Source organism: Staphylococcus auricularis, from assembly GCF_051172115.1.
GTDB lineage: Bacteria > Bacillota > Bacilli > Staphylococcales > Staphylococcaceae > Staphylococcus > Staphylococcus auricularis_A.
Map to the genome: position 1 here is coordinate 57672 of NZ_JBPIZN010000003.1, position 57671 is coordinate 115342.

Annotated in this window: 60 protein-coding genes, 3 pseudogenes and 1 riboswitch (2 of these 64 cut by a window edge); of the genes and pseudogenes, 21 read left to right on the plus strand and 42 right to left on the minus strand. The window is 38.5% G+C overall.

The genetic code is table 11. The annotated features are described in order from the left end of the window. From ACSBRB_RS06705 to ACSBRB_RS06740, 8 genes are all read right to left on the minus strand, one after another. Positions 1-101 carry the 5' portion of a VOC family protein gene (locus tag ACSBRB_RS06705; protein ID WP_435032345.1) on the minus strand. It extends 655 nt beyond the left edge of the window, so only the first 101 of its 756 coding nucleotides appear in the window; the start codon lies at positions 99-101; its stop codon lies beyond the left edge, outside the window. Between the two features lie 168 nt (positions 102-269). Beyond that, complete coding sequence (locus tag ACSBRB_RS06710) at positions 270-635, minus strand: transcriptional regulator, SarA/Rot family (RefSeq protein WP_435032141.1); 366 nt, start codon at positions 633-635, stop codon at positions 270-272. 241 nt (positions 636-876) lie between these two features. Then, positions 877-1899 (minus strand): GTP 3',8-cyclase MoaA, encoded by a 1023-nt coding sequence (gene moaA / locus ACSBRB_RS06715; protein WP_435032143.1) that lies wholly within the window; start codon positions 1897-1899, stop codon positions 877-879. 11 nt (positions 1900-1910) lie between these two features. Next, positions 1911-2519 (minus strand): molybdenum cofactor guanylyltransferase MobA, encoded by a 609-nt coding sequence (gene mobA, locus ACSBRB_RS06720; RefSeq protein ID WP_435032144.1) that lies wholly within the window; start codon positions 2517-2519, stop codon positions 1911-1913. Positions 2520-2526: 7 nt separating this feature from the next. Then, the gene (gene moaD / locus ACSBRB_RS06725) at positions 2527-2760 is read right to left on the minus strand and encodes a molybdopterin converting factor subunit 1 (protein ID WP_107392566.1); all 234 of its coding nucleotides are present in this window, start codon (positions 2758-2760) and stop codon (positions 2527-2529) included. Next, positions 2757-3212 carry a molybdenum cofactor biosynthesis protein MoaE gene (locus ACSBRB_RS06730; RefSeq protein WP_435032145.1) on the minus strand — a complete coding sequence of 152 codons (456 nt, stop codon included), beginning with the start codon at positions 3210-3212 and terminating at the stop codon, positions 2757-2759. The genes moaD and ACSBRB_RS06730 overlap by 4 nt, the downstream gene beginning before the upstream one ends. Next, positions 3213-3683: a molybdopterin-guanine dinucleotide biosynthesis protein B gene (gene mobB, locus ACSBRB_RS06735; RefSeq protein WP_435032146.1), complete on the minus strand. Its 471-nt coding sequence runs from the start codon at positions 3681-3683 to the stop codon at positions 3213-3215. After that, positions 3680-4939 carry a molybdopterin molybdotransferase MoeA gene (locus tag ACSBRB_RS06740; RefSeq protein WP_435032147.1) on the minus strand — a complete coding sequence of 420 codons (1260 nt, stop codon included), beginning with the start codon at positions 4937-4939 and terminating at the stop codon, positions 3680-3682. Before ACSBRB_RS06740 ends, mobB begins: the two co-directional genes overlap by 4 nt. Before the next feature lie 59 nt (positions 4940-4998). Here ACSBRB_RS06740 and moaC point away from each other — a divergent pair, with 59 nt between their 5' ends. Further along, a complete protein-coding gene (moaC, locus tag ACSBRB_RS06745) occupies positions 4999-5499 on the plus strand; it encodes a cyclic pyranopterin monophosphate synthase MoaC (protein ID WP_435032148.1) in 501 nt (166 codons plus the stop codon). Between the two features lie 99 nt (positions 5500-5598). Here the strand turns inward: moaC and ACSBRB_RS06750 are convergent, their stop codons facing one another. Together ACSBRB_RS06750 and ACSBRB_RS06755 are read right to left on the minus strand one after the other, a co-directional pair. Further along, the gene (locus ACSBRB_RS06750; protein ID WP_435032149.1) at positions 5599-6105 is read right to left on the minus strand and encodes a MogA/MoaB family molybdenum cofactor biosynthesis protein; all 507 of its coding nucleotides are present in this window, start codon (positions 6103-6105) and stop codon (positions 5599-5601) included. Positions 6106-6120: 15 nt separating this feature from the next. Then, entirely contained in the window at positions 6121-7125 is a 1005-nt protein-coding gene (locus ACSBRB_RS06755) for a ThiF family adenylyltransferase (RefSeq protein WP_435032150.1), read from the minus strand. A gap of 371 nt (positions 7126-7496) precedes the next feature. Here ACSBRB_RS06755 and cudC point away from each other — a divergent pair, with 371 nt between their 5' ends. Further along, positions 7497-8063: a choline uptake/conversion transcriptional regulator CudC gene (gene cudC, locus ACSBRB_RS06760; RefSeq protein ID WP_435032151.1), complete on the plus strand. Its 567-nt coding sequence runs from the start codon at positions 7497-7499 to the stop codon at positions 8061-8063. A 68-nt stretch (positions 8064-8131) separates the two neighbouring features. Here the strand turns inward: cudC and ACSBRB_RS06765 are convergent, their stop codons facing one another. From ACSBRB_RS06765 to ACSBRB_RS06790, 6 genes are all read right to left on the minus strand, one after another. Beyond that, the gene (locus ACSBRB_RS06765; RefSeq protein WP_435032346.1) at positions 8132-8716 is read right to left on the minus strand and encodes an ATP-binding cassette domain-containing protein; all 585 of its coding nucleotides are present in this window, start codon (positions 8714-8716) and stop codon (positions 8132-8134) included. Between the two features lie 24 nt (positions 8717-8740). Continuing rightward, positions 8741-9412: a molybdate ABC transporter permease subunit gene (modB, locus tag ACSBRB_RS06770; RefSeq protein WP_435032152.1), complete on the minus strand. Its 672-nt coding sequence runs from the start codon at positions 9410-9412 to the stop codon at positions 8741-8743. A gap of 18 nt (positions 9413-9430) precedes the next feature. Continuing rightward, positions 9431-10225 (minus strand): molybdate ABC transporter substrate-binding protein, encoded by a 795-nt coding sequence (gene modA / locus ACSBRB_RS06775; RefSeq protein ID WP_435032153.1) that lies wholly within the window; start codon positions 10223-10225, stop codon positions 9431-9433. 218 nt (positions 10226-10443) lie between these two features. Continuing rightward, complete coding sequence (galT, locus tag ACSBRB_RS06780; protein ID WP_435032154.1) at positions 10444-11931, minus strand: UDP-glucose--hexose-1-phosphate uridylyltransferase; 1488 nt, start codon at positions 11929-11931, stop codon at positions 10444-10446. 2 nt (positions 11932-11933) lie between these two features. Beyond that, positions 11934-12935, minus strand: a complete 1002-nt coding sequence (galE, locus tag ACSBRB_RS06785; RefSeq protein ID WP_435032155.1) for a UDP-glucose 4-epimerase GalE — start codon at positions 12933-12935, stop codon at positions 11934-11936. 48 nt (positions 12936-12983) lie between these two features. Then, entirely contained in the window at positions 12984-14153 is a 1170-nt protein-coding gene (locus tag ACSBRB_RS06790) for a galactokinase (RefSeq protein ID WP_435032156.1), read from the minus strand. A 230-nt stretch (positions 14154-14383) separates the two neighbouring features. Here ACSBRB_RS06790 and fdhD point away from each other — a divergent pair, with 230 nt between their 5' ends. After that, positions 14384-15187 (plus strand): formate dehydrogenase accessory sulfurtransferase FdhD, encoded by an 804-nt coding sequence (gene fdhD, locus ACSBRB_RS06795; protein ID WP_435032157.1) that lies wholly within the window; start codon positions 14384-14386, stop codon positions 15185-15187. Positions 15188-15348: 161 nt separating this feature from the next. Here the strand turns inward: fdhD and ACSBRB_RS06800 are convergent, their stop codons facing one another. The 4 genes from ACSBRB_RS06800 to ACSBRB_RS06815 all read right to left on the minus strand — a co-directional run bounded on the left by ACSBRB_RS06800 (position 15349) and on the right by ACSBRB_RS06815 (position 19312). Next, positions 15349-16107 (minus strand): GNAT family N-acetyltransferase, encoded by a 759-nt coding sequence (locus ACSBRB_RS06800; RefSeq protein WP_435032158.1) that lies wholly within the window; start codon positions 16105-16107, stop codon positions 15349-15351. 30 nt (positions 16108-16137) lie between these two features. Next, positions 16138-16689, minus strand: coding sequence for a biotin transporter BioY (locus ACSBRB_RS06805; protein WP_435032347.1), 552 nt, complete (start codon positions 16687-16689; stop codon positions 16138-16140). Between the two features lie 272 nt (positions 16690-16961). Further along, complete coding sequence (locus ACSBRB_RS06810; protein WP_435032159.1) at positions 16962-17891, minus strand: ABC transporter substrate-binding protein; 930 nt, start codon at positions 17889-17891, stop codon at positions 16962-16964. Between the two features lie 269 nt (positions 17892-18160). After that, entirely contained in the window at positions 18161-19312 is a 1152-nt protein-coding gene (locus ACSBRB_RS06815; protein ID WP_435032160.1) for an acyl-CoA dehydrogenase family protein, read from the minus strand. 159 nt (positions 19313-19471) lie between these two features. On the opposite strand from ACSBRB_RS06815, the gene ACSBRB_RS06820 reads away from it, so the two are divergent. From ACSBRB_RS06820 to ACSBRB_RS06835, 4 genes are read left to right on the plus strand one after another with little or no spacing between them, the layout of a single operon-like run. Then, positions 19472-20221 (plus strand): amino acid ABC transporter ATP-binding protein, encoded by a 750-nt coding sequence (locus tag ACSBRB_RS06820; RefSeq protein WP_435032161.1) that lies wholly within the window; start codon positions 19472-19474, stop codon positions 20219-20221. Further along, the gene (locus ACSBRB_RS06825) at positions 20218-21078 is read left to right on the plus strand and encodes a transporter substrate-binding domain-containing protein (protein ID WP_435032162.1); all 861 of its coding nucleotides are present in this window, start codon (positions 20218-20220) and stop codon (positions 21076-21078) included. The genes ACSBRB_RS06820 and ACSBRB_RS06825 overlap by 4 nt, the downstream gene beginning before the upstream one ends. Further along, positions 21075-21758, plus strand: a complete 684-nt coding sequence (locus ACSBRB_RS06830; RefSeq protein WP_435032163.1) for an amino acid ABC transporter permease — start codon at positions 21075-21077, stop codon at positions 21756-21758. The genes ACSBRB_RS06825 and ACSBRB_RS06830 overlap by 4 nt, the downstream gene beginning before the upstream one ends. A gap of 14 nt (positions 21759-21772) precedes the next feature. Then, a complete protein-coding gene (locus ACSBRB_RS06835; protein ID WP_435032164.1) occupies positions 21773-22474 on the plus strand; it encodes an amino acid ABC transporter permease in 702 nt (233 codons plus the stop codon). A gap of 115 nt (positions 22475-22589) precedes the next feature. On the opposite strand, the gene ACSBRB_RS06840 is transcribed toward ACSBRB_RS06835, so the two are convergent. Together ACSBRB_RS06840 and ACSBRB_RS06845 are read right to left on the minus strand one after the other, a co-directional pair. Then, the gene (locus tag ACSBRB_RS06840; RefSeq protein ID WP_059107531.1) at positions 22590-22937 is read right to left on the minus strand and encodes a transcriptional regulator, SarA/Rot family; all 348 of its coding nucleotides are present in this window, start codon (positions 22935-22937) and stop codon (positions 22590-22592) included. A 318-nt stretch (positions 22938-23255) separates the two neighbouring features. Beyond that, positions 23256-23618 carry a hypothetical protein gene (locus ACSBRB_RS06845; RefSeq protein ID WP_435032165.1) on the minus strand — a complete coding sequence of 121 codons (363 nt, stop codon included), beginning with the start codon at positions 23616-23618 and terminating at the stop codon, positions 23256-23258. A gap of 591 nt (positions 23619-24209) precedes the next feature. On the opposite strand from ACSBRB_RS06845, the gene ACSBRB_RS06850 reads away from it, so the two are divergent. Further along, positions 24210-24926, plus strand: a complete 717-nt coding sequence (locus ACSBRB_RS06850; RefSeq protein ID WP_435032166.1) for a CHAP domain-containing protein — start codon at positions 24210-24212, stop codon at positions 24924-24926. A gap of 145 nt (positions 24927-25071) precedes the next feature. Here ACSBRB_RS06850 and ACSBRB_RS06855 read toward each other — a convergent pair whose 3' ends face one another. The 3 genes and pseudogenes from ACSBRB_RS06855 to ACSBRB_RS06865 form a co-directional block, all read right to left on the minus strand. After that, entirely contained in the window at positions 25072-25557 is a 486-nt protein-coding gene (locus ACSBRB_RS06855) for a hypothetical protein (protein ID WP_435032167.1), read from the minus strand. 275 nt (positions 25558-25832) lie between these two features. After that, positions 25833-27230: pseudogene (nhaC, locus tag ACSBRB_RS06860) on the minus strand (Na+/H+ antiporter NhaC). Positions 27231-27279: 49 nt separating this feature from the next. After that, positions 27280-28350 (minus strand): NAD/NADP octopine/nopaline dehydrogenase family protein, encoded by a 1071-nt coding sequence (locus ACSBRB_RS06865; RefSeq protein WP_435032168.1) that lies wholly within the window; start codon positions 28348-28350, stop codon positions 27280-27282. A 210-nt stretch (positions 28351-28560) separates the two neighbouring features. Between ACSBRB_RS06865 and ACSBRB_RS06870 the strand changes: the two genes are divergently transcribed. The 4 genes from ACSBRB_RS06870 (at position 28561) to ACSBRB_RS06885 (ending at position 30936) form a co-directional block, all read left to right on the plus strand. After that, positions 28561-28944 carry a DUF4870 domain-containing protein gene (locus ACSBRB_RS06870; RefSeq protein WP_435032169.1) on the plus strand — a complete coding sequence of 128 codons (384 nt, stop codon included), beginning with the start codon at positions 28561-28563 and terminating at the stop codon, positions 28942-28944. 225 nt (positions 28945-29169) lie between these two features. Then, entirely contained in the window at positions 29170-29496 is a 327-nt protein-coding gene (locus ACSBRB_RS06875) for a DMT family transporter (RefSeq protein WP_435032170.1), read from the plus strand. Then, complete coding sequence (locus tag ACSBRB_RS06880) at positions 29496-29810, plus strand: DMT family transporter (protein WP_435032171.1); 315 nt, start codon at positions 29496-29498, stop codon at positions 29808-29810. Before ACSBRB_RS06875 ends, ACSBRB_RS06880 begins: the two co-directional genes overlap by 1 nt. A gap of 166 nt (positions 29811-29976) precedes the next feature. Then, on the plus strand, positions 29977-30936 hold the full coding sequence (locus ACSBRB_RS06885; protein WP_435032172.1) for a 2-hydroxyacid dehydrogenase family protein: 960 nt from the start codon (positions 29977-29979) through the stop codon (positions 30934-30936). 108 nt (positions 30937-31044) lie between these two features. Here the strand turns inward: ACSBRB_RS06885 and ACSBRB_RS06890 are convergent. From ACSBRB_RS06890 to ACSBRB_RS06920, 7 genes and pseudogenes are all read right to left on the minus strand, one after another. Then, positions 31045-32168 (minus strand): annotated as a pseudogene (locus tag ACSBRB_RS06890) (FAD-dependent monooxygenase). A 66-nt stretch (positions 32169-32234) separates the two neighbouring features. Further along, positions 32235-33011 (minus strand): N-acetylglucosaminidase, encoded by a 777-nt coding sequence (locus ACSBRB_RS06895; RefSeq protein ID WP_435032173.1) that lies wholly within the window; start codon positions 33009-33011, stop codon positions 32235-32237. 30 nt (positions 33012-33041) lie between these two features. Beyond that, positions 33042-33260 (minus strand): hypothetical protein, encoded by a 219-nt coding sequence (locus tag ACSBRB_RS06900; protein ID WP_059107629.1) that lies wholly within the window; start codon positions 33258-33260, stop codon positions 33042-33044. 199 nt (positions 33261-33459) lie between these two features. Further along, entirely contained in the window at positions 33460-33927 is a 468-nt protein-coding gene (locus ACSBRB_RS06905; RefSeq protein WP_435032174.1) for a helical membrane plugin domain-containing protein, read from the minus strand. Next, positions 33927-36884, minus strand: coding sequence for a formate dehydrogenase subunit alpha (gene fdhF, locus ACSBRB_RS06910; protein WP_435032175.1), 2958 nt, complete (start codon positions 36882-36884; stop codon positions 33927-33929). The genes ACSBRB_RS06905 and fdhF overlap by 1 nt, the downstream gene beginning before the upstream one ends. Positions 36885-37201: 317 nt before the next feature. Next, on the minus strand, positions 37202-38128 hold the full coding sequence (locus ACSBRB_RS06915) for an LCP family glycopolymer transferase (protein WP_435032348.1): 927 nt from the start codon (positions 38126-38128) through the stop codon (positions 37202-37204). Between the two features lie 111 nt (positions 38129-38239). Further along, entirely contained in the window at positions 38240-39031 is a 792-nt protein-coding gene (locus ACSBRB_RS06920; RefSeq protein ID WP_435032176.1) for an inositol monophosphatase family protein, read from the minus strand. Positions 39032-39606: 575 nt separating this feature from the next. Here ACSBRB_RS06920 and ACSBRB_RS06925 point away from each other — a divergent pair. The 5 genes from ACSBRB_RS06925 to ACSBRB_RS06945 all read left to right on the plus strand — a co-directional run bounded on the left by ACSBRB_RS06925 (position 39607) and on the right by ACSBRB_RS06945 (position 44833). Further along, on the plus strand, positions 39607-40302 hold the full coding sequence (locus tag ACSBRB_RS06925) for a helix-turn-helix transcriptional regulator (RefSeq protein ID WP_435032177.1): 696 nt from the start codon (positions 39607-39609) through the stop codon (positions 40300-40302). A 210-nt stretch (positions 40303-40512) separates the two neighbouring features. Beyond that, positions 40513-41577, plus strand: coding sequence for a MupG family TIM beta-alpha barrel fold protein (locus tag ACSBRB_RS06930; protein ID WP_435032179.1), 1065 nt, complete (start codon positions 40513-40515; stop codon positions 41575-41577). Between the two features lie 3 nt (positions 41578-41580). Then, complete coding sequence (gene murQ, locus ACSBRB_RS06935) at positions 41581-42471, plus strand: N-acetylmuramic acid 6-phosphate etherase (RefSeq protein WP_435032180.1); 891 nt, start codon at positions 41581-41583, stop codon at positions 42469-42471. Positions 42472-42506: 35 nt separating this feature from the next. Beyond that, positions 42507-43961 carry a PTS transporter subunit EIIC gene (locus ACSBRB_RS06940; RefSeq protein ID WP_435032181.1) on the plus strand — a complete coding sequence of 485 codons (1455 nt, stop codon included), beginning with the start codon at positions 42507-42509 and terminating at the stop codon, positions 43959-43961. Next, complete coding sequence (locus ACSBRB_RS06945) at positions 43958-44833, plus strand: MurR/RpiR family transcriptional regulator (RefSeq protein ID WP_435032182.1); 876 nt, start codon at positions 43958-43960, stop codon at positions 44831-44833. The genes ACSBRB_RS06940 and ACSBRB_RS06945 overlap by 4 nt, the downstream gene beginning before the upstream one ends. A gap of 56 nt (positions 44834-44889) precedes the next feature. Here ACSBRB_RS06945 and ACSBRB_RS06950 read toward each other — a convergent pair whose 3' ends face one another. After that, positions 44890-46278, minus strand: coding sequence for an amino acid permease (locus tag ACSBRB_RS06950; RefSeq protein ID WP_435032183.1), 1389 nt, complete (start codon positions 46276-46278; stop codon positions 44890-44892). Positions 46279-46708: 430 nt separating this feature from the next. Between ACSBRB_RS06950 and ACSBRB_RS06955 the strand changes: the two genes are divergently transcribed. Next, positions 46709-47068, plus strand: a complete 360-nt coding sequence (locus tag ACSBRB_RS06955) for a hypothetical protein (RefSeq protein ID WP_435032184.1) — start codon at positions 46709-46711, stop codon at positions 47066-47068. Beyond that, the gene (locus ACSBRB_RS06960) at positions 47065-47253 is read left to right on the plus strand and encodes a hypothetical protein (protein WP_435032185.1); all 189 of its coding nucleotides are present in this window, start codon (positions 47065-47067) and stop codon (positions 47251-47253) included. Before ACSBRB_RS06955 ends, ACSBRB_RS06960 begins: the two co-directional genes overlap by 4 nt. A gap of 118 nt (positions 47254-47371) precedes the next feature. On the opposite strand, the gene ACSBRB_RS06965 is transcribed toward ACSBRB_RS06960, so the two are convergent. From ACSBRB_RS06965 to ACSBRB_RS06975, 3 genes are all read right to left on the minus strand, one after another. After that, complete coding sequence (locus ACSBRB_RS06965) at positions 47372-47563, minus strand: hypothetical protein (RefSeq protein ID WP_435032186.1); 192 nt, start codon at positions 47561-47563, stop codon at positions 47372-47374. Between the two features lie 2 nt (positions 47564-47565). Further along, complete coding sequence (locus ACSBRB_RS06970) at positions 47566-48210, minus strand: HAD family hydrolase (protein ID WP_435032187.1); 645 nt, start codon at positions 48208-48210, stop codon at positions 47566-47568. Between the two features lie 102 nt (positions 48211-48312). Beyond that, complete coding sequence (locus ACSBRB_RS06975; RefSeq protein ID WP_435032188.1) at positions 48313-49236, minus strand: bile acid:sodium symporter family protein; 924 nt, start codon at positions 49234-49236, stop codon at positions 48313-48315. A gap of 253 nt (positions 49237-49489) precedes the next feature. Here ACSBRB_RS06975 and ACSBRB_RS06980 point away from each other — a divergent pair, with 253 nt between their 5' ends. Then, positions 49490-50020, plus strand: coding sequence for a hypothetical protein (locus ACSBRB_RS06980; protein ID WP_059107505.1), 531 nt, complete (start codon positions 49490-49492; stop codon positions 50018-50020). A gap of 127 nt (positions 50021-50147) precedes the next feature. Here the strand turns inward: ACSBRB_RS06980 and ACSBRB_RS06985 are convergent, their stop codons facing one another. Next, positions 50148-51755: an alpha-glucoside-specific PTS transporter subunit IIBC gene (locus ACSBRB_RS06985; protein WP_435032189.1), complete on the minus strand. Its 1608-nt coding sequence runs from the start codon at positions 51753-51755 to the stop codon at positions 50148-50150. Between the two features lie 216 nt (positions 51756-51971). Between ACSBRB_RS06985 and ACSBRB_RS06990 the strand changes: the two genes are divergently transcribed. Further along, a complete protein-coding gene (locus ACSBRB_RS06990; protein ID WP_435032190.1) occupies positions 51972-52733 on the plus strand; it encodes a MurR/RpiR family transcriptional regulator in 762 nt (253 codons plus the stop codon). Positions 52734-52814: 81 nt separating this feature from the next. Here ACSBRB_RS06990 and ACSBRB_RS06995 read toward each other — a convergent pair whose 3' ends face one another. The 5 genes and pseudogenes from ACSBRB_RS06995 to hutI all read right to left on the minus strand — a co-directional run. Then, positions 52815-53330, minus strand: a complete 516-nt coding sequence (locus ACSBRB_RS06995) for an SRPBCC family protein (RefSeq protein ID WP_435032191.1) — start codon at positions 53328-53330, stop codon at positions 52815-52817. Between the two features lie 156 nt (positions 53331-53486). Next, positions 53487-54812, minus strand: a pseudogene (locus ACSBRB_RS07000) (Na+/H+ antiporter NhaC family protein); the annotation flags it as partial. 55 nt (positions 54813-54867) lie between these two features. Next, positions 54868-54967: riboswitch (SAM riboswitch) on the minus strand. A 175-nt stretch (positions 54968-55142) separates the two neighbouring features. Beyond that, a complete protein-coding gene (locus ACSBRB_RS07005; RefSeq protein WP_059107499.1) occupies positions 55143-56024 on the minus strand; it encodes an SDR family oxidoreductase in 882 nt (293 codons plus the stop codon). Positions 56025-56102: 78 nt separating this feature from the next. Beyond that, positions 56103-57224, minus strand: coding sequence for an amidohydrolase (locus tag ACSBRB_RS07010; RefSeq protein ID WP_435032192.1), 1122 nt, complete (start codon positions 57222-57224; stop codon positions 56103-56105). Positions 57225-57390: 166 nt separating this feature from the next. Continuing rightward, on the minus strand, positions 57391-57671 hold the 3' portion of the coding sequence (gene hutI, locus ACSBRB_RS07015) for an imidazolonepropionase (RefSeq protein WP_435032193.1). 952 nt of this gene lie beyond the right edge of the window; the window shows 281 of its 1233 coding nt (coding positions 953-1233); the start codon falls outside the window, past its right edge; the stop codon is at positions 57391-57393.

Here is a 57671-nt window from a genome sequence, read left to right on the forward strand (position 1 = left end):
TCATGCTGTCCTCCTGGATGAATCTTAAACAAATTCCCTGGGAACTTGAAATCAGGTAATTTTTGAACATAGTGAATGATGTGGTCTAATTTCAGTGGCAACATGACGCCGAGCCTCCCTTTTTCATCTGCTTACTTTCATGGTATCAAACTTTGCTGTTGTTTTCCTTTATGACTCCATACGTAATAGATAAAGCATCATTGTTTCGTAATCAATCGTATGAGATATTTCGTTTTAAAATGTATGGTTAACGGACACTTAAGGCGTTATCATACAATTTCAGCTAATATATGATCTTCGTTTTGTTCAATTTTCTCAATCACTTCATCAAAAAATAATTTTTGTGCAGAATCAAAATAATAATAAACTTGGCGCTCATCCGTTTCAGATCGCATTTTTGAAACCAATTCTTTTTTATAAACTTTACGTATCAATACATCAATTTTACTCATATCCCACATGAGCTCAAAGTGAAGTGTATCCCTTAATGCTTTTCCACTTATTTTTTCATTTTCATAGACGTGATACAGTAAAATGAACTCTTCTAGCGTCATTTTGAAATTAAATTTTAATGTTTGTCTCAACTGGCTCAAGGTACGTTCAATAGTAATAATCTGTCTTAATTTGTCATTCATGTCGGTATCCTCCTACAGTATCTTGTTGTTTTTTCGTGATAACTTTACCAGCGTGTTATTAACGTATTATATAACATGTGCTAGTCTAATGCCACGCGGGGCTATCGCGTACAACTTGAATTATCCTAGCGTACATATCACATATTTTCAAAAAAAGCTCAAACAAAAAAACAGGTTAACGTTCTATCACACTCCTTCATAGAATGAAATAAAACATTAACCTGTTTCAAACCGGGCATCGTTAGCCACCAATGTAGTTCATATTAATTTTGTGTCGTTTGCGATTTTCTACAGTGGCTTCTGTACGTTCGTCTGAATAACGATCATCACGTATTTGCCACAAGGCTTTAAATTGTTCTCTCAAATCATCATCTGTTGCCCCTGCACGTAAGAATGCTTTGACGTTAAATCCCTCAACAGAGCTAAATAAACAGCCATAGAATTTACCATCAGAAGACAATCTCGCCCGTGTACAAGAAGAACAGAAAGATTGAGACACACTCGTGATAAGACCAAAACGCGCGCCGTTATCTTTATGACGATAATATTTCGCAACTTCACCATAATATTGTGGTGGTTCAGGCTCAATATCAAAACGAGATTCTATCATCGTCAACATTTCATCTTTTGTGACCACTTTAGAAAAATCCCATCCATTGTCATTACCGACATCCATAAATTCAATAAACCGCACTTCGATATCTCTATCTTTAAAATATTGGATCATTGGTAAGATTTGGTCATCATTGACCCCTTTTTGAATCACCACATTGATTTTGACATAGAAGCCGATCGATACAGCGTAATCAATCTGTTGCAGTATCGTGGATGCTTTAATATTTCGATTGTTAATCGCTTGGAACACACTATCATCAATCGCATCTAAACTGACATTGATGCGACGTAATCCGGCATCATATAATTTTTGACCGTGCTTTTTCAGTAGAAGGCCATTTGTCGTCATACCTATGTCTTCTACGCCTTCTAATTGATTCAATTTATATATTAATTTGTATAAATCTCTACGTAATAACGGTTCCCCGCCTGTGATACGGATTTTCTTCACACCGAGTTCCGTATATATTTTAGCGATACGTACCATTTCATCAAATGTTAATAATTCATCTTTAGGTAGAAAAACATAGTCATCACCGAATATTTCTTTCGGCATACAATAGTCACAACGGAAATTACAACGATCAGTAACTGACAATCTTAAATCCCTAATAGGTCGACCGAGTTTATCAGTTATTTGTGCTACCATAATATAGCCCCCTAATTATTGACTATTTGTGCTTTCAACGTATCTAAATCTTTTTGAGAATTGATGTTTTTGTACCAATATTTAGGTGCTTCTATCGTGTTCACATCTAACCATTCCGTATTCACGAGTTGATATAGGTGTTTAATACTCAAGTCATCTGACTCTAACACGGTTTCAATTTGTTCTAAAACATTGCGGTTGTAAAATGCGATCGTCGGATATGTTCTATCGCCTTCTTTGAAACCAGCAATATTCAATTGGTCGTCAATTAAATGTTCAATCATAAATTGGTACAAGTGACTAATCGCTTTTTGAGTGATCATCGGGGTATCGACGGAAACGATAAAAAATGACGTTTCTTCGGGATACTCTGCCATAACGGAATATATACCTGCTAAAGGTCCTTTATTTTTATGACGTGCCTGATCTACAATGACATGATCATGGTCAAATTGTGAAGCGAGCGTATCATTAGTACTAATGATAATTTCATTGAATATATTAGTCGCTTTTAACACATCTATGATTCTTTTATAAAATGTTTCCCCTTCTATTTCTGCAAAGGCTTTCGGTGTGCCAAAGCGTTGTGATTGTCCCCCAGCAAGTATAATTGCTTTCATTTTTCTCTCAACCTCCACTAACTGGTGGTATCAAAGCGATGATATCATCTGATTGAACCACATCATTATCTTGTACAAATTCTTCATTCACTGCCACTTGAAAGTGCTTTTGTGAAATCTCTGGGTGTCTCTCAAACAAATCCGTTTTGAATTGATCAACGGTTATATCGTAACTGAGATCAATGGTCTCAGATTCCATTTGTAATAGTTCTTTAAGTTCTGCAAAGTAAAGTACTTTCATGCATCGTGCCCTCCTTTACTTGCATCATCATGTGAACCGCGTTGACCGCCTTGCCATTCCGCACCATCTTCCCAAATTTCTTTTTTCCATATCGGCACTACTTCTTTAATCCGTTCAATTGCATATTCATTTGCACGATACGCATCTTTACGGTGGGGTGAAGAAACGCTGATACATACTGCAATATCAGAAATTTGTAATGGGCCGATACGATGGACAATCGCCGTCTTAGTCCCTGGCCAATACGTTTCAATTTCGTCTCCAATTTGCGCAAGTTTCTTTTCAGCCATTGGAACATAAGCTTCATATTCCAAGTACTCTGTTTTCACGCCTTTCGTCCATTCACGGACATGTCCAGTGAAAACGACAACTGCGCCTTGATGAGCATTGAGCACGAACTCTCTGTATGACTCAGGATCAATCGGTTCAGTAACAACTGCAAATTGCTTCATCTATTTCATTCCCTTAATTTGTTGCGTCATCCATGCGTCGTATTGTGCCAAAGCGTCTTCATCTTCTAAATTGATTGCATACACAACGTTTGTGCATTGTTTTAACTGTGCTAATTCTGCTTCGTTCTGATAGACAATCACCTTGGCATAGTCAGCATGTTTGAACCCTTCTATGAGAAGTACGTCAAAGTCTATTGTAACAGATTTGTCAATTATTTCCGTAAGCGTTTGCTTGCTTGTACGGGTTACTGTTTGTTGATACGCCCGACCTTGTACAATGCTTTGATCTGCCCCAGCTTGAAAATGTTTCATATGATCGACATGTTCGTCTTGTAACGTAATATCTTCCGCTTCATGGCCGTGATGTTTTAATGTGGCCACCGTCAATTGTTGCTTTTTCAATAATGCAACAGTATGGGCCATTAACATGGTTTTACCCGCGTTTTTGTAACCTACGATTTGTAAAATCATATGAGTAGTTCCGCTTCTAACGCTGAAGAATCAGTCAAGATCACATTGACGGTATAGCCTGCTTGATAACCTCTACTTCCTCCAGGCAACATGATCATCGCGTTACTGTGAGCGATCGCAACGACGGCTCCTGATTTATTAAAACCAGAAGGTACGACGGTCATCGCTTTACCATTAAAGGTCACTGTAGCACGAATGAAGCGCGTAAATGGATTGGCTTTTTTAAAGTCTTCCATTAATGTTGCTTGTACCACTTGAGGATAAATACGCGTAGCACCCATCATGTGGAACACTGCGGGTTTAACAAATAATTCAAAACCTGTATAACAAGCGGACGGATTACCTGACAAACCAAATAAATACGTATCACCCGCCACTGCTACCGTTGTCACGCTTCCAGGTCTCATTGCCACTTTATTGAACAGTACTTCCGCATTGAGTTGTTGATAAATCTCTGGTAAGTAATCATAATCCCCAACAGAGACACCGCCCGTTGTAATGACAATATCATGGTTTTCTGCAGCCTCTTTCACAACTGCCAAGCTACTTTCAAGGTCATCTTGTTGAATTTTATACGTGTCTACATTTAAACCGATTTTTTCTGCGAGTGCTTGAACCATGGGCCCATTTGAATTTCGTATTTTGCCTGGTTCTAACTCATCAGCCACATCTAACAGTTCACTCCCTGTTGCAATGACTGCCACGCTCGGTTTTTGATAAACAGGCACCTCTGTATAACCATAAGTCGCTAATACCGCTATTGCACCGGCATTAATGTGTTGACCTTTTTGTAACACGACGTCGCCTACAGTTGTTTCTTCACCTTTTTTTGACACATTATCTCCCGGTTCGAATGTTTTACGTAAAGTGAAAGTACCTTCCCCTTCTGTCGTTTGTTCTAACATGACGACTGCGTCTGCACCTTCAGGCATCGCTGCGCCTGTCATGATACGAACCGCTTCGTGGTCACCAACGGCGTGCTCTGATACACTCCCTGCACCAATATGATCAATCACCTTAAACTCAGTGCGATGATCACCACTTGCACCTTCAGAATCTTTCGCTCTAATCGCAAAGCCATCATACGGCGACTTATCAAAACGTGGAATTTCATACGTTGCGACAATATCTTCTGCGAGTACATAGCCTAAACTGTCATTGAGTTTGACTTGTGTTGTATCCATGAAAATATCTTGTTTTACTACTCTTTGAATCGCTTCTGTAACTGGGATAGGATGTCTCTTTTCTACTGGCATGATTATCATTCCTTACTTATTTATATTCATGCTATACTACTATAAATAGGAGGTATAACATGTCTGACTTTACACATATCAATGATCAAGGTAACGCTAAAATGGTCGATGTTTCAACGAAAGACGTTACGAAACGTACAGCGACAGCGCATTCTAGCATTACCGTTAACCATACAATTTATAATCAAATTATCGAACATACTGCTAAAAAGGGGAATGTGCTCAACACTGCTCAAATTGCTGGAATCATGGCCGCGAAAAATACAGCAACCATCATCCCGATGTGTCATCCCCTCCCGCTAACAGGTATCGATGTCAACTTTGACTGGGAACAACAAGACGATGATGCCTATCAATTAAACATAGCCACAACCGTCTCTACGACAGGTAAGACAGGCGTTGAAATGGAGGCGCTCACTGCAGCTTCTGTCGTTGCTTTAACGGTTTACGATATGACCAAAGCCGTCGATAAAGGCATGGTGATAGGCGAAACATATCTCGAAGCTAAATCAGGTGGTAAATCTGGAGACTATCAACGTTCAGCCAACAACGATCAGTAACAGATGCCTTTTCATTTCAAAATGAACATGAATGATACGTGGAACAAGTAATCCTATCATTCATGTTCTTTTTTGTGATTAAATCACCACAACCCGTTACTATTTTGTTACTTCTAACACGAGGTGATTTAACTCGGGTTTAATTAATTTTTCTAAAGCTAATTTGACCGCACCTGTAGAGCCCGGCAAGCTAAAAATCAGTTTGTTATTTACTGTGCCACCCAATGCTCTTGAGAGCAGTGCACGCGTACCGACATCTTCTGTATAGCTTAAATATCTAAACAGCTCTCCAAAACCTTCAATTTCTTTCGTCAATAATGGTTGAACTGCTTCTATCGTGACATCTCTTGCAGCGATGCCTGTACCACCTGTCGTGATGATCACATCAACATCTGTATCAAGCCAACTTTTAAGCTGTGACGTAATGGCTGCTTTGTCATCTTTCACAATACGATAATGTGCTGAATCGATCGCTACATTGAGGTCTGATAATAAAGACTGAACCAATTGGCCGCCTTTATCCGTCTCATAATCTCTCGTATCTGAAACCGTTAATACGGCACATTTAATATCTCGATCTAACTGTACATTGGTATGCATAGACATTTCTAAGTCTCCCTTCTAACCAAACAATTGGTTGATCAATGTAACTGCTTCTGCTGGGCGCGTCGTTCCATGAATCAGTAAACGACCACTGTTAAAGCTTACAATACGATACCCTTTATACTGGAAACGTATCATATAAGGATTACTTTGATAGTTCATATGATGCGAATCAAGAAATTCCTTTAACATTTCCTGGGAAATATGTTCATTCTGATACTGTACGGTATCGCGACCACATAAGGATGCAAACTGGCGTTGGGTTTCGTCTAAATGTGGAAAAGTAGGATGTTCCCCACACGTCTGACATGTATCTCGTTGCAACTTACTAAATCCAATCGTATGATGATTACCTTCCCATAAATTGCCGTACGTCATTTTCGTTTGTGCCGTTTGGCCTGTTAAAATTTTAAGCGCATCTCGTAATTGTAAACTCGTCGTCATCGTCACAGCGGGTTGAATCACACCTACAGTATCACACGTTCTATTGATTACTGGTAACTGTGGCATCAAACAATGAAAACACGGTGTTTGTCCCGGTATGAATGCTGCCTCAACGTATGTACTTTCAACGACTGCGCCATAAATCCACGGGATACGTTGTTGGTACGCAAAATCATTGATAAGTTGCCGTGTTTCAAAATTGTCCGTCGCATCTAGGATTAAATCGACATCACGCACATGCTGATCTAAAAAATACGCATCGACATGTGCGATGTGTTCGTGGACGGTCAAGTCTTGACGGATTTCACTCAACGCGCGTTTTGCAGCAATCACTTTGGGTGTCGCCGATGTTGCATCATGTTCTGTAAATAACGTCTGTCTTTGCAGATTACTGAATTCGATATAATCTCGATCGACTATCGTAAGTTGTTCAACACCGGCGCGTGCGAGACCTTCTGCTAAATGTGTACCCAAGGCCCCCATCCCTACAATGCATACATGACTATAACTGATTTTCTCTTGTCCATCTGAACCGATTTCTTTAAAAAGTATTTGTCTAGAATAGCGTTCTTGAGTCACAGTGAGGTCCCTTTCTTTCGTCATGATCTATTCGTTTGAGTGAGATTTACTAATTATTCTACGTTTCAATACTAGGTGAGCGATACATTCACGCACCGCTAAAATACGGGCTTTTACTTGGTTATAAATATAACACGATATAGTACCTTGGTCTAATGACTTTGACTACACGACACACTTCTCATGACCTAGATAAAATAAGTACGTCATACGCATGCATTACTTCAATAAACGTATTAAAGGGATTATGTTATACATAACGATTAAAAAATTAACTTTTATCTAAATCACTTTTTTATATAAATGATCGCATAGGGTTGCATTTCTCTCATTACGCACGCATAATTAAAGAAGTAACTGGAGGTGTAGACATGCCACATTCAACAGATGATGAAAATCGCTTAGAACAAGCTAAAGACATCGTCATCAACTCTATAGGGGAAACAATGGATCTCTATGGCATCAATCGTAGCGTTGGTAATTTATACGGTACGATGGTGTTTGAAAAGAAAAGCATGACCTTAGATGAAATGCGAGAAGAATTACAAATGAGTAAACCAAGTATGAGTACGAGTGTGAAGAAACTCCAAGAATTCGATGCTGTGAAACAACGCTTCATTCGAGGCAGTCGAAAGCAACACTTCACTGCTGAAAAAGACTTCTTTACGTTTTTCGGTAAATTCTTCTCTCAAAAATGGAAACGTGAAATCAAAATTAACATGGATGCCATAGAAGAAGCTGAGGTACTCCTTCAAGATATTTTAAACGATGATGAGACTGACGATACAGTGAGAGAACAAGCTCAGTCTGTCATGGATCAAATTGACCACTCCAAAACCTATTACACTTGGCTCGGTACATTAAGTGATGCTGTCGATTCTGGTGAGATTTTTAAATACTTCCCTATTCCTGAAGATACTGAGTCCACAAAAAAGTGAAGCCGTCATAACGACTTCACTTTCTTTTTAACAATTTCTACTCAACGTACACGATCACACACATTGAGCTACTGTCCTATCTTAATCACTTCATCCGCGAGTTGTTCCGCTTCATAGTTTGAATGTGTCACAAAAATGATTGGAATCCGCCACTCATGAAAGATGCGTTTGACCAACTGCATCCCTTCTTCTTTCGTCGCATCATCTAAGCTTGAAAATGGCTCATCTAATAAAATAATATCAGGCTTTGTACTCAATGCACGCGCTAATGCAACACGTTGTGACTCCCCACCTGATAACGTCGCTGGATATTGCTTCGTTAAATGTTTGATGTTGAGTTCATTCAACAAATTCTCAATATGTTCACTCGGTTTCGCCATAAACGTAATATTTTGATATACCGTCATGTTAGGAAATAACTGGTAGTCTTGAAAGAGATAACCGATATGGCGTTGTTGAATCTTCACATCTACGTTGTTGCGAGAATCTTTTAATACATGACCATTAATCTCGATATAGGCATCATCGGGTTCACGTAACCCCGCAATCATATTCAATACTGTCGTTTTACCTATGCCAGAGGGCCCTTTGATCGCATAAATCTTTGGAGTTTGATCTTCAATGTCTAACGTTAATTGCGTCTTTTTAAGCATGTGTGTCAGTTGAAGCTTCACCGTCTAATCAACCTCCTTGTAACGATCATGGTTCAAAATATTAATCGTACCGATGACTGTAATCGCAAATGCGACGAGGACGAGCACCCATAACCAAGCTTGATGCTCTTTCCCTTGTTCTACTAAGAAATAGATCTCAAGTGGTAATGTATTGGTTTTATTAGGGATGTAGCCAGCCACCATTAACGTCGCACCGAACTCACCAATTGCCCGCGCAAAGCTCATCATCACACCAGATAAAATCGCCCGTTTCGATAAGGGTAAGACGAGTTTCGTAAAGATTTTACCTTCACTTGCACCCATCGTACGGGCGGTGTTTAACATCTTACTATCAATACCTCTAAAGCCCTGTACCGTATGTTGATACATAAGCGGAAAGCTCACGATAACAGAAGCTACCACTGCTCCGGTCAGCGTGAATACAACTGGTAAATGTAACACTTGAGCAAAAAATTGCCCTACAAAGCTACGCGGTGAGAAGACGATGAGTAAGATAAACCCCATCACGGTCGGTGGTAACACAATAGGGAGCACGATGATACTCTCTAAGATTCTCGCTAGGACACCGCTTCTTTGATACAACCATTTTGATATGAAGATGCCGAGAATGGTTACAATCAACGTGCTAATCACCGCAACCTTAATCGATATCCAAAATGGCGTAAAATCAGCCATCGCTAGGACCTCCTATTCTTACGCGTCGAATTGGTATTTCTTCAAGATGTCTTTCGCTTCGTCTGATTTCAAGAATTCGATGAAATCTTTACCTGCTTTATTATCAGAAGTTGTTGCTGCTTTATAAATGATTGGTGATTTTAAGTCTGCATCGTCGATTTCTTTCACGTTTGAATCACCATTTTTCTGAGCTTGATATAAATCCGTTTTGTAAATATAACCTAATTTCGCATTTCCTTTTTCAACATAGTTCAACACTTGTTTAACGTCTTTTGCGAAGACAAAGTGTTCTTTTGCCATGTCATAAAGGTTTTCTTCTTTAAGGTATTGTTCTGCATATTTACCTGCAGGGACTGATTTAATTTCACCGATAGCTAACTTTTCATCCCCCTTTAAATCTTTAACAGATTTATAATCACTATCTTTATCTCCTACAAGCACGAGTTTGTTTTTCGCATATTCATAGGTATTATCTGCTTTGTCTTTGTCCTCTAACATGTCAACGTCTTTCGTGTTCGCAGACATGAAGACATCCGCAGGTGCACCTTTTTCAATTTGTTGTCTTAATGCACCTGACCCCCCGTAATTAAATGTCACGTCTACATCTTTGTGGTCCTTTTCAAAAGCTTTCTCTAAATCTTTAGATACGTCTGTTAAGCTCGCTGCTGCTGATAATTTAAGTTCTTGCTTTTTGTCGCCATCGCCAGAAGATGATTTGCTATCGCTGTCATCTTTCGCTTTTTCATCATTTGAACATCCTGCGACGAGTAATGAACCTGCAAGTACGGTTGCTAAAATGTGTTTTGGTTTCATATGAAATCCCCCTTCTTTCAGTTAAAGTGATTATATAATGCCCGTGTCTAAAAAGGAAGTTTTTATATAACTTTCTAATTGTGTTGAGCTAAATCCATTCGCTTTTTTCACAATATAGCCACATTTAGCGTCTTCAAACCTATTCCTATTGAAAATGAGTCCTTATTCATGTAGCGAAACCCTCCACAGCCGAGGAAGGTCACTTACATTATTTTCACTTATAGTGTAGCTATGAAGCGCTTGAAGGCTTGCTGTCCTTGTTCATCATTTTTAAACACACCTGCATCTTCTAGTACACGGGTGAATTTATAACCCACTTCTTTATGTACAATTTGCTCTACGTTCTCTTCGGTAATGTCATATGACGCTAACATGTCATCGGCCCATGATTGATGTTTACCTAAGTCGCCGTCATATTGGCCGAGTAAGTATTGTTCAACATCTTGTAATTCTTGTTTGAGTCGCCCAGGTAAAATCGCTCTCCCCATCACTTCGATGAGGCCGATATTTTCTTTTTTAATATGTTGCACATCTTGATGCGGATGGAAAATGCCGTCTGGATACTGTTCGGATGTCTGATTATCACGCAGCACGATATCTATTTCATAGTGTTGATTTCTAAAACGCGTGATCGGTGTAATCGTGTGGTGTCGTTCTCCATCCTCACTATACGCTTTTATATCTACTGAAGCATCAGAATACTGATTCCAACAATCCATCACATACGTTGCTGCGTCAATGAGGCGATGTTTGTCACTACTTCTTAAACGAATGACGCTCATCGGCCAATATAAACGCGTCGCTTCGATATCCGAGAATCCTTTTAATTCGATTGATTCGACTTCTTTAGCATGATCCATCGGGAACGTATGACGCCCACTTTGATAATGGTTGTGTGACATGATAGAGCCCCCAACAAGAGGAATATCAGAGTTAGATCCGATAAAATAATGTGGGAATTGATCAATAAAATCTAATAAATTAATAAATGTTTGTCGATTGATTTGCATCGGCACATGTTCCGTTGCAAGTACAATGCTATGTTCTTCAAAATAAGCATAAGGAGAATATTGGAAACCCCAACGTTCCCCATCTAATTGAATGCGAATAATCCGATGGTTCGTTCTTGCAGCTTGTGTTTCAGAACCGACATAGCCCTCATTTTCCTTACTGAGCGCGGATTGAGGATAATCGATCTGTGTGGCATGGCGTGCCGCTTCGATATCTTTAGCACTTTTTTCAGGTTTAGATAAGTTAATCGTAATCTCTAAATCACCATAAGTTGTCGGCACTTCATAATTGATGTTGCGCGCAATCGCATCTTCTTTCACGTAATGACTGCGTTTAGACAACTCATAAAAATAGTCTGTCGCGCGTTCTGGATCCTTCGCATACAACTGTCTAAAATGATTATTTACTACTGAAGGCGGCGGCGTCATCAAATCCATGAGTTGGGCTTCAACGATCTCTTTACTTGCCGTCGTATCTGTGATCGTTCCAGCGTCCACACCTTGGTCTATCCAGTGTTGAACAAGTTCGATAGGTGTAGGCGTTACGGCTTCTAAGTCTTCGTACCCCGTTACCCCAGAGGCACCAACAATACGGACGATCTGATTTTGTAAGTAAATCGCATCTTCATATTCATATTGCGTATGATTGATAATCGCTTCGATAAATTGATCTAGCTCATTTTGATTTAATAACATGTTTAATCCTCCGTCACTTCGTTATAGCCATGCTCATGTTGTTGATGCCATGACCAAGCTGTACGAATAATATCATTAATATCATCATGTTGCGTATTCCAGTTCAATTGTTCTTTCGCTTTATCACTTGATGCAATGAGTTTGCTTGGATCACCTGCTCGGCGTTCACCTACTTCAGCAGGAATCGGCTTACCTGTGACATGTCTTGCAGCTTCAAGGATTTCATATACTGAGTAGCCTTGGCTGCTACCTAAATTGAACGCACCAGATGTCCCTCCTTGTTTTAAATAGTCAAAAGCGAGGATATGGGCTTCGATTAAGTCTTCTACGTGCAAGTAATCTCGAATACATGAGCCGTCTGGTGTATCGTAATCATCACCATAAATAGTCAAGTGATCCCGTTGCTGTAGCGCAACCTGTAACACGATTGGAATCAAATGCGTTTCTGGTCTATGGTCTTCACCAATTGAACCGTCAGCTTTGGCACCTGCGACGTTAAAGTAACGAAGGGCTGCATAACGGATACCATGGGCTTCACTTGCCCAGTGAATCATTTTTTCCATCATGAGTTTACTTTCACCGTACGGACTCGTAGGTGCTTTACTGTCATCCTCTGTAATAGGTACTTGATCAGGCTCTCCATAGACAGCCGCAGTAGAAGAAAATACGATGTCTTTAACGTGGTGTGCTAGCATGACCTCTAACACGATGAGTAATCCATATACATTGTTGTTAAAATATGAGAGCGGTTTTTCCATTGATTCTCCTACGAGGGAATAGGCACAAAAGTGAAAGACCCCTTCAATGTGCTCATTATCAAAAACATAAGTTAAAAAGTCTTTATCTCTAATGTCACCTTGATAAAAGATCGCATCTGGATGAATCGCGTCACGATGACCTGTACCCAAATTATCAACTACAATGACATCGTAGCCCTTATGAATTAACCCATCTACTGCATGGCTTCCTATATATCCTGCGCCGCCTAGAACTAATACTGACATGTTATACTCCCTTTCTAATGTATGTTAAAACTTACGCTTGCGGTCTCACTACTCTATCTCTAATGATTTCACACCATCTGCAATGGTCACATGGTAAAATGATGGACTGTAACCGATTTTATCTTGATACGCTTCGGTTACTTCTTTTTCTAATTGTGCTGTGTGATCTTTATGAACAAGAGCAATCGCACATCCTGCAAACCCTGCACCTGTCATTCGCGCACCTAACACACCCGGTACTTGTTGGGCCGTTTCAGCTAATGTATCAAGTTCTAATCCTGTGACTTCATAGTCTTCTTTCAATGACTGATGTGAAGCGTTTAATAACTCACCAAATGTATTGAAATCATGTGCTTTTAACGCTTCGTAAGCCTGTTTTGTACGCTCATTCTCAGAAACAGCATGTCGTGCTCTACGCTGATTGACCTCCGATTGAATCAGTTGCTTATTTTCTTCGAACAGCGATACAGACAGTTCACCTAATGATTGTATGTTCAACTGTTGTTGTAAATCTTCGAGTGCCACTTCACATTGTGCACGGCGCTCATTATATTTCGACTCAGTTAAGCTACGTCGTTTGTTCGTATTCATGATAGAAATGACATAGTCACCAAACTCGGTTGGCACATAATGATAATTCAATGAAGCGGTATCGAGTAAGATGGCATGATCTTGTTTACCCATGCCGATAATGAACTGATCCATAATGCCTGTATTGACGCCGATATATTGATTTTCAACGTACTGACCCATCTTGATGAGTGTCAGACGATCAACATCTAAATCAAATAATGATTTCATCAACCAACCTGTCAGTAATTCGATAGATGCTGAAGAAGATAAACTTGCCCCATTCGGAATATTGCCTTCTATCAACATATCAAAGCCATGATCCAGCTCAGAAAATTGCTGTTTGAGGTAATACACCATTCCTTTAGGATAATTGCCCCAATCATGTTGTGCATCATAATCAAGTGCATCCAACTCCATTTCGAGCACACCTTGTTGTTCGAAATTATTGGAGTACATGCGAATATGCCGATCGTCTCTCTCTGACACTAAGCCATAAGTTCCAAGTTCTATCGCAGCAGGAAAAACATACCCACCGTTATAGTCTGTATGCTCCCCTATTAAATTGATTCTTCCAGGTGCAAACGCACTCACGTCTGGTTGTGTGTTAAATAATGTTTCGAACTGTGCAGTCAATCTTTGCAGCATAAAATCCCCTCTTTATAACATGTCTCATGTTTCATTATTATTATTTTATTATTTACTATTATTTCTCAATTTAATTTTACTATAGTTCTAACAATTCGCAATGAAGAAGTATTTCAATCAGCCATATACTTTTAAGAAAATCCAACCCTATGTGAAACTGAGTTGTATATTTTCACATTCATCCATAAATGCGCTAAAATGTAAGCACAATTAAAGTATAAGGTGAGATCATGAGTGAAGATGTACTAAACAATCAAACCATCGTCCGTTACGAGGATGGTGAATTAATAGAAACTGAAGATAGTTATGCGGCTGAATTTCCACTGACTATTATGGTGAACGGCGAAGAATTTGCGACGGTCATCTGCAGTCCAAACCGCTTCGAGGAATTAACGTTAGGATTCCTGGCATCAGAAGGCGCGATCATGAAATTATCCGATCTAAAATCAATTCAAATTGATGACAGTAAGGGCTTTGCTCACGTCGAACTAACAAAAGCATTGGGAGATCATTTTCAATACTCTTCCAAACGTATGATTGCCTCTTGTTGCGGTAAAAGTCGTGAGTTTTACTTTCAAAATGATGCTGCCATCGCGAAAACCTCTATGACACAAATCACGCTCCACCCTAAACAAATCATCAACATGATGGAAAAGCTCCAAAGTGCAAGTACCGTCTTCAAACAAACAGGTGGACTCCATAACGCCGCAATTAGTGACGGAGAGTCATTCTTTGAGCATCGTCAAGACATTGGGCGACATAACGCACTAGATAAACTATATGGTTATTGTATTCAACACCACATCCCAGTTCGAGATAAAATCTTAATCTTTAGTGGGCGTATCTCTTCAGAAATATTGATTAAAGCTGCAAAAATTGGTGTCGGTATTATTTTATCCAAATCCGCACCTACCACACTGGCAGTGAAACTCGCTGATGATTTAAATATCACAGCAGTCGGCTTCATCCGTGATGGTAACTTTAATGTTTACAGCCATCCAGAACGCATTGTTGCGCAATCAGATGAGGCTTGAATCTACTCCAACAAAATACAAGAATTTGACTGGTAACAAGCAACCAGTGAAACCATTTGATATACGAAAAGCCATGGAATGACGTTAAATCATTTCATGGCTTTGTTTTGAATCAATGAAAATATTTGAAGCAGCCAGCGATTCGGCCGTACTATTCCCTTTTAATCTAGTGATTCTTTTAAAATTTGGTAACAATAACCGAGGTACACATAACCTTGTTTCACATACATTTCTTTCGCACTATCTTCACCATCTGCAACTAAGATAAGTGGCCGCGTACCTGCTGCTCGGGCTGCGAAGGCTTGGATGGCTGATCCGATGCCCTGATGTTGATGTGATTCGATAACCCCAAACCCATCTATTTCAACGGTGTGCGCCGTCATGATGAGATCCACCACACCGACTGGTAGCTGATGTTGATAGGCAATGACACGTGCTCTATTATCTTTGAGATAGTTTTGTCTAATCGCTGCGTTCATTTCTTTCATATAGGCTTTCCCAAACGGAAGCGAAAAATGACTATAGACAGATATGTAATCTTCGATGTTCGTTTCGTCTACCCATTGAATCTGTAAATCATCAGGTATTTGATATGAATCCCATGCTGCTGACTCAATCGCATACAGTTCTAAATACCCTACTTCAAAATCATATGATTTGATTGCTTCAAGCAACGCACCGTCTAACATCACATTTTGCGGAAAGGCAAACGACATGTGGTCTGATTGTTGTGCGCGATGTTGCTGGCGCTGTAACGCGACATCTTGTTGCCACTCTGTGACGGATGGCACACGATGGTACACCCACTGATTTTCATGGAACGATAAAGGATGTTCTGGCGTTAAATAAATGGTTCTTCGTTTATCTTTGTCTGAGATCGTTCCATCATGTGCAATATCAGCCATGGTTACGTGATACATGGGGCAATGCCTCCTTCGTTATGATTACCCCTATTTTAATATTAATTGTCTGAAACGGCTATGATTTAGTAATATATTACCAATCAGACTCGCAACAATCGCTTTGATGATATCACCAGGCATATATGCGAGTGAAATTTGAACCGATTTCATCACTGGAATATTTGTAATAAGGCCCATGATGATTGTTCCAACTATATCTAATAAAAGCACACCGAAAATGAGCGTTGCAATAAACAATACGATAAAGTTTAAACGATTAAACATGACATCACGAACAAGTCCAATCAAGTACGATACGACAGGATATAAGAACAGGAACCCGGCTGATGGTCCGGCAAATACACCGATGCCACCTCTACCTCCAGAGAGGATAGGTAAACCTGCTGCAACAAGTAATAAGAATACAATAATACTTAATGTGCCGTAACGTCTTCCTAACACGATTCCCGCTAAATATATACCGATGTTTTGTAGCACAATCGGCACCGGTATCCCTGGTAGCGGTACACCAGGTACAATACCTAATATCGCAATGATGGCTGTCATCAATGCGGTGAAAACTAAATGTCTGGTTGATATACTATTTCCTTTCAATGTGAAACCTCCTTTAATGAAATTATTATAGCATAAATGTAAACCTTTAAAAATAAAAGTTTACATTATAATCATTTTCCAATGATTACTGCTCCATTGGTACAGTTTATATGCGAGTGAAGCTGATCGCAGTTTTACCATTCTTGAGCATAAAAAAACTGCCTACAAAAAGTTAATTTTGTAGACAGTTTGAACGGTGATGTCATGCGATATAACATTTCCCTATTCTACTGATGTCATTTTCATTTTACTTTAAATTATTTTTTTAAGAATTTGTCTTTTAAGTCTTTGCGCATGTACTCTAATGTGTATGGATCATTGTACCAGTATGTTTCAGCTTGTACTTCGATCACGTTACCGTTTTTCACTGCAGGAAGGTTATTCCATAAGTCTGTTTTTTCATAACTTGGTGTTGCTTTACCTTCACCAGTAGAAACGATGTAATCACCTGCATAGTCAGCTAATTTTTCTTGTTTGATTTCAGCCCAACCTTCTTTTTTAACGACATCGTTAAGTTTATCAGGAATGTTTAGACCGAAAGCTTGGTAGATGACTTCACCACCACGGCCCCAGTTTGGACCATAGCTGTATAATTTTTTATCGAATTCGTCGAAGATAGAAACTGTAGCTTCTTCACCGATTTGGTCTTTGATTTCTTGACCATCTTTTTCAGTTTTAGATTTCCATTCTTCTTCCCATTTTTTCTCTTCATCTTCTTTACCAACTAATTTAGCTAGTTCTTGTTGTTGATCTAAGTATTTATGTTTAGCGTAATCAAATACAACAGTAGGCGCTATTTTTTCGTATTTTTGGATGTTTTTGTCTGTTGAGTAAACGATGATTAAGTCTGGTTTTGATTTAGCGACTTTCTCTACATCATTTTCACCGACTTTAGTCACATCTTTAAATTTATCTTTAAGTAATTGACTTTGGTCAACTTGTTCGTTAACTGCTACGATGTTTGCACCTAAATATTTTAATCCACCTGCGTATGTTGGTGCTACTACTGCAATACGTTGTGGATCTTTAGGAATATCTATTTTTTTACCACTATCTTGCGTATATGATCTAGTTTCTTCTTTTTTATTATCTTTGTCAGAAGAATCTTTAGAATCTTTATCTGAATTATTACCACATGCTGCAAGTATTAATACGAGCACTAACAGTGGAAATATTAATTTTTTCATAAATGTCCCTCCATTGAAAATGATTATCAGCTACAAACAGTATATCGATTCATTTAATATTTTGCAATGAAAATTTCATTGTATTCAACATTTTTTACGCTATTCTTTTAAAATGACATTCATAAAAGAAATTAAATCTGTTATTTTACATTTAAAAAGTTACCTAAAATAAAAAAACAGCGACTGTAACGCATACGCATCACAATCACTGTTCAAATTAAAATCATACTTTTTAATAAACATCGCTCAATCAAACTGCATTCACTTTGTTAAAAATGTCCGAGTACACTGTGCGCAATATTGGTATATGCTGCATCTTCCATCGGTGGATTGTGCAAGCCTGCGCGCATATCGCGATAATAACGTTGGAGCGGACGTTCCATTTCAAGACTTTTAGCCCCTACAATGCGCATTGCGATATCCACGATTTCTAAACCTTGGTTCATGACAAGGACTTTACTCGCTGAAGTTTCATTCCACAGTTTAGCCCCGTCTTTAGTGACGTTATATAACGCTGCGGTACTCCATAAGAAATGACGTGCTGAGAGTAATAAACTTTCCATTTTACCTATATTTTGTTGAACGGTAGTCAAATCACCAATAGAACCTTCAATACTATTTGGACTATACTCTTTAGCAAAATCAACTGCATAATCGCGCGCTGCCTGAGCAATGCCCAGATAGACACTTGGAATATGGAGAATCCATCCATTCGGTTTTTTAGGCCCTCCACCTCTTACTTCAACAAAGTTCTCTTTAGGAATGTGAACATCATTTAATACTAAGTCGTGACTTTCAGTCGCTCTCATTCCAAGCATGTTCCAATTATCTGCAACTTCAACCCCTGGCACATCACGCTCAACAAGGAAAAAGCCGACTTGCTCTTTATCTGGCATGTACGCACCGACTATAAAATGTGTTAACGCTTTACTCATAGAGGTAAATGTTTTCACACCATTCAACACATAGCCATCTTCATCTTCAACTGCATTTGTTTCAGGTCTACCACCACGTGTCGGGCTACCTGTGTCCGCTTCACTCACTGCTCTATTGACTAGTGCACCTTTTTTCACTGCTTCCGCAAAACGATCTAACATCGCTTCGTCCCATAATTTTTGCTCATACAATTGACCGACTACACTGACGTGCCAACCAATAGATAAAGCTGTGGCACCATCAATACTGCCGAGATAAGATTGAATGATCACCATATCTTCTACTGTTGCTCCTTCACCACCATATGCTTTGGGTAAAGTGAGTAACGTATATCCTTCATTGACGAGCCATTCAATATTTTCATAAGGAAAGCGTGAATTTAAATCATTATATTCTGCTCGCTCTTGAAACGTTGCTTTGACACGATCTAACTTTTCTATCCATTTTTGTTGTATATCAGAATGGATGAGCGCAGAGTATTTCATTTTATCACCTCATACATATGCTTTACATTTTGTCTAACTTCATTCTTAGTTTATCACTCAGTATTCACGATTGAAAGGTTTTATCTGTTAAATTCCTACTTTACCGATAGTAATTAATGTGATATTTTAACTGTAATATATTTTAGGGAGATGGTAAACATGATTTCAGCTAACCACTTACATCTTCAATACGGCGAAACGACGGTGCTGAATGATGTAAGCTTTGAACAACAAAGGGGAACAGTCACCGCAATCATCGGCCCAAGCGGTTCTGGAAAAACAACCTTACTACGTACTTTAAATGCGTTATCAATACTACAGTCAGGGTCTATACAATTGAACGATGTTACGTTCAATAGTGAAAATCACACTAAAAAAGATATCAAGGCATTAAGAGATAAATCAGCAATGGTATTTCAAAGCCATCACTTATTTAAAAATAAAACAATTAGCGACAATATTACAGAAGGTTTAATCTACGGCAAAAAAATGAAAAAAGATAAAGCCAAAGCGATAGCCCATGACTATTTGGAACGGGTCGGTTTGCTTGAACATCAAGACAAATATCCGATCCAACTCTCTGGCGGGCAAAGTCAACGTGTCGGCATCATTCGGGCGCTCGCCCTTAATCCAGATGTGCTACTCCTCGACGAACCCACGTCAGCACTCGATCCTGAATCTGTTCAAAGTGTGCTGCAACTCATCCAATCCATCGCTCAAAATGGCATGACGATGACACTCGTTACCCACGAAATCCAGTTTGCTAAAGCAATCGCCGACCAAATATTATTTATTGATCAGGGTCGCATCATCCAACGTGGTACACCTACTGAAGTACTAGAAGAAAGCAAGTCCGAACGCATCCAACGTTTCTTAAGTCAGATGGAAATGGAGCGTGATCGTGAATGAGATGGAGACGCACGCTATTTTTAACATTAATTCTGTTGTTGTCAGTCACAACGCTCGTTAGCTGCCAACAATCGAATGAAGTGAATTCAACAAAAGATGACAAAAAAGTCATAAAAGTCGCATTATCTGCTGAGATTAACCCACCTTATCTTTACACGAATAAAGATAATGAGTTTATCGGTTTAGACATGGATTATATGGATAAACTCGAACAAAAGTTACCACAGTACCATTTTGAATATGAACTTGGTGAAGAGGAATCTAATCTTGTCGGTTTAGGGGCAAATAAATTCGATATGGCGATTAATTGGTTCTTCAAAACGCCTGAACGTGAAAAGCAATTTTTGTATCAAGATGTTCCTTATAGTTATGCTTTACCGATGTTAGCAGTACATGAAGATACTGATGACATTCATGCGTTGAGTGATTTACCAGGCAAACGTTTAACACCGGTAGCTCCAAGTGGCGGTCTTTACTCTATCTTATCTCATTATAATGACACGCATTCGCCAGAAATTGATCTTGATTTAATTCAATCTCCTTCTAACGGTGATAACTTAAAAATGGTGAGTCAAGGCCGTAGAGATGCGATGTTTTTAAACTGGAATACCTATAAAGCGATTCAAGAAGCACTCCACGCAGATGTGAAAATCGGCGGTATTGTTAAAAAAGAACCGCTTCACATCGTTTCTAACAAACAAAATCAACAACTCCATGATGATATCGACAAAGCCACACAAGAACTCATTGACGATGGCGAATTACAAAAGCTTTCTGAAAAGTACTTCGATATCAATGTATTTGAAGACTTAGACCAAATTAACAAAGACAAATCGAAATTGGAGGTGGCATCATGACGCATACGAATTGGATTGATTTATTTCAACAAGTCTTGCAACAACTACCACTCACTTTAGTAATGATTGTATTGTCATTAATCTTCGCATTCGTTTTAGGCTTTTTGCTAGCCGTGGTTCGCATCAAACAAATAAAAGTATTAGCGTCACTTGTTCGGCTTTATATTTCATTTATGAGAAGTACGCCGCTTGTCTTGCAGTTGTTTTTAGTCTATTTTACACTACCTCAATTGTTGTTATTTGTACATATCGATATCAATCACTTCAGTCGATTGTTCTTTGTAATACTCGCTTTTTCACTACATTCAGCCGCTTACCTTTGTGAAATCATGCGTGCAGGTTATCTTTCTGTGCCATATGCACAAATTGAAGCCGGTCTGTCAGTCGGATTATCGTATCCACGCATTTTAAAGGATATCGTGATACCACAAGCGTTGCGCAACAGTATTCCGAATGTGACGACGCAAATCATCGAATTAATCAAAGATACGTCACTTGCCTTTACGATAGGTATTATCGACATCATGGGCCAAGTTCAATTAATTATCGGGAATAATTACGGGCTCGGTATGTTCCAAGTGTACGTCGTCATCGCGATCATCTACTGGGCACTCGCATTAATCGTACAAGGTGTCTTCACAGTCATTTACAAACGTGCAGAAAGACCGTATCAAGTTTAAGGAGGGTAGAAGTTATGAATCATTTATTACATATTATTATAGAAGTAATGAAGGGCGTGCCTTCTACTTTAGTGATTGCGATTGTCGCTATGATTGTAGGGTTACTGGTTGGAACGTTATTTGCGATCATACGCTTAAATCAAATTCCTATACTCTCACAATTGATCGTTGTCTATAATTCATTTTTCAGAAGTACGCCGTTAATCGTTCAACTGTTGATGTTTTACTACGGCATACCAGCATTTATTTTATGGCTCAACGATACGTTCAACTTGGGCTTTAATCCGGATGTCTTCTCACCGTTAACCATCGCACTCATCGCCTTTTCATTGCATGCGATAGCTTATTTATCTGAAAGCATGCGTGGGGGCCTGCAATCTGTTGAAACGACACAAATTGAAGCCGCAGAATCCATTGGTTTATCTAAATGGAATACGTATCGACGTATCGTGTTACCTCAGGCGTTAGGCTATGCACTTCCCAATATCGAAACTCAGTTTATCATGCTTCTTAAAGGAACTTCACTCGCATTTGTGATTCAAGTGACGGAAATTATGGCGAGAAGTACGACGATTGCGAACGAAAGTTATCAATTTATCCCAGTGTATACCGTAGCTGCCATTTTATATTGGTTACTAGCCATCGTATTAGAAATGATATTCCATCAAACAGAAGCACATACGAGCCGTTATTTAGATTCTAGCCAAGCACGATAATGACATAGCAAACAATAAAAAGGGAGTAAGTACCTGCACTTTTAATTAAAGTACGGCGGCTTACTCCCATTTATTTTATATAAATACTGAGAAGTCTTAGCTAAGTATTTTGCATTTAAATAAATTGATTCACACGGTCAATCATTTCGTTAACTTTAAGGCGTTGTGCTTCATCTACCTCAATGATTACGGTTCTTTCATCCACAGTATTACGTTTTTTACTAATGTAGCCTTTTTCTCTTAAACGTTGCATTGCTTTAGTGAGAAAATAAGGTTCTAAACCTGAAGCTCGGCTAATTTCACGTGCAGACACTTCATTCGAATCTGCATTATACAAATAGTTTAAAATGATTACTTCTTCATAAGAAAGTTTAAGTTCTTTTTTAACCTCTCTATAAAACCGTTTCACATACTGACTTACTACCAACACATCATCGATTTTTTTAATCTCAATTTTTTCCATGATACTTTTCTTCCTGCTGCCTACCCTAGCTGTACTTCTAGAATTAACATTTTTATTTTATACTAAAGCTTAACATTTACGCAATAGTTTTTTAGCAAATTATTTGAATTTTTAGACATGTTATCGCGCACGACTTGAACTCACTTATCTCAGTCGTTCCACCTGTTTAATCATGAGGAAAAGCACATAAAAAATCAGAGCAGTGTAGCAAAGCGATTGTCGACTTTGCCCGCTTACTCTGAACTTTAACGTGTTTTTTATATGACTCTGCATGAATAATCTATACATCCATTACTGTGTCATTATGATGCATGCGTTTTATTTATTGTTTTTGTCACAAAATGTATCAATGAAGCTTAATGAAGCTAATCCCATTAATCTCAATGCGTGGTCTGCGCCTTCTTCACCGTGACCAGCTTGGAAGTGTTTTAATGCTGCTACGCTTAATACAGATAATGTTAATAATGAACCTAAGCGTGATACATTTTTGTTTAAGAAGCTAAGTGCAAAGCTTCCTGCAGCAAGTGCTTCAATTGTTCCTGCTAAAGGTACTGCTTTTTGTGGTAAATCAAATTCATTTACGAAGTTATCGATGACATTTTCATCACCTTGTAATTTAGGTTTCGCAGCTTCGTATAAATCTTTAGCTACGCGTAAGTTTGTCGCATAACGTAAAATCATAATCAATACACTCCTTCATTTATGATATTAATCTTATTCATATATATACTTACCATTTAGAAGGTCGTTTTAAACTATGATAGCCTAATTTCCTATCGCTTTAATCGACATTCTTCCTATAAAATGCCTGCTCAACCAATAACACTTAGAAGATTAATACAATATCATGACCCCTCATTACATTAAATTAGCCGCTTTTTACCACAGATTTTAGCTTTTGTATCAAAATGACACAGTTTGAGCGCAAAACACGTCCAACTCCTTTGAAACGCCTTCACAGGAGTGATTTATATTTCTATATTTTTACAACGCTGTAATAAACGTGTCATGATTTTCCTAAAAATATAAGCAAAAACAGCATAGCTACAAGCAAAGCCCCCTATTACCATACAATTCACTGTTATTACATGATAAACATAAATATTAGAACTAAATTACAAAACGGTAACATCTCACACAAGCCATGATTTTTCTGTTAAAGTATTGCTTGTCGTTAAATAACGAGGAAAAAATTAATGTCGTGACGCTAGTAACTTGGGACTAACAAAAAACGAATGATTATCGATGTAAATAATAGGAGGACTTTTTACAATGAAAAAAATCGCTACAGCTACTATCGCTACTGCAGGAATCGCTACTTTAGCATTTGCTCATAACGATGCAGATGCAGCAGAAAACAACCAAGGTGGATACAACCCTAACGATCCAACTTCTTACAGCTATACTTACACAATCGATCAACAAGGTAACTATCACTACACTTGGCAAGGTAATTGGAGTCCAGACCAAGCTTACCAATACAATAACTACGACAACTACAACAGTGGATACAACAACTACTCAACAAACACTCAATCTTACCAAGCTAACTCAACAGGTGGTAGAGGCGCAGCTCCAACTTCAACAACTTCAGACCGTAGCTACCAAGTAACTACACAAGCTGCACCATCAAGCAGTTCAAACTCAATCGCTAACAACTCAGGTTCAGCAAACAACCTTTACACTGCTGGTCAATGTACTTACTATGTATTTGATCGTACAGGCGGTAAAGTCGGATCAACTTGGGGCAACGCAAACAACTGGGCTAACGCAGCTGCTTCAGAAGGTTACACTGTAAATAACTCACCTAAAGCTGGTGCAGTTATGCAATCTACTGCAGGTGCTTATGGTCACGTTGCATACGTTGAAAGTGTAAACAGCGACGGTTCAATCCGCGTGTCTGAAATGAACTTCGGTCACGGACCTGGTGTTGTATCTTCACGTACAATCTCAGCAGGTGAAGCTGCTTCTTACAACTACATTCACTAATATATCAATGAACAAAGTGAAATAAGAGTCACATATTAAAAATGAGGTAAGGATCATACCTTCTCAGTCATGCGTTAACTGGCATGGAGAAGTGATCCCTACCTCATTTTTTATGCTTTCATATGCTTATGAGTTACGTTAATACTTAAAAGCCGTAAGCCACTGAAACCCAATAGACAAATGCGAGTAAATAAAGTAAGGGGAAACTTTCAGAGACTTTATCTTTCACTTGTTTGTAGACCACGTAAATCCCTTGTCCTAAAAAGATGACTGTAAAGATAATTCTTACAATCAACATGATTAGTGAAGGTTGCGTTACGTTAATCACTGCAAGTGCAATTGTCAATAGCACAATAGCTATTGTATAAAATATCGTGTCATACGTTGAATTCCGATGAGATAACACCCAAAATAATGCAAAGACAAATAATGTGACAAGTATGCTTTCATGCAGCGCATTCGTGTTGTCCACCCATGTCATTTGAACAAAAATAAAACTTAATACATAAAACACTAAACCAATGAGTCCTGAAGTAATCGTAATTGCATTAAATGGCGTTTTATTATTAAAATATTGATCTACTGCGATGGATACACCAATAGCAGCAATCAGGGTTAATATATAAATCATTGGCTTCACCTCTATCTACTGTTTGTTTATCACTAAAACCTATTTTAAAACCTAAAACACGGTACGTCCAAAAACTCATTTTATAACAACGTGCTTAGTAGAAGATGATGACATGAAGATCTGAGAAGCGTCTCATTCATTTTATACCCTTTTAACTTCAACTCAAAAATGAGCGCCAAGCAATTCACAATCAATTCAATATAACAGAAGGCTGAGACATGGCGATGATGTCCCAGCCTCTTTTTAATCTCATCACAACCTAAGTGTGTTGTATTTTATTTTGAAGATGAAGGTTTTTTCTTAATACCGATACCTGTAAAGCCGTAAATCAATGCGAATACGACACAGAGATAACAAGGTACGGTCCAAATAAAGAATTGATCAAATGCTACACCGAGTTGTTGTGTGTAATAAATACCTGAAGTACCCCAAGGGATTAGCGGAATAATCATAGTACCAGAATCTTCGAGTGTACGTGATAAGTTGGTTCTGTCGAGATCCATTTTATCGTACATTTCAAGCATGAGTACACCCACAATGATGATGACAACAGAGGCGACACCTGCTGCTAATACCATCATTAAACCACAAACGACAGTAGCTAATATGAGTTGTCCCACGGTGTGAATATTAGCTGCTATTCTACGTAAAATGACCTCTAGACAGCCAGAGCGTTCGATAATACCTGCAAAGGCATAACCACAAAAGATCGTTACGATAATTTCGGTCATGCTCATCATACCACCTTGGGTCACGAGATCAGTGACTCTATCTGAAAGGTCACCATGGTTGGGTATGTATTTAGGTTTAAATCCGTCGAATGAAGCTTTGAAACCACTAACGATTGAAAATCCGTTATTGATGGCACCCACGATGATGGCACTTAAACCTGAAACAAGCATAGACGGCACGGTTGAGATTTTGAATAGAAGACAAGCAACAATAACAATAACCGGAATCCATGTTAAGAAATTAATGTTATAAATAGATGCGATTTCTTCCATCAAACCATTGATTTATTTGTCATCTGTATTGCCACTCGCTTGTGTCCCTGCAATGAGCCATACGACAATACCGACGAGTGAAGCAGGAATTGTAGTCCATAACATCGCACGAATATGTGAGAACACATTCACTTTTGTTACGAGTGCTGCTAAGTTTGTTGTATCTGAAAGTGGTGACATTTTATCACCGAATACTGCCCCAGCAATGATCGCTCCGGCAGTCATACCTGGATTTAATCCTAAGTTCGTACTAATCGCCATTAAGGCAATCCCTGCTGTTGAAGCTGAACCCCAAGCAGTCCCTGTTGCGACAGATGTAATCGCACAAATAATAAATGCAGAAACTAAGAAGAATGTTGGATTTAAAAATTCCAAACCATAATAAATGAGTGCGGGTACTGTACCTGAATACGTCCAGGTACCTACGATGATACCGACAGCTAAGATAATAAATATCGCTGGCATCGCTGTCGCAAGCCATTTCGTAATCCCTTCTTCTAAGTCTTTCCAGTTCAATCCTACGCGTTTTGCAATAAATGCAGCATAGGCAGAAGCTAAGATCAACAATGCTTGAATCGGTATATCAAATACGATGAAGTCAGTTATGACAATAATTATCATTACAATAATAGTCGATAACGCTTCCAGCAAAGTTAGTTCCCTTTTCATAAAACGCCCTCCTTTTATTTAATGATTCATTGTTTATGCTGTGCTTCACTTAGTCTAAACCTAACTTTTCGACCCCTAGTTTTTCGACTGTTAGACCTTCTTCAAAGAAATCTCTTTCAAGAATAGTAGAAGCAATAGTAATGATAGCATCTGTATTCGGTGTTTGCACCCCTATCAAACGTCCTAAACTAGACCAGAACACGAGACCATAAGCAATATCTTCAGTCAAATAACGATTATTTACACTGTGAGGTCCTCGAATTTGTGTGAAGACAGGGCTCGTATTAAACAAACGATTGAGCGGTTCATCTTCGTTTTTACGTTCAAGATAACCACGTTCGATTCGTGCTTCTTTAGCCGTTGATAATTCAAAGCCTAACTTACCCCCCAGTGTTAAGCGTTCTAACTCTACCGCATGTAATAAGCGTACAGTATGAGAAGTGATTCCTTCTTCATAAAGTGCGAAATCACCACTGTAGTCGATACGACCTACATTTAATAATGTGGGGCCTGGATGGACTTCTGGATTACCATTTTCCAGATTGGTTTTTAATAAGCTTTCTTCCTTCACAATATAAGGATAAAATTGTTCTACTTTTTCAAAGCTTTCACTCAAATATTGTTTATCAAAGGTTGAAAAATAAACTTTTTTCACTTTCAATGAACAGTCAACTTGTGCCTCATCAAAGTTCACGCGTGTCCCATAAGTAAGTGTATTGAGTTCGGCGTATTTAAGATCTTTCTCAATGTGCTTATCTTCCAATACATTCATGAAACGGATAGACCCCATAGCTGCTGCCATGTTAAAGAGGATGAGTTGACCATCTTCCACAAAATCAGCCATCGTACTCGCGTAATGCTCAATAAATGAGGATGGAATCACAAGTTGAATGACTTCTGCCCCATCGAGCACATAACCCATATCATCACTAATATTTGTGAAAGGTACGAACTCTTCGTCACCCTCCTCATTGTAGTGAAAGCCCCCTTCTTTTAAGGCTTGATCAAACTTGTGTATCGATTGATTACGACAATACAAACGGACATCATGCCCTTGTTTATACATGTCTACAGCTGCGGTAACTGCGCCGTTACCTGATCCTACAATTGCAATCTTCATACATATCCCCTCTTTCTTAGCAATAAATCAGCGTCGTATAAGATACATACACCTATTGATATAGCCGTATCTTCCCATTTATAAACACGGAAATCGTTTTGTTATGGCGTTACATAATAGTTGCATACGACAAATAATTTAAAAATTTTTAGCCATTTCTTAAAAAATTTGTTATATTTAAAGCATCACAGAAAGGAGTGTGCATGACTGATGACATCAGAACAAGAAAATACCACAGTGAATCAAAACAACGCTTCCACACCAACGACAGAACCCACATCTGAAGAACGATTAATGGTCGTGCTTATCTATGTATTAAGCTTCTTCACTACAATTATTGCGCCATTAATCATTTGGTTGCTCAAACGTGACTCATCCGATTTCGTAGATCGTGCAGGTAAAAACTATTTTAATTTCTTTATTTCTTATGTGATTTGGTATATTTTAAGTGGCATCTTACTGATTGTTCTTATCGGCTTTATTGCATTACCTGTCATCGCTATTCTAGACATTATCTTTAGAATTGTGGCAGCTGTGAAAGGATACAAAGGTAAGGATTATCTTATTTCTCTATCTATCCCATTCTTCAAATGAGAAATGGCATAGATAGTCTCACGATGAAGCGTGCGTTAGGGATACGATGTTTATTTAACTCAAGTATTGTATAGCTCGAGCGTCTATATCGATATAGATGTTTGAGCTTTTTTAATTGCATCGCGACATGAAGTTAATGGTGCAATGCATGAACCCGCCTTAATTGCGTGTAACATTTTCATTTGAGATAATATTAGAGTTGTATTATAAAGGGAGGCATGCGCAATGCAGTGGCAATGGTTGAAGGTTGTCCTTGCAGGTATTTGTGAAATTTTATGGGTCGTTGGGCTCACACATTCAACGAATTGGATCATGTGGACCATCACCTTTATCTTAATTGGATTGAGCTTTTATCTCGTCATTAGCACGTCTAAACACTTACCTGTCGGCACAGTTTATGCTGTATTTACCGGTATCGGTGCAGCGGGAACTGTTCTTGTCGATATGATATTCTTTGGCGCATCAACGAACATCCTTAAAATTATTTTAATCGTCGCATTAATTGGCGGTATCATTGGACTCAAATTATCTACAGAGGAGGAGGCTAACTAATGGCTTGGTTCTTTCTATTACTTGCTGGAGGCTTTGAAGTCGCAGGTGTCGTTTTGCTTAATGAATACACACGCAGACAAAACACAAGTCTCATTATATTATTAGGTCTTGGCTTCATCTGTAGTTTCAGTGCACTTCGACTCGCTATGATGGATATTCCTATGGGTACAGCTTACGCGATATGGACAGGTATCGGTACAGCAGGCGGTACCCTCGTGGGCATGTTGTTCTATAACGAATCACATAGTGCTAAACGTATTTTCTTTATCGCTTTAATTATCGTAGCTGTCATTGGTTTGCGACTATTAGAATAAAATTTATGTTAAAAATGAAGAGAATCATTTCATGTGATATGACCATCATAAAATAATTTATGAAGTTCATATCACTTTTTTATTTCACGCGTTTAACAAGGGTACAATGACTTTCTATTGTTTGAATTAACTTAATTTTATATACTTAACAAAAAGGAGTGATGATATGGTAAAAGTTTATATCGCAGGTGCAATCCCTCAAGTTGGGCTCGATTTACTCAAAGAACAAAACTACGATATTGACATGTATGAAGGCTCAGGACTCGTAGATAAGGAAACACTTAAAGCAGGCGTCAAAGATGCAGACGCTTTAATTAGCTTGCTTTCAACGACAGTCGATCAAGAAGTCATCGATGCTGCACCTAACCTTAAAGTAATCACAAACTATGGCGCAGGTTTTAACAACGTAGACGTTGATTATGCACGTCAAAAAGACATCGATGTGACCAATACACCTAAAGCTTCTACGGCTTCTACTGCAGAGCTTACATTTGCGCTCGTACTCGCTGTAGCACGCCGTATTCCTGAAGGCGATCAATTATGCCGTACGAAAGGATTCGATGGATGGGCGCCCCTTTTCTTCAGAGGGCGTGAAGTTTCTGGGAAAACAATCGGTATCATCGGTTTAGGTGAAATCGGTACAGCTGTCGCTAAACGTGCAAAAGCATTTGACATGGACATTCTTTATACAGGTCCACATCAAAAACCAGATAAAGAAAAAGCACTCGATGCAAAATATGTTGATTTAGAAACCTTATTAAAAGAAGCAGACTTTGTAACAATCAACGCTGCTTACAATCCTGACTTACATCACCAAATCGATACACCGCAGTTCGAATTGATGAAACCGACGAGTTATTTAATCAATGCTTCACGGGGGCCTATCGTTAATGAGCAATCACTCGTTGATGCGTTAAAAGCGAAAGAACTTGAAGGTGCCGCACTCGATGTATTCGAATTTGAACCTGAAATCAATGACGAACTTAAATCGATGGACAATGTGGTCATCACACCACACATCGGAAATGCCACATATGAATCACGCGATATGTTGGCACGTATTGTCGCAGAAGATACGATCCGTAAAATGAATGGCGAAGATCCAAAATATGTGGTAAATAAATAGCTTACTTCATATTAACGGACATAAAACCGCTTCAAATATTATGTAATACAAAAAGTCTCAATCTACACTGAATGGCACGACCATCTTCAGTAAGGTTGAGACTTTGTTTTATTTTAATTTAGATTTATATAAAAAGTTAACTTGTCGATTTAACATAAACTGCGGAATACGTTTAGCAATGGTATTACGTGCCCCTACCACGAATCTATTTCGCATTTGGGCAATTTTACCGATACGTCGTGACCGCTTGATGACCTTAGCCGTATGTTTCACACGGAGCTTACCGTACCGTTCGAGTGCTTGTTGAAAATCATAAGAAGCTAAACAATGACTAAGTACAATCGCATCTTCCATCGCTTGTCCTGCACCTTGTCCCATATTTGGCGTCGTCGCATGTGCAGCGTCACCTAGTAGGATTGTACGTTGATAAACAAATGATTTTAACGGTTTTAAATCGTACATGTCGTGATGTAAGATATCCGTTTCACTTTGCTTATCTAAGACAGCTCTCACTTGTTCTGGATAATGATTGAAACGTGCTTGAAGATGCGGTTTTCCATATGATTGTACAGTTAAATCACGTTCCTTCGCATTGATGGCAATAAACCAATAAGCCTGATTATTCAGTAGTGGAACTACCCCTACTCTACCTTTGCTGCCCCAATACTCTGTAGCCACTTGGTCTGCTTTAAACGGCATATCTTCTACCATACCTCTAAAAACGGTATATCCTTGATATTGTATTTTCGCATCTTTTGCTACTTGGTTACGAACTTCTGAATGTAAACCATCCGCCCCGATACAGAGATCAAACGTCTCACTCTCTTGCGCAGAAAAATGTAACGTCACCTTCATATCTCCATTGTCTACCTGTGTCACTAAATGATCTAGATAGATCGCATCATCCGGTACATAGGATTGAATGACTTCAATGAGATCTTGTCGTTTCATCGTTAAGTTCACTGTATTTTTCTTGAATTGTATACCTGAAAGCAATGTGTCTTTATGGTCACGTATTTCCAAATCTGTCACAAGTTGTCCTACATTTTAATCCCTTTAGCCAAATCATGATCCCCAAGTTTATCTAATACATTGTTACCGATTCCGATGCCTGCACCTATCGCTTTAATTTGAGGATTCTTTTCAAATACTTTCACTTCATGTCCTTGTTCATGGAGTAAAGCAGCAGCTGTTAAGCCACCGATGCCTGCCCCAACAATCGCAATCTTCATTAATCTCTCCACCTCACATTTTCATATTCATATCATTGATTATGAGTCTACTTTATCTCTCACTCTTTATCGATATAGATCCTTTTCAATATCATCTTTTTTAATGCCTAAATCTTGATAGAACGTATCCATAAAGGAAGCGATGTGATGATCCCAATCGATATCACTGGCATACTGATTGGTACCAGGATGTTCGGGATTCCAACGCATTTCATACAATGTTCGTTGATTGTTGTCAAAATATTGGTTACGTACAAACTGCGCGCCACCCATAATGGCTTTTTCAGGTGTCGTCCACTCTTGTTCTTGCGCATAGCTCGTTCCATGTTGCAACGCATCTTCATCGAATGCACCGATACCAAAGAAATTATAATAGGTGTCGGCGCCATCATTAATCCCATCTGCAAGGGTAGAATGACCATTGCCTGTTTCTACTAGCGCATGACTAATGAGATAAATCACGTTCACTTTATATTTATCTTGCGCTTTTAAAAAGTTTTTTCCTTTACCACTCAGAACACCTTTGTCTTTGAGTAACGCGTTAGCCTCATCTTCAGATATAGATACCTTTTGAGAAATATCCATATAATGTAAGTTATGATGTTCATGGTCAATCTTCATCGCTGATTTAACCTCATCATCACTCGCTTTGACAAATGCATCGTCTTCTTCTTTTGTATTGATTACATCTGTACCGATTTGTTGTTCATAGGCTTCATTAAACGGGTGCTTTTCCCTACCATTAAACAACGAGGTCTCATTAATAATCAGCAAGATAGCAAAGATGACAACCAGCAAAATGATGATACCGATAGAAAGTTGTTTCTTTTGTTTTTTATCCATAACACAAATTGCTCCTCAACGTCTTTAAGATTAAGATAACTTCATGAAAGCAAATATAATCGCGATAAGGACGATAGCGAATGACACGTTTATCACGATTTTCATGCCAGTTCGATCTCTAAACATCGTATTAAAAATCACTAAACTAATCGCTAAAGAGATCGCAAACATAATAATCGCTAGGATTAGATTTAGGAAAAATAAACTAATAATACCGATTACTAAAAAGACATTTGAAATGAGCGCCATGAGCTTGATCATTTTCGGATTGATAGTGGCTCACTCCTTCCTAACTAACGCTTACATGTCAAATTTATGTATCAATCAAATTGTACCATATTTATCCCAGTTTGAATTCTCGTAAGACCAATAACGAAAAAAGCACTTCACCAAGGTAGATGCAATCACTGCATCATACCTTTAATGAAGTGCTTTATTCAAAGCGGCTTTAGTTTCTAGACATACCTCTTAACATGTTTAACATATAAGTTAAACTACGGTTCATTTCATCGTCACGCAAGATACCCATCAAGCCGGTAATCGATGTTTTTTGATTTGGACTCGCTTGGTTCGCAACACGCAATCCTTTGTTGACTTTGTTTAATAAATGGCTCAAGTCGTCGACATTCAAATCACCGAGTAAGAACACAAGTGATGACATGTTCGTTACGAGACCATTATATTGTTCTTTATTCAACTCAACAGAGAATTTATTCGCGATAGTACCTAAGCTGTTGACCATACCTGCTGTCGCATCAAGCATTTTCTTATTATCTAATACCGTGATGAGATTGATGGCTTTTAAAATGGCGTCTTTATTTTCGCTGATGGCGTCCATCACTTCGTTGATGTTGTCTTGTTTGATTTCTTCTGGCGTCTTTTCATAACGTTTAATATTAGTAATTCTTTCTGCCATTATTTATTCACCTGATTTCCTGGGAAAATATAATCTTCACGTTCCCATTTATCTTGTACACGAACACTGTATTGTGGCTTACGTTGTTTATCAACACGGAAGTTTGTAGGGTTAAGTGGTGATTTACCTCTACGTGTTTTCACTTCCATACGACATGATGTACGTTTGTATGATGGAGTATCTGAATCTTTATCTACATCACTGTTTGTAAGTAGGTTAATCGCACCTGCTTGTTCACCGATGAGTGATGAGTTACTGTTCAATGGAATGTAAATTTCTTTACCTTTAACGCGATCTGTAACATGTACTGTTAATTCAGCTTCACCTGAGTCAGAAATCAATTTAACTTCTGCACCTTCATGAATATTACGATCTTCAGCGAGTTCAGGTGAAATTTCAACGAAGGCATTAGGTACTTTGTAAGAAATACCAGGAACACGATATGTCATGTTACCTTCGTGGAAGTGTTCTAATAAACGACCGTTATTCACATGTAAGTCATAGACATCATCTTGTTTGAAGAAGTTATCAAATGTTAATGGATATAATTTCGCTTTACCATTATCGAAATTGAAACCATTCAAGTATAATGTCGGTTCGTCTGAACCATCAGGTGCAACTGGCCATTGTAAGCTGTTGTAACCTTCTAAGCGATCGTAATTCACACCAGAATATAATGGTGTTAAGCTTGCGATTTCATCCATGATTTGTGAAGGATCTGTATAACCCCAGTCATGATCTAATGCTTTTGCAATCGCTTGGATGATTTGCCAGTCAGGTTTAGAGTTACCTTTAGGATCTAATGCTTGATATAAGCGTTGGATACGACGTTCTGTATTTGTAAATGTACCTGATTTTTCAAGTGAAGGACTTGCAGGTAGTACGACATCTGCGAATGATGCTGTGTAAGTAAAGAATGCATCTTGAACAACTAAGAAATCAACTTTTTCTAATGCAGCTTGTACGAAGTTGATATTTGAATCAACGATACCTGTATCTTCACCGTATAAGTACAAGCTATTGATTTCATCTGCGTGGATACCTTCCATCATTTGATGGTTATCTTTACCAACTTCACTTGGTAATGTTGTACCATAAGCACGTTCAAATTTAGCACGAACTTCATCGTCAGTTACATTTTGGTAACCAGTGAATTTGTCTGGCATACTACCCATGTCACTGCAACCTTGTACGTTGTTGTGACCACGTAAAGGATAAGCACCAGTACCTGGACGTCTGTAGTTACCTGTGATTAAGAGTAAGTTTGAAATTGCTGTTGAAGTATCACTACCGATGTCTTGTTGTGTGACACCCATAGCCCAACAGATGGAAACAGCATTTGCTTCGACCATTTGTTCAGCGAAGTCAATGAGATCTTCTTTAGGAATACCTGTTGTTTCTTCAGCATAGTCCATTGTGAATGTTTCTAGTGAACTGTAGTATTCATCGAAGTCATCGACCCATTCATCGATGAACGCTTTGTCGTGTTTATCGTGATCGATAATGTATTTCGCTACAGCAGATAACCAAACTAAGTCAGTACCTGGTTTAGGTTGATAGAAATTGTCCGCACGTTGTGCCATTTCATGTTTACGAATATCGAACACGTTCAATGTGTTGTTGTAAAGTTTATGACCGCGTTTGATACGTGAAGCGATAACAGGGTGTGCTTCAGCTGTATTTGTACCTATGAGTACGACCATATCTGCTTTTTCTAGATCGTCGATTGAGCCTGAGTCACCACCATGACCTACAGTTCTAAAGAGACCTTTTGTCGCTGGTGCTTGGCAATAACGTGAACAGTTGTCGACGTTGTTTGTGCCGATAACTTGGCGTGCAAGTTTTTGCATTAAGTAAGATTCTTCGTTTGTTGCTTTAGAAGAAGAAATGAATGCAAGGTGGTCGGAACCTTTATTGTCGCGAATATCTTTGAAGTTATCCGCGATGACGTTGATTGCTTCTTCCCATCCTACTTCTACGAATTCATTACCTTTACGTACAAGTGGTTGAGTTAAGCGTTCGTCTGAATCTACGTAATCCCAACCGAATTTACCTTTCACACAAGTTGAAATGTGGTTAGCTGGTGATTCTGGTTGAGGTTGTACTTTAAGTACTTCTCTATCTTTCGTCCATACATCGAATGAGCAACCTACGCCGCAATATGTACAAACGGTTTTTGTTTTTTCAATTCTTTCTTTACGCATCTCTGCTTCTGAGTCTGAAACTGCGAATAATGGACCGTAACCTGGTTCTGCTTTTTTAGTTAAGTCAATCATCGCAGCTAATGATCCAGGTTCTAAGTCTGTCATATAACCTGCGTTACCTTCCATGTTTACCTCCATCATTGCGTTACAAGGACAAACGGTTGCACATTGTCCGCATCCTACACATGATGAATCATTAATAGATGTATCGTTATCCCAGATAACACGAGGTTGTTGACGTTCCCAATCGATCGTTAATGTTTCGTTAACTTGGACGTCCTGACAAACTTCTACGCAGCGACCGCAAAGAATACATTGGTTTGGATCATAGCGATAAAATGGGCCGTAATCTTTTTCATATGGTTTTTCTTTATATTCATATGTTTGATGTTGTAAGCCCCATTGATCCATCGTATTATGTATTTCACAGTCACCATTGTTATAGTCACAAACTGTGCAGTACAATTGGTGTTTTTCTAATATACGATCTAATGCTTCTTTTTGGCTTGTTTGTACACGATCGTTTTGTGTATTCACTACCATTGGTCGATCTATTGTTGTGCTACACGCACGTTCAATGCGACCATCTATTTCTACAGTACATGTATCACAAGTTTGGATTGGCCCTAGCGATTCGTTATAACAAATGGAAGGGACAAACGTATCTCGTGATTTGATGAACTCTAGTAAATTTGTTCCTGGCTCAACAAGATAATCTTTGCCATCTAGCGTGACAATCAAATGTTGTTGCATCCAACCACCCCTTAATATATTAATTCACCATACCCGCATGGTAGATCTATGATTTTCGTTTAGTTACATGAATAATTTACAATCATTCTAAAAAGCCCCACACTCTTCAGAACAATGTTAATACTATTTTATACTGTAATAATTATAATGTTAAGGGATTACATCAAAATTTATAATAACTTTTATAATCGCGCACTATATTATCATTTGTAATATATTTGTAACAGGTATATCTTATCCCACTTTCTCCATATATAAATAACAATGGGATATCACCTCAATCACTCGACCATGGCAATATCCCATTTCATTCTCATTTATAAATTAATATTTTCTTTAATACGTGATTCTACTTGTTGTAAGGAATCATCACTTGGCACAAAGTAATATAGACCATCGCTTTGAATGCCACCTTGGCCTTCTAACTGATATTTATTCACGGTTTCATTTGCATCTCTATAATGAGAAGCAATCTGTCTTAACTCTCCAATAGATAAATCGGTTTGAATGTGATCTTGTACGTGATTCATTAAGCCATTAAAGTGTGTCAGTGATTTCGCGCTTGTCAGTTCATCCGCCAAACTTTGGATGACCAGTTGTTGTCTATATTGTCTACCGAAGTCACCGCCAGCACCGTCTTCTTTACGGCTACGTATAAAGTCCATCGCCGCTTCACCATTTAAATGAACTTGTTCCCCTTCATTAAAGGTTTGTCCATTGTATGAAAATGAAGCATTACTTGTCACATCTATACCGCCGACTGTATCAATCATGTCTTTCATTCCATCCATATTTACCGTCGCATAATGATCAATTGGAACGTTTAATAATTGTTCGAGAGATTTAACTGCCATGTCCGGTCCACCGTATGCATAAGCGTGATTGATTTTCTCAGTTGTGGCTCGACCGACTATTTCTGCTTGGGTGTCTCGAGGAATACTGATCATTTCAGTCGTTTTTCGCTCAGGGTTCACCGCAAGTAACATGATAGTATCACTGCGTTCCCCGCCACTATTTGCTGTTCGCTCGGAATCAGAGTCTACACCAAATAGCGCAATCGTAAATGGTTCTCCTTTGGATAAATCCACTTGTTTATCCCTCATTTCTGAGTGATTGCGATCTAAAGGGTTATGAATGGAATCTCCCACTACAAATACTTTATAAGAAAAGTAAGCTACTGCAGCAATCGCTATAACGATGAGAACCCCCACAATCCATAATAATAGTTTAGCAGGCAAACTCATCTTAGATCTTGTTCTATATTCTGCACGCTTCAACGTTAGCACATCCTATCTCTTCTGTTGCATTTGATTTAATTATAGCGATATTTTTATTTTATACATTGTACTAAAGTCTTATTTTTGATAACCATCGCCGTCGTTCAATATATCGAGCACTTGTTGATGGCAACCTTTATTGCTAATGATGAACGGTCCACCTTTTGCAAAATCAACCGGTTCATTGTCGAGCGTCGTCATTTTAAGTCCAAGCTCTGAAGCAAAGAGGAATTGTGCACCGATATCCCAAGGTTTCGGATTGGTATTCACATGTGCACCAAACTGACCTTTAATCACACGCATCGAATCTAAGCCACAAGAACCGATGATTCGATAACTAAATGACGCATCAAATAACGCTTTAACGGTTTGTAAATTTAATACTTGCGCATTAAATGATAGAATCGCATCTTTTATATCCATCGTATGCGGTGGCTTTAATGGTTGGTCATTCGCATAGGCACCCTCACCTTTAATGGCTTTATAAAGTATACCGTTTGGATAGTCATAAATGTAGGACAACATCGGCTCACTATCGACAAAATAAGCTAAGATGACACAATAATCGGTTTGCTGCTTGACCAAATTCATCGTGCCATCGATTGGATCCATCACCCATACATGTCCGTGATATGCGTCTATCTGTTGATTTGATTTTTCTTCAGCAAGCAGTTGGTGTGACGGATAAAAATGTTGGAGAAATTGTTCAAAGTTTTGTTGAATGTCTCGATCGACATTCGTCACTAAATCAAAGCGATTTTGTTTCGTATCGGTTTCCATGTGCTCGATTAAACGGGGAATTGTCACATTCAAGGTAGAAAACCATGATCTTACCGCTACATCTATATCAAACAATTGTTGTTTATCCATCTCAGACACCTCGTTCATGTATTTTCCTGTATTTTATCACAATCATACTTCTTTAGGGAATGCCTCTCTGCGTCGTGTCTCACTCTCTCTATTTTCAAAATGATTTTATTTACTCTCTATTTTTCCAAGGCGCTGTTCCCCTTTATAAAATTAATAGCAATATTAAGAGGCTGAGACACGCGAATGTCCCAGCCTCAAAACAGAAAGGAAAGTAAGTAATAAATATTGAAGATGTTATATATAGTAACCCTGCGAATCAAAAGCTGTGTTCAAAACCCATGATATATGGTCCGTCATACAACTCAATTCGCTATCCCCTTGTTACTAATTTAATGATAACACAAAGCCGTTTAAAATGTAAGCGTTTTCTAAAAATAATTTGCTTTTCTATGTTAAATGTGTCATTCAACCCGCTTTTCCACGAACTCATAGTATTTTCAAAATGAGCTTTTCACACATTTTTCGCCACCCCTTCTCAAACATAAGCTAAATATCGCCTAAATGTTGTCATAGTAAGAGATATGATATAATACACTTAAGAAAATGTATCTACGTTCTTTGGAGGTGACTTTCGAATGAAAAAACGTGAACGTCAGCAGCAGTTAGTTGAAGTGATTCGGAACCAAGACATTCAATCTACCGCAGCATTAGCCAGAGCTTTAAACGTATCAAAACGTACAATTACACGTGATATTAAAGAATTAGAAGAACAAGGTGTGCAATTAATCGCACATCACGGCAAGCACGGCGGCTACCAAATTCAATCACAACATCATGAATACACATTGAAGTTAAATGAAAAGCAACTATCAGCTTTATTTTTAATATTGAAAGAAAGCGAAGCAACGTCAGCATTACCTTACAAAGCCGAAATCAAACATATACTGAAACAATGCTTATCCTTGTCCCACACAAAATTACGCAATACTTTAAGAGAACTAGATCATTACATTAAATTCGAAACGTCGCGGGCACCTCAGTTACCTTCATTGTTTTCCGATATCCTCATCTATTGCGCAGAACGCAATGTGATGGCGTTAGAATATTTAAACGAGCATACCATTGAAACAGACAACGTGATCTTTATCGGCCTCATATGTGACGATGCCATCTGGTATGTAGTGATCTTTGAAATCGGTTCTGGTTGTACGAAAGTCATCCCAATCGATATCATTCAAGACATTGCATATTCATTCAAAAAGACCATCAAAACCCAAGATATTAACATCCATAATTATCACGAATTTTTAAGTCCTTCTGAAAACGAATAATTCAGAGGACTTTTTAATTTGTTTGTCTCTCCCACGTTGTCATTCTAAGTCTTCTTCCTTCAAAATTTTCATTTTCCAAAATAATTCGATCGAAATTGTAAGCGCTTCTAAATGAGTGCTTTGAATGGTTTTAGCATTTTATATTAAATTGTAAAACAATTAAATATATTGTATAATGTAAGCGATTATAGTATGTGAAGGAGGAGTTAGATGCATGGGTTTTCTGTCTATTTAGGTACGCCTTTAAATCAATCATATATAAGGGAGATGATTGATTTAGGGTTCACCACGATATTCACCTCATTACAAATACCTGAGGACAATGCGGCTGGGGTTTATGATCGGTTAGATACGTTAGTCAATCTATGCGACGATTCCAATATAACTATGATGTTAGACGTTAACCCTTCCTTACTTAATCAACGTTTTTACAGTTTATTTAACAATGATTCAAATTTACGATATGTCTTACGCATCGATAATGATACCTCTGTTCAAGTCGTCAATCGTATTTTAGAAGCAGGCTTTTCCTGCTGTTTAAATGCAAGTACGATCGACACGTCATTATTGCAAGCGTTAGTACGACATACAAAATATTTTAAACATCTTATTTATTGTCATAATTACTATCCTCGTCCTGATACAGGGATTAGTGAATCCCACATGTCAGCACAGAATCAATTGATTCGATCTTTCAATAGTGACGCACAAATCTTTGGCTTTATACCTGGCACGACATATCGTGGAACGCTTTTTAAAGGGTTACCTTCACTGGAAAGCGTGCGATATGTACATCCAATTGTTGCCGCACAACGGCTACAAGATTGTGGTACCACACATATTTTAGTTGGAGATCCAGAATTAGCACATCATCACGCAAAGGGATTAAGCGCGATGTTACAGCAACGCCATTTCGATCTCCACATAGAACTTTACACGTTAGATAAAATAGAAACATCGATTCGTTCGATACTCGAACCAATGCATACAGTAAGACCTGATCTTGCTGCTAAAGTCATTCGTTCAGCAGAAGCACGTCGCTTTTGTTCACACCACATTACCCCTTCTCATACAACCTTACGTAAGAAGGGAGACATTACGATCGACAACACACGAAACGGACGTTATGAAGGAGAGCTGCAACTCATCAAAGCAGAGTTACCTGCCCACCCTCACGTCAATGTTGTCGGTCGCATCCAACCCCATGAACTTGATATAATCGACTGTTTACGTCCGAATGATACGTTTCGTTTAATACAAGCAATGGGGGAATGAATAATGAAAAAATTAACAACAGAAGCGAGAAATCGTGCGACGATGCATCTAGATGAAATGTCAATCTACGACGCATTGAAAGTGATGAATCTCGAAGATCAATTAGTGCCAAGTTTAATCTCAGAGCACTTACAAACACTGACAGAAATCATCCAAACGACAACACGACAGTTTAACGATGGCGGTCGGATCATCTACATGGGCGCAGGTACAAGTGGTCGTTTAGGTGTACTTGATGCTGTAGAGTGTATACCTACCTTTAACGTCAGTCGCGATCAAGTGATTGGTCTCATTGCAGGCGGTCCTTCAGCGATGAAAGAAGCTGTTGAAGGTGCTGAAGATGATCCATCACAAGGGGCTACTGATTTAAAAGAGCTGCATTTACAACCTGAAGATGTCGTCATAGGTATTGCTGCAAGTGGTCAGACACCGTATGTTATCGGTGGCTTAAACTTCGCTAATGATGTAGGCGCTTACACTGTTGCGATTGCGTGTAATCAAGATACTTCTATAGGAAAGCTTGCACAGTATCCACTGGAAATACCTGTAGGACCAGAAGTACTGACCGGTTCAACCCGATTAAAAGCAGGTTCTGCTCAGAAGATGATCTTAAATATGATTTCAACGCTCACAATGGTAGGTGCTGGAAAAGTCTATGATAACTTGATGGTTGACGTTAAGCCTACGAATCAAAAATTAGTACAACGTGCTGTTCATATTATTGAAGAAATATGTGAGGTCTCACAAACAGAAGCTCAAGATTTATATGAAGCTGCAAACCATGATTTAAAAGTAGCGATTGTGATGCATATGCGTGACTGTTCTCCTAATGAAGCCACACAACGACTCACAGCGCATCATGGAAAAATTAAAGCAGCGCTCAAAGATAATTAAATCGTGTAACAGAACATATGTCGAGGAGGCATTTTATGACGAAAGAACAAACCCTTGCGCATCAGATTATCGATGCTGTCGGTGGTATGAACAACATGGACAGTGTCATTAATTGCATGACGCGCATTCGAATCAAAGTTAAAGATCAATCCTTAGTAGACTATCAAACGTTGAGACAAATTAAAGGTGTATTAGGCGTTGTTGAAGACGAACAACTTCAAATTGTTTTAGGTCCTGGCGTCGTGACAAAGGTCGCCAATGCCATCGCCGAAGAGAGCGGCGCCCCACTCGGTGAAGACATTCCTGAACAAATGACGAAACAAAACGATTACAAAGCTACAGCCGAAGCACACGCACAAACCCAAAAAGAAACGTTTCAACAAAAACATAAACGTGGCCCAGTGAGTCATGTTTTACGTAGTATCGCAAACATCTTTATCCCACTCATCCCAGCCTTTATCGGTGCAGGATTGATTGGCGGTATTGGTGCAATACTAGACAACATGTTATCAGCTCAAGTCATCACTGCAGACTGGGTGACACAACTGGTAACCGTACTCAATGTCATTAAAGATGGTATGCTCGCATATTTAGCAATTTTCACTGGTATTAATGCCGCTAAAGAGTTCGGTGCTACACCTGGTTTAGGTGGTGTGATTGGAGGTACAACCTTACTCACCGGTGTGGATGATAAAAATGCTATCATGAACATTTTCACCGGCGATGCATTACAACCTGGTCAAGGTGGTATCATCGGCGTCATCTTCGCAGTTTGGTTATTAAGCTTAGTTGAAAAACGATTACATAAAGTCGTACCCAATGCGATTGACATTATCGTTACACCGACGATTTCATTATTGTGTATTGGTTTATTAACTATATTTATTATCATGCCTTTAGCAGGTTTCGTTTCTGATGGACTCGTTTATGTAGTGAACTGGGTCATCGACATAGGAGGCGTATTCAGCGGCTTTATTATCGGTGCATTCTTCCTACCACTCGTCATGTTAGGATTGCATCATATCTTCACACCGATTCATGTAGAAATGATCAACCAAACAGGCGCAACTTATTTATTACCTATCGCTGCGATGGCAGGTGCTGGCCAAGTCGGTGCCGCTTTAGCCTTATGGGTGCGCTGTCGTAAAAATACGACGTTGCGTGAAATCCTTAAAGGGGCACTTCCAGTCGGCATCCTCGGTATTGGTGAGCCCCTCATTTACGGAGTGACATTACCTTTAGGACGTCCGTTCATCACTGCATGTATCGGTGGCGGTATTGGTGGTGCTGTGATTGCAGGTATTGGTCATATTGGCGCAATTGCCATTGGTCCAAGTGGTGTTTCACTCTTACCATTAATTGCCGATCATCAATATCTTGGCTACATCGCTGGTTTATTAGCAGCTTATGCAGGTGGCTTCTTATTCACCTATTTCTTTGGCACAACGAAAGCAATGCGACAATCTGATACGCTAGGCGGTCAATCATGAAAAATATACTTTATACTATAGGTCAAGAATATAATAATTTTACGCATAGTGAGCAGAAAATTGCAGATTATATCTTAAACGCACCGCATCGTGTCATTAATATGACAGCGATTGACTTATCGAAAGCGACCGATACGAGTCCTACCTCGATCGCTCGTTTTCTTAAAAAAGTAACGGATGGTGGTTATCGCGAATTACAAAATTCGATTTCACACTATATTCCTGAGCATGCCACTCAAAACAATCGCTTAGAAATCGCAAGCAATGAATCTGTGGAATCACTCACTTCAAAAATGGTGTCTCGTGTGAAAAGAACCGTCGACACGGTATCTGAATACGTTGACCCACTTAAAGTGGATTATATTTGTGACATGATCAAAGCTTCGAGAACCATCTTCTTATTTGGATATGGTTCTTCAGCAATTGTTGCGACAGACTTATATCAAAAATTAACGCGTTTAGGCATTAATGTGCGACTCATCACGGAAACACATCTATTTACAGTGACGTTGTCATCTCATGATGCCCGTGACTGTATCATCTTTATTACGAATCGCGGAGAACACAGTGAATTACTATCTATGGCACGTGTCGCAAATGACCATCATATTCCAATGGTGACGATCTCTAGCAATGATGATAACCCCATTGCTGAGTTGTCAGATGTGACATTAGTGCACGGCCCGACGGATGAAAATGACTTCCGTATGGCTGCAACAACGTCAATGTTTGCGCAACTTTTCATCATTGACGTGTTATTCTATCGCTACATTGCGCTCAATTTCCGTAGTGCACTCGATACGATTACACAATCTAAACTGTCGCTCGGAAACTATCACAAACATTTATCTAATATTTACTACAAACACTAATCATACAACATAAAACCGCTATGCAAGGCCATTCGCCTTACATAGCGGTTTTTAGTTTAAATTTGTTTTTTATCGTCTAATTTATGATAGCCTTTTAAGAAATAGAACGCTGTCATGAATCCTAAGAAGATAAAGCCAATCACAACTGAGACAACAGTTTCTTTGTTGAATAGCATGCCGATCAACACCATGATAAAGAATGCCATCGTGAGGTAGTTTGTAAATGCGCCGCCCGGCATTTTGAATGGATGACCTTCCACTTCTTCAGGATGATTCTTTCTAAATTTCAAATGGCTAATTAATATCATAAACCATGGCACCATACCTGGTAAGATAGATGCACTATAAACGTAAACAAAGACGCTTTCAGCACCTTCAATGAATAACGGTAAAATCACATTTAGTAGTGCACCGATTAAGATACCTGTACCAATTGCTAATACAGCATAGAACGGTACCCCATTTTTCATCACACGTGTGAAGAACTTAGGTAATTGACCATAGTTCGCTAACGTATATGTCATACGACTCGCGCTAAAGATACCTGAGTTACATCCTGACATTGCTGCTGTTAACACAACGAAGTTAATAAAACCTGCAGCAAAAGTAATACCAACTTTCGCGAATGTTGCAACAAATGGACTACCAATGCTGCCTAGTTCATCCCAAGGATAAACAGTTACGATAACGAAGATTGCACCAATGTAGAAAATGAGAATACGCCAAATCACACCATTGACTGCTGATTTGATGTTTTTATGTGGATCTTTCGTTTCACCCGCAGTAATACCGATTAATTCTACACCTTGGTAAGATCCGATAACGATGGAAAGCGCAAAGAAGAAACCAATCCATCCATTAGGTAAGAAACCACCGTGCTCCCATAAGTTAGAGAGACCAATCGCTTCTCCACCATTACCGAGGCCAAAGAAAATCAATCCAAATCCTGCGATGATCATTAAGATGATCGTTACGACTTTAATCATTGCAAACCAAAATTCAAATTCCCCGAATGCTTTAACGGAAGTTAAGTTCGCTGCGAGTAGGAGTAAGACGACAATGACGCCTGGAATCCACTGCGGTAAATCAGGGAACCAGTAATTCATATACTCACCAACTGCTATAACCTCACTCATACCAACAACTATCCACTGAAATATATTACTCCAAGCTGTTAAATAGCCCGCCACAGGGTGAATGTAGTCACTGGCAAATGAAGCGAACGAACCCGTCGTTGGATGCACATAAACCATTTCACCCATCGCACGCATCACTAAGAAGATAAATAGTCCTGTGATTAAATACGCAAAAATAACTGACGGACCTGTCCATTTAATCGTACTCGTCGCGCCCATAAACAATCCAACACCGATTGTCCCTCCGAGCGCAATCATACGCATCTGGCGCGCGCTTAATCCCCTTTTTAATTCATTATTCTCACTCATAATTCAAACCCTTTCTCTCATCATGATAATTCTATGAAACCTTCTTTTAGTTGTCGTTCATGGCACTCATGATTGATGAAGCTCATTTCCCCGACGCTTTGTTTAATAATTTATAAGTTATGATACGACGTTTTCGAAAAATTGAAATAATTAGTTTTATAACTATATGTAAAGGCTTTCATAACTGTTTTCAATTGTATGTTATTCGCAGGCAAAATGCAAAGTAAATTTAGTACACTTTTACTTATAACTTCACTTATTGCTTTATTACGTTTGAGTACAAGGGATTTACGTTTCTTTTTTAGAAAAATGAAATCAATTGTCTCATATTACGTCTGATTATCTGTACAACTTAAACTTATGAGTTTGATTATCGTCGCACTTGTGAGATATGATATAATTTTAATAAGCTATATTAAAGGAAGATTATATGCAAAAACATTTATTGTCACGCACCGTTGTACTCTCAATCATTATTGGTATACTATTCTTCTTGCTGAATTATTTTACGCAAGATGAGGCAGCGTTTTGGCCTGTATTCGCAAAATCAATCTTAGCCATGGTCGTTTTTGGTTTATTGTATTTCACATTATTTTCTATGATGAATACGCCAGATCGTAAAATACGTATGGGGATAGCGATTCCTGTGGCACTACTGATTGGTATGATCGTAGGTGCGCTATTTGATTTTATGAAAACTGGAATTATTGTCGGTTTAATCGTCGGTATAATGGCGGGTTATATATGGGAATGGATCGTTAAGCCTAAGCGAGGAGATGATAACAAATGACGATCGTTATCGGATTAATCATACTTGTGTTACTTCTATTAAGCATGATCCCGAATTATAAAGTGATGAAAGAAGCACAAGCTAATGGTGAAAATAATAAACGTGCAAAATTAATGTTTGGTGTAGATGCGATTTTACTCGTACTCATTGTTGTGACGTTGATCTTCAATATTATCCAACATTAAACAACATTATTTACATACAAGTGGGACAGAAATGCAAATGTTTCTGCCCCACTTTTTAATGCTTTATTTTAAATAAAATTAATAGAAGCCCTCTTTATTGCTTTGATCCCTTCGCGATTCAAAATTGATGGCGTAATACAAAATAATAAAGTAAGCCCGCGCATAATAAATAAATGACGGAACTGATCATAAATGCGCGAAAATGAATACGAAACGGGATTTCCTTTTTGGATAAAGGACCAAGTACTAAATTACTGATTGCTAAAATAATAGGTCCTGCTAGAAAAAAGAGTATGATATAACCATTCATCTTTATTCCTTCCCTTGTCGGATATATTGTTCAAATATGTCTAAAGCTGGTACTTCTTTTGCTAAATGCGTAATGTCACTAAAGTCTTGACTTTCAGTGATTGGATTCGTGTTTACGATCACATCAAGCCCAGCTCTGACTGCAGAGGTAGCTCCGTTAATCGAATCTTCTAGAGCTAAACAATGCTCTGGATTAAAATGAAGTGCTTGAGCCGCTGTTAAATAGGGTTCTGGATCGGGCTTAACTTGTGAAACTGCTTCTCTTCCAATCATAACATCTATGTATTGATCTAACCCTAATGCTTTGTAAGCCGCTTCAATATCTTTCGTATAACTACTCGTTGCGATAGCCATAGGGATATTGTGTTGCTTTAATTGTTGCAACAACTTATCTATACCCGTTCTGAACGGTAATTCATCCATCGTGTGGTGATGAATTTCATATATTTCAGCTTTTTTCTCATCTCCTAATGCTTTTGTTAAGTAATCTTGAAGCTCTTGAGCCGCCCCACCAATGGAACGTTGGTAAAATGCTTTCGACACAGGTTCAGCACCATATTTGGTTAACTGTGCATTGATGACGTCGAATAAGTGGGTTTCACTATCTATCAATGTACCATCGAAGTCGAAAATAACTGCCTGATACATCGCTTCACCTTCTTTCGCTGTTGTGCTGTTCATCGCTTGTCGATGTTAATTTGAATATAAACATTGTGCTCAGTTTAATATAAAGATAGAATTGCGCCTATTTCATTTGCCTTCTTTTCCTGACCAATAACGTGCCAAAATAGGTCCAGAAATATTATGAATAAAACTAAATACTGCGCCAGGTAATGCCGCAAATGGACTGATATGTGCTGTCGCTAATGAAACAGCAAGTCCGGAATTTTGCATGCCCACTTCAATAGAGACGGCTTTCTTATCAGCATAGTTCAATCTCAATAGTTTCGCACATAGATATCCTAAACTATAACCCGTCACATTATGTAGAATGACGATGAGGAAAATCAGTAAACCAGATGTTAAAATCACAGTTTTACTACCAGCTACGACTGCAGCTAGAATGAGGGATATGGCTATAACTGAAACGATCGGTAATGCTTCTGCAGACTTCTCAGCTACAGGTCGAGCTAATTTTTGAATAATAAGCCCAAGTAAGATTGGAACTAAGATGACCTTCACGACTGAAAATAACATATCTATAAAAGAAACTTGTAACCATTGATGTGCAAATACAAAAATGAGTAGTGGTGTGAGTATCGGTGCCAACAATGTAGACACTGTCGTAATCGCAACCGACAAGGCAACATTTGCTTTAGCAAGATAACTCATCACGTTACTCGATGTACCACCCGGACAACAACCCACCAGAATCACACCGACAGCTAATTCATCCGGAAGTTGAAAAATGATGGCTAATACAAAAGCAGTAACTGGCATAATCGTATATTGTAAAATAACGCCGATCACTACTGCCCTTGGTGCTTGGACGACAATTTTGAAGTCTTCAGGTTTAATTGAGAGTCCCATGCCTAACATTACGATACCGAGCAAGTAAGGCACCCACCCTCCGAGTTGAGATAATGCGCTTGGAAATACAAATCCCAACAATGCTGCGACAAGCATCCATACGAGGAAATTATTCGTTGCAAATTGGCTGATTCTCGATAACATCTTGTCACTCCTTTCAATTGATATTAATAATAAGCTAGCATATTTATAGTTGATAAACAATAACACTATTCAAATAATTCACATTTTTATTTCGATTAATTCAATATTTTTTTAACTTCATTCCATAGACCTAGTGAAATGTGTGTGAAAGCATGGTACAATTTAATTGAACTTAAAACGTGTAAAAATATCATGCAAGTCACATACGAAAATCCACACGTGTTCTATTTTTTCAAGACTTAGGAGGTATAAGATGTTTATAGATAAAACAGAGACATATCAGTTAAACATGGCTCATTTAAATAAACGTGCGACACGTAAACGCCTATCCAAATTATGTAAACAGATTGAATTTTGTGATCCGGTCCAAGCAGCCATACGAAATATAAATAACATCTATGTGTTGGAGATTACCATTCCTAAGCGAGAGTTACCGTATATCATTAGCTTTTTAAGCTTTCATAACTATACGATTTACCAAATTCTTGATACCACACGTAACAATACCATCATCGATCCTGAACAGTTAAGTCAGTCTTCTAAACATTTTTCTATACGTATTGATGGCCTCAATGACTTATTCATTAAAGACAAAATCATCGATATCGTAAACATGATTGAACATCGAGAAGAGCTCAACTACATATTCCATAAAAATAGAATGGACGTCACTTGTACACCATCTACCTTTGCGACTTTAATCCGCTGTCTCGCTACACACCATATCGATATTTTAGCTGCATATCATTGCTGCAGCGTATTGAGTAAAGCGCATATTTCATAGGAGCAACACCTCCTTCTACTAACACGGGTGGAGTTGAGTTGATTAGCAAAATGACCTATTAAATAAATTAAAAGCTGAGACATCTAGTTGTCTCAGCTTTTTTAGTGTTAGTTGTGTGACATATCGATTACTTGCTATCTTCTTCATCATTCACAAGGGTTTCGAATGCTTCTCTCACTTGAGGTACACTCATCCCCACAACCACTTGTACATTTTTACCACTTTTAACGAGTCCGTGTGCCATTTGATCTTTTGTGAAATAATCACTCTCTTCAACTTGATCGGTATCATTTACGGTTAACCGTAAACGTGTCGTACAGTTCGTCACGTCAACAATGTTATCTTTACCACCTAAACCTGCTAAATAATATTGTGCTTTATCCTCGTACTCATTTCCTGTCGTTGCTGTGGCATCTTTATCTTGATCTTGTTGTCCTTTTTTCGTTTTATAATCATTTTTATTAAATAATTTAACGTCTTCCGTATCTTTTTTACGCCCAGGTAATGGAATATCAAACTTCACAATTAAAAATCTAAATAAGAAGAAATAAATGACAGTGAAAGTTAAACCAATACCGACTTGAATCACGTATGTGAGCCAGTGATTTTGACCGAGCGGAATCCAGTTCGTAGCGATAAAGTCTAACAGTCCTCCACCAAAGTTACCGACGAGTCCAAAACCGTACATTAATGTATCCATTGTCGCTGCAAGTAAAGCGTGAATAACAAATAAGTAAGGTGCGATAAATAGGAACGTGAATTCTAATGGTTCTGTGATTCCAACTACGACAGCTGTTAACGTCGCTGGAATTAAGAGTGCTGCAATTTTCTTTTTATTTTCACTTGGCGTTGTCGCATACATTGCTAATGCAATCCCTATTGCACCGAATACTTTCCCATTACCTTGTAACATGAAACCATATGGGAACTGATCTTTTAATGCTTTCGTACTACTAGCAAATTCATTTATATGTTTAAACCACTCAGCTTTTAAACCATGGTTTACGATGACAGGTCCGACCTCAATCGGTGCATAAATAAAGTGATGTAAACCTGTCGGAATGAGAACACGCTCTAAGAAGTGATACAACCAAACACCGACATAGCCTGAACCGATGATGAAACCTTGTAAAGATGAAATACCATTTTGAATCGTCGGCCAAATCATACACGTAATAACCGCTAATACTAACATGACAAAGAATGAAATCGTCACGACAAATGTTAACCCTGAAAATACACCTAACATCTCAGGTAACTTTTTACTGTAGTATCGATTATGTATCCAAGTCACAATACCAGAAATAATAATTGCACCAAGAATATTCGTATCTAACGTTTCAATACCTGCAATGGCTTTTAAGCCTGTTACATTTTCTACCCCTTTTTCAAGGTTCGCCCCAAATGTGTGCGGCCATTGTGTCAAAATCGCATTCACAAAGGTGTTGAACATGAGATAACCCATTAAAGCGGCTAATGATGCATGTCCGGGTGCTTTTTTAGCTAATGAAAGTGGTAATCCAACCGCAAATACCACTTCCATATGTGTGAAGATAGTCCAACCGCCATTCTCTATAACTGACCATATTTTAAACCATGTTGTGCCTTCATTCGCAATACTTCCCATGATTGAAGGGTTCTTGAATAAAGTCGCAAACCCTAACACAATCCCAAAAAATGCAAACATAAGAACGGGAACAATCATTGCACTCCCAAATCGTTTAATCGCATTCATTTCCTTTCTCCTCCTCAGCGTTTTCCCTCTTTACCTTCCATTCCTGTATTAAAGAGTGGATACAGTGTGTCATATACAACGCATCATTTAACTCACATGCTACCGTAAGCGTTTACATATCTACAACTGTTTGACGCCATTCAGAAACCTTTTGTATAATTAGATTATATTTTCAAATGTTGAAAATATTTTCATCACCACTGAGGAGGTGGCATCATGATACTAGATCAGCGTGTGAACTCACATTTTAACGCGTTAAATGAAAGTGACTTACATATCGCTCATTTTATCAATACGCATCTCGAAGCGTGTAAATCGATGAAAATCCAGGAGTTGGCGAAACAAACACACACTTCTAACGCATCTATCCATCGCTTTACACGTAAACTCGGGTTTGATGGCTATAGCGACTTTAAGTCTTACCTCAAATTTGAAAGTGCACACCAACATGAGCAATCCGCGGATTTAATGGAAAGTTTTAAACAAGAAATTGAAAACACATTTAACTATTTAGATCGAGTGGATTATAATCTCGTGACAGATAAAATTCACGAAGCAGAAACCGTCTATCTTTACGGGACCGGTTTAGCGCAGATGAATGTGGCCGAAGAAGCACAACGGATCTTATTAACGATGCATAAAAACATCATTGTGCTCCATGATGTGCATGAACTCAAAATGGTATTAAATAAAGCGACAGATCAAGACTTATTCTTCGTTATTTCACTCTCAGGAGAATCACCGCAACTCCCTGAAATCACGAATTTACTCCAATTGCGGCAAAAATATTTTATGTCGATTACGACTTTGAAGGACAATACCCTCGCACAAAAAGCAGACTATAACATTTACGTCTCTAGTAACACTTTTTATCTAAATGATGGCACAGATTATTCTAGTTTTATCAATTATCATATCTTCTTTGAAACAGTGCTCCGTCAATATAATCGACGCATAGAAAATGGAGAACTACAATAAAAAGCCTTATCATACGAACGCCAATGTAGTGGTTGTCCGTCATGATAAGGCTTTAAGTATATAGCATCACACGCTCAAAACTTAATCCAAGTCGTCATCTTGTTCATAGTCGATTAACGCTTGTTGCATGCGATCAAACATGATTTCAAATCCGTGTTTCGTTGAATCATGATATTCTTTTTTCTTCTGTTTATACTCTAAGGTAGATAATCGACGTTCTTTCGGTAATAACGCGATATATGTGACATTCATTTGCGTTACGCCAGGTTCTCTCTCAAAAATTTCAACTTCAATTTTATCTTCATCATCACTGACTTCAGGCATACCCACCGTCATTTCGATATATTCAAACGGTGACAATGTTAAAAATTGACCTTTAACGAGATTGCGTTTACCGTTAATTTGATCGACAATTTCATATGATCCGCTATCGTCGATATCTAAATTGATCGATTGATTGGTTCTTTCCGTTGTCATAAACCATTGTTTTAAAAACGCTTCTTCTGTCCATGCACGATATACGTATTCGGATGGTTGTTTGAACAGGCGTTCTAAATTAATTTCAATATTTTCGTCTTCTATATTATATTTTGCCACGTATGTCACCTACTTTCATATTAGTTCTATTTTAACGCATAATAAGCTGTTGCTAAACTATAAGTATTTACTTTTAACAAGTAGATAAAATGAACATAGGTATACGATTTTACTTTGACATCAAGTTGGCGCAACGAGATATAACATAAATCACCTTTATTTACGTGGTTTTAAACGTGGTAAACCGAACAGAATCGCAACGATACCAGATAGACCAAGAACAATCGGATAAATACTGTAAGGGACAAGTTCAAATGGAGAAATACTTGCGACACCAGCTGCTGCAATCAGTTGCGGACTATAAGGGAGTAACCCTTGGAAACAACCGCCAAAGATATCGAGAAGACTGGCTGATTTTCTTGGATCGATATCATATTCGTCTGAAATGTCTTTCGCTAAAGGACCGGACATTAAGATAGAAATCGTATTGTTCGCTGTTGAAATATCTGCCACACTGACTAAGCTCGCAATACCGAACTCTGCCCCGCGTTTGGATTTCACTTTACTCCGTACAAAATTAAGCAGCCAATTGATACCCCCATTATGCTGGATCAATGAAACTAAACCACCGATGAGGATGGCTATAATGGCAATGTCTTCCATGCCGATAATGCCTTCTGAGATAGATTTCAATAATTCCGTCCAGCCAAATGAACCATCGATTAAACCGATGATACCTGAGAGTAATGTTCCGCCTAAAAGCACGATAATGACGTTGATTCCGACGATTGCTAAGATGAGCACAAAGAGATATGGAATAACTTTAATAAAGTTAAAATCATAACTTTTCGTATGGTCGACGTGAGCACTATGAGTCAACAACCAGATGACGATAATAGAGATGAGCGCCCCTGGTAAAACAATACGAAAGTTGACTTTAAATTTATCACTCATTTTCGTTTTTTGTGTCCGTACTGCAGCGATGGTCGTATCAGAGATCATAGAGAGATTATCACCAAACATAGACCCACCAACAACAGTTGCCATCGTAATGGCTGCAGAAACATCTGTTGCTTCACTGAGTCCAAAGCCTACCGGTGCAATCGCTGCGACCGTGCCGACAGATGTACCCATAGAGATAGACACAAACATACAGATAACAAATAGACCGACAATGAGTAAATTCTGAGGAATAAGTGATAGACCTAAATTGACTGTTGAGGTCACGCCACCCATGTCTTCAGTCGTTTGTGAAAATGCGCCCGCAAGCAAGAAAATCAACACCATTAATATGATGTTAGATTCACCTGCACCACGCGTAAACACTTCAACCTTATGTACAAATTTTTCTTTACGATTAAGTAATAAGCCAATAATAACAGCAACGGTAATCGCTACATTTAAAGGCATAGTCGAGAAATCGCCTGTCACGATTCCAATACCTAAAAACAGTAACACAAAAGCGAGTAATGGAAATAGCGCCCATGCGTTACTTCTCTTAGTCTCCTCCATAGTTTCGCCAACTTTCCTATATAAATTAAAAAACTCTTTTCTTCGTCATCGATAACTGAAGAAAAGAGTTAACTATTTCGTTTCATTCTTATCTTCAAGCACTGACATGCTTCTGGAATTGGCACACGCTTAACCATGTTGCCGAAGTTTCATAGGGCCAGTCCCTCCACTTCTCTTGATAAGTTATAAAATTGTTTGTAATAACGTTACAACATATTTTATTATGGGTCAATGACTATTCATTATCTTTTCCCACTACAAAATAACGTTCAAGGATGATAAAACCACAAAAAAATTGCACCTCTTTTGAGAGATGCAGCTTAACTGTTCAAATCACATTTATTATATTACAAATATCACTTAGTTGATTTGTGAACCACCAGTCACACCATAAACTTGACCTGTTGTGAAGCTAGATTCTTCACTTGCTAAGTGTACATAAGCGCCAATTAATTCTACAGGTTGACCTGGACGGCCGATTTGTGAATTTTGACCGAATTTAGGAATTTTACTTGTTGGTTGACCACCTGAAATTTGTAATGGTGACCAGAATGGACCTGGTGCGATGCAGTTCACGCGGATACCTTTTTCACTTAATTCTGTTGCTAAACTTTTAGTCAATGAAACAATGGCTGCTTTTGAAGCTGCATAGTCATGAAGTAATGGTTTAGGTAAGAAACCTTGTACAGATGAAGTTGTTGTAATTGTTGCACCCGGTTGTAAGTATTCTAGTGCTTTTTGAACAGTCCAGAAGATAGGATAAACATTCGTTTCGAATGTTTCTTTAAATGAATCTGTATCAAAGCCATGAATATCATCGTGATATTGTTGATGTCCTGCAACCATAGTAACGTTATCTAAACCGCCAAGTTCATTGTATGCTTGTTCTACTAAATCGTAATTGAATTGTTCATCACGTAAATCACCAGGAATGAGCACTGCTTTTCGACCGGCAGCTTCGATCACTTTTTTCACGTCTTCAGCATCTTCTTGTTCTGCAGGTAAATAGTTAATTGCTACATCTGCGCCTTCTTTTGCATATCCGATTGCTGCAGCACGACCGATCGCTGAATCGCCACCTGTTACGAGCATTTTGTAATCTGTTAATCGACCATTGCCTTTATATGAAGTCTCACCACAATCAGGTTGAGGATCTAATTTACTTTGTAATCCAGGTACCGGTTGTTCTTGTTCAGGAATATCTTCACTTGAATATTTTGTTCTTGGATCTTGATTACCCATATTGATCACTCCTATTTAAACTGTTTATAGTTTAGACATACCCAATAATGCGAGGGTCATATACATCGGATAAAAAATTTATTTCGCTAATAGATTTTGAACTAACGTGACGAAATAATCAGGTACTTTATCTAAAATCTGTTCATCTGGATCAAAGCTTGGGTGATGTAAATCGTGTGGACTTTCCGAGCCTATCAGTGCAAAGACACTAGGATACAAGTCAGAATAACCCGAAAAGTCTTCGCCAATCGTTAGCGGTTGATCTAATTCTGTCACTTTATATCCCACTTGTTTTGCAGCTTTAATCGCTTCTTCAGTTAACGTTTCATCATTGTTTACTGCACCGGGCAAACGTTCATAACTTAACTCTATCTCCACATCAAATGTAGCCGATAAACCATCTGCAATCTGTTGTAGACGTGTTTCTATACGTTGGCGTATCGTTTCATCAAAGCTCCGTACCGTTCCTTGTACATAACCTTCATCCGCGATAACATTCCATGTGTTACCTGAACGTGCCTCCCCAATCGTCACGACTGCTGAATCAAACGCAGAGATATTGCGGCTCACGATGGATTGTATACTCGCAATCAGTTGTCCTAACACAATGACTGGATCGTTCCCTTGTTCTGGTTTTGCTGCATGAGCCCCTTTTCCTCTAATGTTAAATTCAAATCGATCGACTGCTGCAGTTATCGGTCCTGATTTAATCGCAAATTCTCCCACATTCAATGATGGTAAATTATGAAAGCCGACGACTGCTTTCGCACCATCAACAGCACCTGTTTCTGTAATGTAACTTGCACCGTAACCTAATTCCTCAGCCGGTTGAAAAATAAAGCGCACACGACCTGGTAATTGATCTTCAATTTGTTTCAACTTGATCGCTGTACCAAGTATGCTTGCCATATGAATGTCGTGTCCACAAGCATGCATCACACCGTCATGTTGTGATGAAAAGTCATGCGTCACTTGCTCCCGAATGGGGAGTGCATCAATATCTGAACGCACTGCTACAAATTCATCGCCACGCCCTATTTCAGCTACGAGGCCCGTTTTGAGCGGTAAATCCAATATGTGTATATCATATAATTCTAGAATTTCTTTAATGCGCTTCGTGGTTTCAAATTCATGTTCGGACAATTCTGGATATTGATGAAATATCCGTCTCCATTTCACTAAGTCTTCTGTTTGAACCATATACAACTTCCTTTCTAACACTCACCTTATTATATGCATGACAAGCTAATGAGAGGCAACATCTTCGTTTCCCATTATGTATAAAAGCACTCCGACCACACGGCTTCTAATCAAAGAAGTTCAAGCAGTCAGAGCGTTTCGATCTTCACTCTTCCAATATTACAAATTAAAGCTCTACATGATTATCGACACGAACTTGGCCATGATGGATCACTTTTTCAGCATGGTTCACACCGTAATGGTATAAAATATATTCATGATTTGGTGCATCCCATAATACGAGATTGGCTTTATCTCCTTCATTTAATGTACCACCCTCAATATCCATCGCTTTCGCAGCGTTCACTGTAACTGCATTCCATACTTCATTCGCTGAAAGTTTTAATTTCAATGAAGCAATAGACATCACGAGTTGAAGGTTATTCGTTACACAACTACCTGGGTTAA

Bases quoted from the DNA above. Each gene is read 5' to 3' on its own strand.
- ACSBRB_RS06710 (WP_435032141.1), bottom strand. From the start codon at position 635: ATGAATGACAAATTAAGACAGATTATTACTATTGAACGTACCTTGAGC.
- moaA (WP_435032143.1), bottom strand. From the start codon at position 1,899: ATGGTAGCACAAATAACTGATAAACTCGGTCGACCTATTAGGGATTTA.
- mobA (WP_435032144.1), bottom strand. From the start codon at position 2,519: ATGAAAGCAATTATACTTGCTGGGGGACAATCACAACGCTTTGGCACA.
- moaD (WP_107392566.1), bottom strand. From the start codon at position 2,760: ATGAAAGTACTTTACTTTGCAGAACTTAAAGAACTATTACAAATGGAA.
- ACSBRB_RS06730 (WP_435032145.1), bottom strand. From the start codon at position 3,212: ATGAAGCAATTTGCAGTTGTTACTGAACCGATTGATCCTGAGTCATAC.
- mobB (WP_435032146.1), bottom strand. From the start codon at position 3,683: ATGATTTTACAAATCGTAGGTTACAAAAACGCGGGTAAAACCATGTTA.
- ACSBRB_RS06740 (WP_435032147.1), bottom strand. From the start codon at position 4,939: ATGCCAGTAGAAAAGAGACATCCTATCCCAGTTACAGAAGCGATTCAA.
- moaC (WP_435032148.1), top strand. From the start codon at position 4,999: ATGTCTGACTTTACACATATCAATGATCAAGGTAACGCTAAAATGGTC.
- ACSBRB_RS06750 (WP_435032149.1), bottom strand. From the start codon at position 6,105: ATGTCTATGCATACCAATGTACAGTTAGATCGAGATATTAAATGTGCC.
- cudC (WP_435032151.1), top strand. From the start codon at position 7,497: ATGCCACATTCAACAGATGATGAAAATCGCTTAGAACAAGCTAAAGAC.
- ACSBRB_RS06765 (WP_435032346.1), bottom strand. From the start codon at position 8,716: ATGCTTAAAAAGACGCAATTAACGTTAGACATTGAAGATCAAACTCCA.
- modB (WP_435032152.1), bottom strand. From the start codon at position 9,412: ATGGCTGATTTTACGCCATTTTGGATATCGATTAAGGTTGCGGTGATT.
- modA (WP_435032153.1), bottom strand. From the start codon at position 10,225: ATGAAACCAAAACACATTTTAGCAACCGTACTTGCAGGTTCATTACTC.
- galT (WP_435032154.1), bottom strand. From the start codon at position 11,931: ATGTTATTAAATCAAAATGAGCTAGATCAATTTATCGAAGCGATTATC.
- galE (WP_435032155.1), bottom strand. From the start codon at position 12,935: ATGTCAGTATTAGTTCTAGGCGGCGCAGGATATATAGGAAGCCATGCA.
- ACSBRB_RS06790 (WP_435032156.1), bottom strand. From the start codon at position 14,153: ATGCTGCAAAGATTGACTGCACAGTTCGAAACATTATTTAACACACAA.
- fdhD (WP_435032157.1), top strand. From the start codon at position 14,384: ATGAGTGAAGATGTACTAAACAATCAAACCATCGTCCGTTACGAGGAT.
- ACSBRB_RS06800 (WP_435032158.1), bottom strand. From the start codon at position 16,107: ATGTATCACGTAACCATGGCTGATATTGCACATGATGGAACGATCTCA.
- ACSBRB_RS06810 (WP_435032159.1), bottom strand. From the start codon at position 17,891: ATGAAAAAATTAATATTTCCACTGTTAGTGCTCGTATTAATACTTGCA.
- ACSBRB_RS06815 (WP_435032160.1), bottom strand. From the start codon at position 19,312: ATGAAATACTCTGCGCTCATCCATTCTGATATACAACAAAAATGGATA.
- ACSBRB_RS06820 (WP_435032161.1), top strand. From the start codon at position 19,472: ATGATTTCAGCTAACCACTTACATCTTCAATACGGCGAAACGACGGTG.
- ACSBRB_RS06825 (WP_435032162.1), top strand. From the start codon at position 20,218: ATGAGATGGAGACGCACGCTATTTTTAACATTAATTCTGTTGTTGTCA.
- ACSBRB_RS06830 (WP_435032163.1), top strand. From the start codon at position 21,075: ATGACGCATACGAATTGGATTGATTTATTTCAACAAGTCTTGCAACAA.
- ACSBRB_RS06835 (WP_435032164.1), top strand. From the start codon at position 21,773: ATGAATCATTTATTACATATTATTATAGAAGTAATGAAGGGCGTGCCT.
- ACSBRB_RS06840 (WP_059107531.1), bottom strand. From the start codon at position 22,937: ATGGAAAAAATTGAGATTAAAAAAATCGATGATGTGTTGGTAGTAAGT.
- ACSBRB_RS06845 (WP_435032165.1), bottom strand. From the start codon at position 23,618: ATGATTTTACGTTATGCGACAAACTTACGCGTAGCTAAAGATTTATAC.
- ACSBRB_RS06850 (WP_435032166.1), top strand. From the start codon at position 24,210: ATGAAAAAAATCGCTACAGCTACTATCGCTACTGCAGGAATCGCTACT.
- ACSBRB_RS06855 (WP_435032167.1), bottom strand. From the start codon at position 25,557: ATGATTTATATATTAACCCTGATTGCTGCTATTGGTGTATCCATCGCA.
- ACSBRB_RS06865 (WP_435032168.1), bottom strand. From the start codon at position 28,350: ATGAAGATTGCAATTGTAGGATCAGGTAACGGCGCAGTTACCGCAGCT.
- ACSBRB_RS06870 (WP_435032169.1), top strand. From the start codon at position 28,561: ATGACATCAGAACAAGAAAATACCACAGTGAATCAAAACAACGCTTCC.
- ACSBRB_RS06875 (WP_435032170.1), top strand. From the start codon at position 29,170: ATGCAGTGGCAATGGTTGAAGGTTGTCCTTGCAGGTATTTGTGAAATT.
- ACSBRB_RS06880 (WP_435032171.1), top strand. From the start codon at position 29,496: ATGGCTTGGTTCTTTCTATTACTTGCTGGAGGCTTTGAAGTCGCAGGT.
- ACSBRB_RS06885 (WP_435032172.1), top strand. From the start codon at position 29,977: ATGGTAAAAGTTTATATCGCAGGTGCAATCCCTCAAGTTGGGCTCGAT.
- ACSBRB_RS06895 (WP_435032173.1), bottom strand. From the start codon at position 33,011: ATGGATAAAAAACAAAAGAAACAACTTTCTATCGGTATCATCATTTTG.
- ACSBRB_RS06900 (WP_059107629.1), bottom strand. From the start codon at position 33,260: ATGGCGCTCATTTCAAATGTCTTTTTAGTAATCGGTATTATTAGTTTA.
- ACSBRB_RS06905 (WP_435032174.1), bottom strand. From the start codon at position 33,927: ATGGCAGAAAGAATTACTAATATTAAACGTTATGAAAAGACGCCAGAA.
- fdhF (WP_435032175.1), bottom strand. From the start codon at position 36,884: ATGCAACAACATTTGATTGTCACGCTAGATGGCAAAGATTATCTTGTT.
- ACSBRB_RS06915 (WP_435032348.1), bottom strand. From the start codon at position 38,128: ATGAGTTTGCCTGCTAAACTATTATTATGGATTGTGGGGGTTCTCATC.
- ACSBRB_RS06920 (WP_435032176.1), bottom strand. From the start codon at position 39,031: ATGGATAAACAACAATTGTTTGATATAGATGTAGCGGTAAGATCATGG.
- ACSBRB_RS06925 (WP_435032177.1), top strand. From the start codon at position 39,607: ATGAAAAAACGTGAACGTCAGCAGCAGTTAGTTGAAGTGATTCGGAAC.
- ACSBRB_RS06930 (WP_435032179.1), top strand. From the start codon at position 40,513: ATGCATGGGTTTTCTGTCTATTTAGGTACGCCTTTAAATCAATCATAT.
- murQ (WP_435032180.1), top strand. From the start codon at position 41,581: ATGAAAAAATTAACAACAGAAGCGAGAAATCGTGCGACGATGCATCTA.
- ACSBRB_RS06940 (WP_435032181.1), top strand. From the start codon at position 42,507: ATGACGAAAGAACAAACCCTTGCGCATCAGATTATCGATGCTGTCGGT.
- ACSBRB_RS06945 (WP_435032182.1), top strand. From the start codon at position 43,958: ATGAAAAATATACTTTATACTATAGGTCAAGAATATAATAATTTTACG.
- ACSBRB_RS06950 (WP_435032183.1), bottom strand. From the start codon at position 46,278: ATGAGTGAGAATAATGAATTAAAAAGGGGATTAAGCGCGCGCCAGATG.
- ACSBRB_RS06955 (WP_435032184.1), top strand. From the start codon at position 46,709: ATGCAAAAACATTTATTGTCACGCACCGTTGTACTCTCAATCATTATT.
- ACSBRB_RS06960 (WP_435032185.1), top strand. From the start codon at position 47,065: ATGACGATCGTTATCGGATTAATCATACTTGTGTTACTTCTATTAAGC.
- ACSBRB_RS06965 (WP_435032186.1), bottom strand. From the start codon at position 47,563: ATGAATGGTTATATCATACTCTTTTTTCTAGCAGGACCTATTATTTTA.
- ACSBRB_RS06970 (WP_435032187.1), bottom strand. From the start codon at position 48,210: ATGTATCAGGCAGTTATTTTCGACTTCGATGGTACATTGATAGATAGT.
- ACSBRB_RS06975 (WP_435032188.1), bottom strand. From the start codon at position 49,236: ATGTTATCGAGAATCAGCCAATTTGCAACGAATAATTTCCTCGTATGG.
- ACSBRB_RS06980 (WP_059107505.1), top strand. From the start codon at position 49,490: ATGTTTATAGATAAAACAGAGACATATCAGTTAAACATGGCTCATTTA.
- ACSBRB_RS06985 (WP_435032189.1), bottom strand. From the start codon at position 51,755: ATGAATGCGATTAAACGATTTGGGAGTGCAATGATTGTTCCCGTTCTT.
- ACSBRB_RS06990 (WP_435032190.1), top strand. From the start codon at position 51,972: ATGATACTAGATCAGCGTGTGAACTCACATTTTAACGCGTTAAATGAA.
- ACSBRB_RS07005 (WP_059107499.1), bottom strand. From the start codon at position 56,024: ATGGGTAATCAAGATCCAAGAACAAAATATTCAAGTGAAGATATTCCT.
- ACSBRB_RS07010 (WP_435032192.1), bottom strand. From the start codon at position 57,224: ATGGTTCAAACAGAAGACTTAGTGAAATGGAGACGGATATTTCATCAA.